The sequence below is a fragment of the Candidatus Solirubrobacter pratensis genome (assembly GCF_000425945.1).
Lineage (GTDB): Bacteria > Actinomycetota > Thermoleophilia > Solirubrobacterales > Solirubrobacteraceae > Solirubrobacter > Solirubrobacter pratensis.
Genome location: NZ_AUEK01000008.1, coordinates 167,969 through 223,110, shown reverse-complemented (window position 1 = coordinate 223,110; position 55,142 = coordinate 167,969). Strand labels below are relative to the sequence as shown.

59 protein-coding genes (2 of these 59 running past the window's edge) are annotated in these 55,142 nt (G+C 73.0%); 22 read left to right on the top strand and 37 right to left on the bottom strand.

Annotated features, from left to right (window positions below; genetic code table 11):
• The 8 genes in view from H958_RS0111480 to H958_RS36575 are tightly spaced (at most 41 nt apart) and all read right to left on the bottom strand, a layout consistent with a single transcriptional unit that may run on beyond the window.
• A protein-coding gene (locus tag H958_RS0111480; protein ID WP_028058778.1) for a hypothetical protein crosses the window boundary here: on the bottom strand, window positions 1-292 show its 5' portion. It extends 77 nt beyond the left edge of the window; 292 of the gene's 369 nt are visible here — the first part of the coding sequence; it begins with the start codon at window positions 290-292; the stop codon falls past the left edge of the window.
• A 16-nt stretch (window positions 293-308) separates the two neighbouring features.
• On the bottom strand, window positions 309-1,430 hold the full coding sequence (locus tag H958_RS36580; protein WP_051324123.1) for an FAD-binding oxidoreductase: 1,122 nt from the start codon (window positions 1,428-1,430) through the stop codon (window positions 309-311).
• The gene (locus H958_RS0111470) at window positions 1,427-2,203 is read right to left on the bottom strand and encodes an alpha/beta fold hydrolase (RefSeq protein ID WP_028058777.1); all 777 of its coding nucleotides are present in this window, start codon (window positions 2,201-2,203) and stop codon (window positions 1,427-1,429) included. Before H958_RS0111470 ends, H958_RS36580 begins: the two co-directional genes overlap by 4 nt.
• Before the next feature lie 40 nt (window positions 2,204-2,243).
• Window positions 2,244-2,552 (bottom strand): ArsR/SmtB family transcription factor, encoded by a 309-nt coding sequence (locus tag H958_RS0111465; RefSeq protein WP_028058776.1) that lies wholly within the window; start codon window positions 2,550-2,552, stop codon window positions 2,244-2,246.
• Complete coding sequence (locus H958_RS0111460) at window positions 2,549-2,980, bottom strand: SRPBCC domain-containing protein (protein WP_028058775.1); 432 nt, start codon at window positions 2,978-2,980, stop codon at window positions 2,549-2,551. Before H958_RS0111460 ends, H958_RS0111465 begins: the two co-directional genes overlap by 4 nt.
• Window positions 2,981-3,021: 41 nt before the next feature.
• A complete protein-coding gene (locus H958_RS0111455) occupies window positions 3,022-3,873 on the bottom strand; it encodes a metallophosphoesterase (protein ID WP_028058774.1) in 852 nt (283 codons plus the stop codon).
• A 1-nt stretch (window position 3,874) separates the two neighbouring features.
• Window positions 3,875-4,780: a ribokinase gene (locus tag H958_RS0111450; protein ID WP_196807314.1), complete on the bottom strand. Its 906-nt coding sequence runs from the start codon at window positions 4,778-4,780 to the stop codon at window positions 3,875-3,877.
• 31 nt (window positions 4,781-4,811) lie between these two features.
• Window positions 4,812-5,681, bottom strand: a complete 870-nt coding sequence (locus H958_RS36575) for an SDR family NAD(P)-dependent oxidoreductase (protein WP_037409900.1) — start codon at window positions 5,679-5,681, stop codon at window positions 4,812-4,814.
• Between the two features lie 56 nt (window positions 5,682-5,737).
• On the opposite strand from H958_RS36575, the gene H958_RS0111440 reads away from it, so the two are divergent.
• Window positions 5,738-6,265 (top strand): TetR/AcrR family transcriptional regulator, encoded by a 528-nt coding sequence (locus H958_RS0111440; protein WP_028058772.1) that lies wholly within the window; start codon window positions 5,738-5,740, stop codon window positions 6,263-6,265.
• Here the strand turns inward: H958_RS0111440 and H958_RS0111435 are convergent.
• The gene (locus H958_RS0111435) at window positions 6,262-6,621 is read right to left on the bottom strand and encodes a YidH family protein (RefSeq protein ID WP_028058771.1); all 360 of its coding nucleotides are present in this window, start codon (window positions 6,619-6,621) and stop codon (window positions 6,262-6,264) included. The two genes, H958_RS0111440 and H958_RS0111435, sit on opposite strands and share 4 nt — an antisense overlap.
• 366 nt (window positions 6,622-6,987) lie before the next feature.
• Between H958_RS0111435 and H958_RS0111430 the strand changes: the two genes are divergently transcribed.
• Genes H958_RS0111430 through H958_RS36570 form a run of 3 tightly spaced genes read left to right on the top strand, consistent with a single transcriptional unit; the run spans window position 6,988 to window position 9,546 of the window.
• Complete coding sequence (locus tag H958_RS0111430) at window positions 6,988-7,377, top strand: DNA glycosylase AlkZ-like family protein (RefSeq protein ID WP_028058770.1); 390 nt, start codon at window positions 6,988-6,990, stop codon at window positions 7,375-7,377.
• A gap of 50 nt (window positions 7,378-7,427) precedes the next feature.
• Window positions 7,428-8,834: a hypothetical protein gene (locus H958_RS0111425; RefSeq protein WP_028058769.1), complete on the top strand. Its 1,407-nt coding sequence runs from the start codon at window positions 7,428-7,430 to the stop codon at window positions 8,832-8,834.
• Window positions 8,835-8,844: 10 nt separating this feature from the next.
• Window positions 8,845-9,546, top strand: coding sequence for a DedA family protein (locus H958_RS36570; RefSeq protein WP_051324121.1), 702 nt, complete (start codon window positions 8,845-8,847; stop codon window positions 9,544-9,546).
• Here H958_RS36570 and fahA read toward each other — a convergent pair.
• The 8 genes from fahA to H958_RS43200 all read right to left on the bottom strand — a co-directional run bounded on the left by fahA (window position 9,509) and on the right by H958_RS43200 (window position 19,520).
• Window positions 9,509-10,591, bottom strand: coding sequence for a fumarylacetoacetase (fahA, locus tag H958_RS0111415; protein WP_196807313.1), 1,083 nt, complete (start codon window positions 10,589-10,591; stop codon window positions 9,509-9,511). The two genes, H958_RS36570 and fahA, sit on opposite strands and share 38 nt — an antisense overlap.
• A gap of 11 nt (window positions 10,592-10,602) precedes the next feature.
• Window positions 10,603-11,604: a glycosyl hydrolase family 8 gene (locus tag H958_RS47500; protein ID WP_196807312.1), complete on the bottom strand. Its 1,002-nt coding sequence runs from the start codon at window positions 11,602-11,604 to the stop codon at window positions 10,603-10,605.
• Window positions 11,601-13,127: a glycosyltransferase family 2 protein gene (locus tag H958_RS43205; protein ID WP_051324119.1), complete on the bottom strand. Its 1,527-nt coding sequence runs from the start codon at window positions 13,125-13,127 to the stop codon at window positions 11,601-11,603. The genes H958_RS47500 and H958_RS43205 overlap by 4 nt, the downstream gene beginning before the upstream one ends.
• Entirely contained in the window at window positions 13,124-15,769 is a 2,646-nt protein-coding gene (locus H958_RS0111400; RefSeq protein ID WP_028058767.1) for a glycosyltransferase family 39 protein, read from the bottom strand. Before H958_RS0111400 ends, H958_RS43205 begins: the two co-directional genes overlap by 4 nt.
• A complete protein-coding gene (locus tag H958_RS0111395) occupies window positions 15,766-16,869 on the bottom strand; it encodes a polysaccharide pyruvyl transferase family protein (protein WP_028058766.1) in 1,104 nt (367 codons plus the stop codon). Before H958_RS0111395 ends, H958_RS0111400 begins: the two co-directional genes overlap by 4 nt.
• The gene (locus tag H958_RS0111390) at window positions 16,866-17,996 is read right to left on the bottom strand and encodes a glycosyltransferase (RefSeq protein ID WP_156027922.1); all 1,131 of its coding nucleotides are present in this window, start codon (window positions 17,994-17,996) and stop codon (window positions 16,866-16,868) included. Before H958_RS0111390 ends, H958_RS0111395 begins: the two co-directional genes overlap by 4 nt.
• Window positions 17,993-18,685: a glycosyltransferase gene (locus H958_RS0111385; RefSeq protein WP_028058764.1), complete on the bottom strand. Its 693-nt coding sequence runs from the start codon at window positions 18,683-18,685 to the stop codon at window positions 17,993-17,995. The genes H958_RS0111390 and H958_RS0111385 overlap by 4 nt, the downstream gene beginning before the upstream one ends.
• 196 nt (window positions 18,686-18,881) lie before the next feature.
• On the bottom strand, window positions 18,882-19,520 hold the full coding sequence (locus tag H958_RS43200) for a GNAT family N-acetyltransferase (protein WP_051324118.1): 639 nt from the start codon (window positions 19,518-19,520) through the stop codon (window positions 18,882-18,884).
• 24 nt (window positions 19,521-19,544) lie between these two features.
• Between H958_RS43200 and H958_RS0111375 the strand changes: the two genes are divergently transcribed.
• From H958_RS0111375 to H958_RS0111355, 5 genes are read left to right on the top strand one after another with little or no spacing between them, the layout of a single operon-like run.
• Window positions 19,545-20,150 (top strand): MBL fold metallo-hydrolase, encoded by a 606-nt coding sequence (locus tag H958_RS0111375; RefSeq protein WP_028058763.1) that lies wholly within the window; start codon window positions 19,545-19,547, stop codon window positions 20,148-20,150.
• Window positions 20,151-20,185: 35 nt separating this feature from the next.
• On the top strand, window positions 20,186-20,797 hold the full coding sequence (locus H958_RS47495; RefSeq protein WP_028058762.1) for a hypothetical protein: 612 nt from the start codon (window positions 20,186-20,188) through the stop codon (window positions 20,795-20,797).
• Window positions 20,794-21,189: a DUF3307 domain-containing protein gene (locus H958_RS0111365; RefSeq protein ID WP_028058761.1), complete on the top strand. Its 396-nt coding sequence runs from the start codon at window positions 20,794-20,796 to the stop codon at window positions 21,187-21,189. The genes H958_RS47495 and H958_RS0111365 overlap by 4 nt, the downstream gene beginning before the upstream one ends.
• The gene (locus tag H958_RS0111360) at window positions 21,186-23,012 is read left to right on the top strand and encodes a CHASE2 domain-containing protein (RefSeq protein WP_028058760.1); all 1,827 of its coding nucleotides are present in this window, start codon (window positions 21,186-21,188) and stop codon (window positions 23,010-23,012) included. The genes H958_RS0111365 and H958_RS0111360 overlap by 4 nt, the downstream gene beginning before the upstream one ends.
• A gap of 22 nt (window positions 23,013-23,034) precedes the next feature.
• On the top strand, window positions 23,035-23,730 hold the full coding sequence (locus tag H958_RS0111355) for a 2OG-Fe(II) oxygenase (protein WP_028058759.1): 696 nt from the start codon (window positions 23,035-23,037) through the stop codon (window positions 23,728-23,730).
• Here the strand turns inward: H958_RS0111355 and H958_RS0111350 are convergent.
• The 5 genes from H958_RS0111350 to H958_RS47490 are packed head-to-tail and all read right to left on the bottom strand — an operon-like array spanning window position 23,727 to window position 28,758.
• The gene (locus tag H958_RS0111350; protein WP_051324117.1) at window positions 23,727-25,118 is read right to left on the bottom strand and encodes a Dyp-type peroxidase; all 1,392 of its coding nucleotides are present in this window, start codon (window positions 25,116-25,118) and stop codon (window positions 23,727-23,729) included. The genes H958_RS0111355 and H958_RS0111350 overlap by 4 nt on opposite strands.
• The gene (locus H958_RS0111345; RefSeq protein ID WP_028058757.1) at window positions 25,118-25,660 is read right to left on the bottom strand and encodes a hypothetical protein; all 543 of its coding nucleotides are present in this window, start codon (window positions 25,658-25,660) and stop codon (window positions 25,118-25,120) included. Before H958_RS0111345 ends, H958_RS0111350 begins: the two co-directional genes overlap by 1 nt.
• The gene (locus tag H958_RS0111340) at window positions 25,660-26,253 is read right to left on the bottom strand and encodes a hypothetical protein (protein WP_028058756.1); all 594 of its coding nucleotides are present in this window, start codon (window positions 26,251-26,253) and stop codon (window positions 25,660-25,662) included. Before H958_RS0111340 ends, H958_RS0111345 begins: the two co-directional genes overlap by 1 nt.
• A gap of 4 nt (window positions 26,254-26,257) precedes the next feature.
• Window positions 26,258-27,706 carry a hypothetical protein gene (locus tag H958_RS0111335; RefSeq protein WP_028058755.1) on the bottom strand — a complete coding sequence of 483 codons (1,449 nt, stop codon included), beginning with the start codon at window positions 27,704-27,706 and terminating at the stop codon, window positions 26,258-26,260.
• An 8-nt stretch (window positions 27,707-27,714) separates the two neighbouring features.
• Complete coding sequence (locus H958_RS47490; protein ID WP_051324116.1) at window positions 27,715-28,758, bottom strand: hypothetical protein; 1,044 nt, start codon at window positions 28,756-28,758, stop codon at window positions 27,715-27,717.
• A gap of 93 nt (window positions 28,759-28,851) precedes the next feature.
• Between H958_RS47490 and H958_RS36545 the strand changes: the two genes are divergently transcribed.
• Window positions 28,852-31,074 carry an MMPL family transporter gene (locus H958_RS36545; protein WP_231379227.1) on the top strand — a complete coding sequence of 741 codons (2,223 nt, stop codon included), beginning with the start codon at window positions 28,852-28,854 and terminating at the stop codon, window positions 31,072-31,074.
• Here the strand turns inward: H958_RS36545 and H958_RS43195 are convergent.
• Window positions 31,060-32,283: a cytochrome P450 gene (locus H958_RS43195; protein WP_028058754.1), complete on the bottom strand. Its 1,224-nt coding sequence runs from the start codon at window positions 32,281-32,283 to the stop codon at window positions 31,060-31,062. The two genes, H958_RS36545 and H958_RS43195, sit on opposite strands and share 15 nt — an antisense overlap.
• Window positions 32,284-32,288: 5 nt before the next feature.
• Window positions 32,289-33,659 carry a cytochrome P450 gene (locus H958_RS43190; RefSeq protein ID WP_081685788.1) on the bottom strand — a complete coding sequence of 457 codons (1,371 nt, stop codon included), beginning with the start codon at window positions 33,657-33,659 and terminating at the stop codon, window positions 32,289-32,291.
• An 88-nt stretch (window positions 33,660-33,747) separates the two neighbouring features.
• Between H958_RS43190 and H958_RS0111310 the strand changes: the two genes are divergently transcribed.
• The 6 genes from H958_RS0111310 to H958_RS0111285 are packed head-to-tail and all read left to right on the top strand — an operon-like array spanning window position 33,748 to window position 38,956.
• On the top strand, window positions 33,748-34,344 hold the full coding sequence (locus H958_RS0111310; RefSeq protein ID WP_081685787.1) for a hypothetical protein: 597 nt from the start codon (window positions 33,748-33,750) through the stop codon (window positions 34,342-34,344).
• Complete coding sequence (locus H958_RS0111305) at window positions 34,344-34,919, top strand: hypothetical protein (RefSeq protein ID WP_028058752.1); 576 nt, start codon at window positions 34,344-34,346, stop codon at window positions 34,917-34,919. The genes H958_RS0111310 and H958_RS0111305 overlap by 1 nt, the downstream gene beginning before the upstream one ends.
• Window positions 34,919-36,298, top strand: a complete 1,380-nt coding sequence (locus tag H958_RS46205; protein ID WP_051324113.1) for a Dyp-type peroxidase — start codon at window positions 34,919-34,921, stop codon at window positions 36,296-36,298. Before H958_RS0111305 ends, H958_RS46205 begins: the two co-directional genes overlap by 1 nt.
• A complete protein-coding gene (locus H958_RS47485; protein WP_255325422.1) occupies window positions 36,271-36,735 on the top strand; it encodes an ATP-binding protein in 465 nt (154 codons plus the stop codon). Before H958_RS46205 ends, H958_RS47485 begins: the two co-directional genes overlap by 28 nt.
• Entirely contained in the window at window positions 36,732-37,862 is a 1,131-nt protein-coding gene (locus tag H958_RS0111290) for an acetyl-CoA C-acyltransferase (RefSeq protein WP_028058750.1), read from the top strand. The genes H958_RS47485 and H958_RS0111290 overlap by 4 nt, the downstream gene beginning before the upstream one ends.
• Window positions 37,859-38,956 carry an NAD(P)-binding domain-containing protein gene (locus H958_RS0111285; protein ID WP_028058749.1) on the top strand — a complete coding sequence of 366 codons (1,098 nt, stop codon included), beginning with the start codon at window positions 37,859-37,861 and terminating at the stop codon, window positions 38,954-38,956. The genes H958_RS0111290 and H958_RS0111285 overlap by 4 nt, the downstream gene beginning before the upstream one ends.
• Here the strand turns inward: H958_RS0111285 and H958_RS0111280 are convergent.
• From H958_RS0111280 to H958_RS36510, 10 genes are all read right to left on the bottom strand, one after another.
• On the bottom strand, window positions 38,949-39,515 hold the full coding sequence (locus H958_RS0111280; protein WP_028058748.1) for an NYN domain-containing protein: 567 nt from the start codon (window positions 39,513-39,515) through the stop codon (window positions 38,949-38,951). The two genes, H958_RS0111285 and H958_RS0111280, sit on opposite strands and share 8 nt — an antisense overlap.
• 147 nt (window positions 39,516-39,662) lie before the next feature.
• Window positions 39,663-39,848, bottom strand: coding sequence for a hypothetical protein (locus H958_RS0111275; RefSeq protein WP_028058747.1), 186 nt, complete (start codon window positions 39,846-39,848; stop codon window positions 39,663-39,665).
• 154 nt (window positions 39,849-40,002) lie between these two features.
• On the bottom strand, window positions 40,003-40,239 hold the full coding sequence (locus H958_RS0111270) for a hypothetical protein (RefSeq protein WP_028058746.1): 237 nt from the start codon (window positions 40,237-40,239) through the stop codon (window positions 40,003-40,005).
• A gap of 370 nt (window positions 40,240-40,609) precedes the next feature.
• A complete protein-coding gene (gene dinB / locus H958_RS0111265; protein ID WP_028058745.1) occupies window positions 40,610-41,797 on the bottom strand; it encodes a DNA polymerase IV in 1,188 nt (395 codons plus the stop codon).
• Between the two features lie 28 nt (window positions 41,798-41,825).
• Window positions 41,826-42,209 carry a hypothetical protein gene (locus H958_RS0111260; RefSeq protein ID WP_231379226.1) on the bottom strand — a complete coding sequence of 128 codons (384 nt, stop codon included), beginning with the start codon at window positions 42,207-42,209 and terminating at the stop codon, window positions 41,826-41,828.
• Between the two features lie 52 nt (window positions 42,210-42,261).
• Window positions 42,262-43,002 (bottom strand): hypothetical protein, encoded by a 741-nt coding sequence (locus H958_RS43180; protein ID WP_051324110.1) that lies wholly within the window; start codon window positions 43,000-43,002, stop codon window positions 42,262-42,264.
• Window positions 42,980-43,615 (bottom strand): hypothetical protein, encoded by a 636-nt coding sequence (locus H958_RS0111250; RefSeq protein ID WP_028058743.1) that lies wholly within the window; start codon window positions 43,613-43,615, stop codon window positions 42,980-42,982. The genes H958_RS43180 and H958_RS0111250 overlap by 23 nt, the downstream gene beginning before the upstream one ends.
• The gene (locus tag H958_RS36520; RefSeq protein WP_037409898.1) at window positions 43,612-45,303 is read right to left on the bottom strand and encodes a GMC oxidoreductase; all 1,692 of its coding nucleotides are present in this window, start codon (window positions 45,301-45,303) and stop codon (window positions 43,612-43,614) included. Before H958_RS36520 ends, H958_RS0111250 begins: the two co-directional genes overlap by 4 nt.
• 81 nt (window positions 45,304-45,384) lie before the next feature.
• Complete coding sequence (locus H958_RS43175; RefSeq protein ID WP_051324109.1) at window positions 45,385-46,692, bottom strand: protein kinase domain-containing protein; 1,308 nt, start codon at window positions 46,690-46,692, stop codon at window positions 45,385-45,387.
• Between the two features lie 76 nt (window positions 46,693-46,768).
• Window positions 46,769-47,599 (bottom strand): serine/threonine-protein kinase, encoded by an 831-nt coding sequence (locus H958_RS36510; RefSeq protein ID WP_051324108.1) that lies wholly within the window; start codon window positions 47,597-47,599, stop codon window positions 46,769-46,771.
• 124 nt (window positions 47,600-47,723) lie between these two features.
• Between H958_RS36510 and H958_RS36505 the strand changes: the two genes are divergently transcribed.
• Entirely contained in the window at window positions 47,724-48,554 is an 831-nt protein-coding gene (locus H958_RS36505) for a serine/threonine-protein kinase (protein WP_037409963.1), read from the top strand.
• On the opposite strand, the gene H958_RS36500 is transcribed toward H958_RS36505, so the two are convergent.
• The gene (locus H958_RS36500) at window positions 48,551-49,741 is read right to left on the bottom strand and encodes an alpha/beta hydrolase family protein (RefSeq protein ID WP_051324107.1); all 1,191 of its coding nucleotides are present in this window, start codon (window positions 49,739-49,741) and stop codon (window positions 48,551-48,553) included. The two genes, H958_RS36505 and H958_RS36500, sit on opposite strands and share 4 nt — an antisense overlap.
• 285 nt (window positions 49,742-50,026) lie before the next feature.
• Between H958_RS36500 and H958_RS43170 the strand changes: the two genes are divergently transcribed.
• Entirely contained in the window at window positions 50,027-50,725 is a 699-nt protein-coding gene (locus tag H958_RS43170) for a helix-turn-helix domain-containing protein (protein ID WP_028058742.1), read from the top strand.
• A gap of 10 nt (window positions 50,726-50,735) precedes the next feature.
• Window positions 50,736-51,305, top strand: a complete 570-nt coding sequence (locus tag H958_RS43165) for a hypothetical protein (RefSeq protein WP_156027914.1) — start codon at window positions 50,736-50,738, stop codon at window positions 51,303-51,305.
• Window positions 51,306-51,317: 12 nt separating this feature from the next.
• On the opposite strand, the gene H958_RS43160 is transcribed toward H958_RS43165, so the two are convergent.
• The gene (locus H958_RS43160; RefSeq protein ID WP_051324105.1) at window positions 51,318-51,803 is read right to left on the bottom strand and encodes a hypothetical protein; all 486 of its coding nucleotides are present in this window, start codon (window positions 51,801-51,803) and stop codon (window positions 51,318-51,320) included.
• Window positions 51,800-52,321: a nitroreductase family protein gene (locus H958_RS0111210; protein ID WP_028058741.1), complete on the bottom strand. Its 522-nt coding sequence runs from the start codon at window positions 52,319-52,321 to the stop codon at window positions 51,800-51,802. The genes H958_RS43160 and H958_RS0111210 overlap by 4 nt, the downstream gene beginning before the upstream one ends.
• Window positions 52,322-52,386: 65 nt before the next feature.
• Here H958_RS0111210 and H958_RS0111205 point away from each other — a divergent pair, with 65 nt between their 5' ends.
• The 3 genes from H958_RS0111205 to H958_RS36480 form a co-directional block, all read left to right on the top strand.
• On the top strand, window positions 52,387-53,103 hold the full coding sequence (locus tag H958_RS0111205) for a FadR/GntR family transcriptional regulator (RefSeq protein WP_028058740.1): 717 nt from the start codon (window positions 52,387-52,389) through the stop codon (window positions 53,101-53,103).
• A gap of 91 nt (window positions 53,104-53,194) precedes the next feature.
• On the top strand, window positions 53,195-54,502 hold the full coding sequence (locus H958_RS36485; RefSeq protein ID WP_156027912.1) for an ABC transporter substrate-binding protein: 1,308 nt from the start codon (window positions 53,195-53,197) through the stop codon (window positions 54,500-54,502).
• A gap of 2 nt (window positions 54,503-54,504) precedes the next feature.
• A protein-coding gene (locus tag H958_RS36480; RefSeq protein WP_051324103.1) for a carbohydrate ABC transporter permease crosses the window boundary here: on the top strand, window positions 54,505-55,142 show its 5' portion. 316 nt of this gene lie beyond the right edge of the window; 638 of the gene's 954 nt are visible here — the first part of the coding sequence; the start codon lies at window positions 54,505-54,507; its stop codon lies off the right edge, out of view.

Genomic DNA, 55,142 nt, shown 5'->3' with positions numbered 1-55,142 from the left:
CCAGGCGGACGATCTCGTCCGGGTCGTCGTCGGTCTCGTCGCGCCGGAACGCCAGGTAGGTCGCCACCGCGGCGGTCACCTGCAGCGCACCCGACTCCCCTTCAGGATCGAGCGCGCCGGCCGCCTCGGCGATCCGCTGCTCGACGTCCTCGATGGCCGTGACCGGCTCGTCGTCGTCTTCGAAGCGGGCGACGAAGTCCATCACGTCGGCGTCCGCCCCGTCCGGATCGACGACCAGGCCGGCACGGTGGGTGAGCTGCGAGAACGTGATCGGCTGCGGTTCGGTCGGCATGCCGTTGGCCTACCCGTCACGCGGCGAGATCCACCATCGCGTCCGCCGGAGCGATGTTGTGGCCGGTCCCGAACACGTTGTCCGGGTCGTAGGCGCGCTTGAGCTCGGCCAGCCGCGCGTAGTCGGCGGCGGTGTAGCCGTCGCGCGTGCGCGCGGGGTCCTGGACGAAGTTCAGGAACGCGCCGCCGTGCACGTGGGGCTCCAGCGCGGCGACGTCGTCGCCGTCGACCGTGACCGAGAACGGGACGTCGCGGTGGCCCGCCGGGCCGTCGCCGCGCGTGATCGCGCCGCCCCAGAGCTTGACCTCGACGGCATCGGCGGTCTCGGCGGTCGCGAGCACCGCGTCGACGGGGATGTCGCGCAGCAGCTCGAACGCGCGCGGCCGGGTGCCGCCGATCGTCACCGTTCCGCTGTAGGGCATCGGCCGGAAGGTGTCGTGCGCCGGCTCGGCGACGAGCAGCGGCGCGAGCGCGCGCAGCGCCTCGTCGGCGCCGCCGGCGTGCACGCCGCGCAGCGCGACGGCGTCGGGCGTGATGACGACGGAGACGTTGAGCTCCTCCGGCAGCTCGCTCGCGTACTCGCGGAAGCGGGACAGCACGTCGCCCGCGAGCGCACGCGGGAAGCGCACGCTGCCGCCGTAGACCTCGGGCACGTGGTGGAGCTTGAACTCCAGCGCCGTCGCGACGCCGAAGCTCCCGCCCGCGCCCCGCAGTGCCCAGAACAGGCCGGAGCGCCGGTCGGCGCGCGCGCTCAGCGTGTCGCCGTCGGCGGTCACGACGTCGGCGCGCAGCAGGTTGTCGGCCGCAAGGCCGTAGCGGCGCGACAGCCACCCGTGGCCGCCGCCGAGCGTGAAGCCCGTCACGCCGACGGTGGGGGACGTGCCGGCCACCGGCGCGAGCCCGAACGGCGCGGCGGCCGCGATCACCGCGCCCCACGTCGCGCCGGGGCCGACCCGCGCGGTCCGCCGGTCAGGATCGACGAGCACCGACGTCATCGCCGACGTGTCGATCAGCAGGGCGCCGTCCGGCTCCGTGAACGTGCCGTGGCCGGTCGCGCGGACGGCGACCCGCAGGCCGCGCTCGCGCGCTTGGAGGACGGCGACGCGGATGTCGGCGGCGGTGAGGGCTTGGATGATCATCGCGAGAAGAAGTCGAGGAGGACGGGGGCCAGCGCCTCCGGCGCGACGGTGTGGGTCTGTCCGGGGAGCGTGCGGCACTGCGCGTTCGGGAGCGCGCGGGCGATGCCCTGCGCGCCCTCATGCCAGTTCGGGGTGCTGTCGCCGCCGGCCAGCACGAGCGCCGGCGCGGTGATCCGGGCCCACAGCGCCGGGCCGCCGTCGAGAGCGCGGCCGGTGAGCGCGAGGTCGTACGGCATCGTCGGCTCGACCGCCACGAACAGCGGCCAGACCGGCGACCGCTTCATGCCCGCGATCGCTTCGGCCGGGATGCCGACGGCCTCGGTCATAAAGCGCTCGACCGCCTCGCCGCGGCCTTCGGCGGCGAGCGCGATCAGCTCCTGGTCCCAGTCGGCGGGCAGGTTCGGGTTGCCGTCCAGCGGCGGCTCATAGAGCGCGAGCGCGTCGACGGGGACGCCGGCGCCCGCCGCCTCGAGCGCGAGGAACGCGCCGGAGGACATGCCGAAGAGCGACGCCGAGCCGACGGTCTCGACGATCGCCGCCAGGTCCTCGACCTCGCGCTCGATCGCGTACGGCGGCGTGTCCGTGCTGTCGCCGCGGCCGCGGCGGTCGTAGTGGAGGACCGTGAAGCGCTCCGACAGCGCGGCGGCGAGCCGGGCCGTCGCGCCGTCGATGGCGCGGTGCTGGAACATGCCGCCGACCAGCACGATGGCGGGGCCGTCGCCGGTCACGTCGAAGGCGATGGTGGTCCCGTCGCTGGAGTGAACCGCTGTCATGCCGGCTTAGACCGGAGCCGGCGCGAGAACTCATCGCACCTCAGGGCTCTTCCGCCAGGCGCTTGAGCACGGCGAGGCGGGAGTCCCAGTCCGCGGCGAGGCGGTTGAGCCAGCTCGCGGTCGCCTGCAGCTGCTCCGGGCGGACCACGAAGCGAACCTCGCGGCCCGCCTTGCGGGACTCCACGAGGCCCGCCCGGTCCAGGACCGCGAGGTGCTTGATCACCGCGACGCGGCTGATGGGGAGCTCCGCCGCGAGGCTGGTCGCCGTCCCCTCGCCGCGGGTGGCGAGCAGGTCGAGCACCTGGCGGCGCGTGGGATCGGCCAGCGCGACGAAGACGTCCGCGGTCACACGTTGACGCGGCTGTGCTCGTCGAGGTGGCCGAGCTCGATGCCCCAGCCCTTTTCGTGGTCTGCGTGCCACGCCTTTCGGGTCTCGGCCGTCGTGTCGAGGGCGTCCCAGCCGCTCTCGCTGACGTGCACGCGCGTGCCCTCGTCGGTGGCGGCGAGCGTGAACTCGACCAGCGTCGTGCCCGCATCGCGCTGCTGCCAGCGCCACGAGAAGTGCGTCATCGGATCGACCCGCTCGACGTGCCCGTGGACCGTGCCGTAGTCCTCCCAATGCAGCGTGAGCTCGCCGCCGGGGCGGAGGTCGATCTCGGCGCCGGCGTCGCCGAACCAGCGGCCGACGTGCTCGGGCCGCGTGATCAGCTCCCACACGCGCTCGAGGGGCGCGGCGATCGTGATGTCCCGTTCGATGCTGCTCAATGTGTCACTCATGGGTTACAGGCTAGACGTAACCTGTGGGTTACGCAAGTACATCATCGAGCGCGGCGTGCCGGCCCGGACCCGCCACGCAGCGTGAGCACGAGGACCTCGGGCGGCGCGAGCAGCCGGACCGGGAGCCCGCTCGTGCCGAGGCCTGAGGAGACGATCATGTGCCGCCCGTGCTCGACGACGTGCGTGCGCGTGTAGCGCTCGCCGTAGTAGGAGGGGACCATCGGGCGGCGCAGCAGCGGGATCGCGATCTGGCCTCCGTGGGTGTGGCCCGCCAGCGTGAGCGCGACGCGGTCCGGGACCTCCGGGAACATGTCGGGGTCGTGCGTGAGCAGGATCGCGGGCGCGCCCGGCGGGACGGCGCGAATCGCTTCGCCGACGTCGGGGCGCCGGTGGCGCATGTCGCCGAGGCCCGCGACCCACAGGCCGTTGGCCAGCTCGACGGCCCGGTCCTCGAGCACGGTCACGCCCTCTTGCGAGAGCGCGCGCCAGATCCGGTCCCCGGAGCTGCGCCAGTCGTGGTTGCCGATCACGGCGAGCGTGCCGAACTTGGACCGCAGCCGCGCGACCGCGGTCGCCACGACCTCGGGCGCGAGCCTGCGGCGCCACGGCTGGCTGGCATCGAGGTAGTCGCCGAGCAGGAGCTGGACGTCGGGCTCGCGCTCGTTGAGCGCATCGACCGCCCGCGCGACCTGCGCGAGGCCCATGTGCGGCACGCCCGCGTGGATGTCGGACATGACGCCCGCGCGCATGCCGTCGAGCCGGCGCGGCCAGCTCGGGAGCGAGAGCTCCAGCTCGCGCACGACCAGGCGGCGCGGCTCGATCCAGCCCGCCCACATCGCCAGTCCGCCGGCGGCGACGCCCGCGGCCGCCGCGACCGCCTGCTTGACCGCCACGTCAGGCGCCCCCGGCGGGCTCGCGCGCGATGTCCTCGCGCCGCGGCATCCCCTCGCGCGCCCCTCCGGCCTGCGTCGAGAGCGCGGCGGCGGCGAGCGCGAACCGGACGGCGTCCTCCAGCGGGCGCCCGGCGGCGAGCTCGGCGGCGAGCGCGCCGTTGACGGTGTCGCCGGCGCCGGTCGTGTCGACGACGCGGACCGCCGGCGCGGGGATCCGGACGGCTGCGTCGCCGTCGAGCAGCAGCGCGCCCGCCGCGCCGAGCGTGACGAGCACGGGCGCACCGGTACGCTCGCGCAGCGCCCGCGCGGCCCGCTCGGGGTCGTCCTCGCCCGTGAGCCGCGCCGCCTCGGACGCATTGGGCGTCAGGATCGGGCGCGCCGCGAGGACCCGGTCGTCGAGCGCTCGCGCCGGAGCGGGGTTGAGGATCACGCGCCAGCCGGCCGCGGCCGCCGCCTCCGCCCCCGCGGCCACCGCCTCGGCGGGGATCTCGTGCCCGAGCAGCACGACGCCGGTGCGCGTGGCGAGCAGGCGTTCGAGCGCGGCGCCCACGATCGCTCGCGTGACCTCCGCGTTCGCGCCTGAGGCGACCGCGATCTGGTTCTCACCCGCCGCGTCGACGACGATCAGCGCGACGCCCGTCGGCGCGTCCACTCGCGCGACCGCGGAGACGTCGATCCCCTCGGCCTCGAGCTGCCGCAGCGCGTCGTCGCCGAACTCGTCGCGCCCGACCGCGCCCACGAATGCGACCTCGGCGCCGAGCCGCGCCGCGGCGACGGCCTGGTTGGCGCCCTTCCCGCCGCCCCAGCGCGCGAAGCGGCCGCCCGCGACGGTCTCGCCCGCGGCCGGCAGGGCCTCGACGGCGACGACGAGGTCGGCGTTGACGGATCCCACGACGACCACGAGCACCGCACGGGAGCCTAGGCCACCGTCGCAGCGGCTACGCCTCTGATCGCTCGCGCTGCATCCCCGGCAGCGTCGCCATGTCGAACGGCACGGCGTCGTCGGCGTCGGTCGACTCGCTCAGCTCGCGCCGGCGGTCGATCGACGCGATGTCGGCCTCGGCCGCGGCGCGCAGGATCTTCACCGTGTCCGAGCCGAACGGGATCCGCAGAGGCGGGTCCTCCATGCTCGCGAGCTCGATCAGCGCCCGCGCGAACTTCGCCGGGTCGCCGGCGAAGCTCGCGCCGCCGTCGCCGTAGTGCTTGACCATCTCGCCGATCGACGGCGCGTAGTCCGGGTCGAAGTCGTAGATGCGCATCGAGGAGCCGGCCCAGTCGGTCCGCATGCCGCCGGGCTCGGCGATGGTCACCTTCACGCCGAACGGCGCGACCTCCTTGGCGACACTCTCCGAGAGCCCCTCGACCGCGAACTTGGACGCGTGGTAGGCCGACAGGCCCGGGTGCCCCGTGCGGCCGCCCGCCGTCGAGACCTGGATGATGCGCCCCGAGCGCTGCCTGCGCATGACCGGCAGCGCGGCGCGGGTGACGTTCACGACGCCGTAGAAGTTGGTCCGCATCTGCGCGTCGAAGACCTCCGGCGCCATCTCCTCGAACGAGCCGGCGTCGGCGTAGCCGGCGTTGTTGACGACGACGTCGAGGCGGCCGAAGCGCTCGACCGCGAACGCGACGGCGGCGCGGGCGGCCCCGGCGTCGGTGACGTCGAGCGGGAAGTGCTCGCCGCCGAGCCCGTCGAGGGCCGCGACGTCGCGCGCCGTGGCGACGACCTGATCGCCGCTCGCGAGCACCGCCTCCGCGAGAGCGCGGCCGAGGCCGCGGGAACTGCCGGTGATGAGCCACACCTTGGACATATGAGTGTCCTTTCAGGATTGAAGTGCAACATCAATGTAGCACTACACTGAACAAGGTGCGCGCAGATGCCGTCCGCAACGTCGACGCCGTGCTCCAGACCGGCGCCGCCGTCCTCGCCGCCGATCCCGGAGCGACGATGGCCGTGATCGCCGAGCGCGCCGGCGTCGACCGCAGCACCGTCTACCGGCGCTTCGCCAACCGCGAGGCGCTGCTCGCGGCCGTCTACCAGGCCAAGAACGTCGCGGCCGGCGAGGCCATGGACGAGGCGCGGTTGGAGGAGGCGCCGGTCGCCGTCGCGCTGCACCGCTACGTCGAGCTGGTCATCGGCGTCACGCGCCGCTGGCCGGTCGACACCGAGCGCTTCATGGCCGACCCAGTGGCGGGGGCCGAGGCGGCGAAGCGGCTCGCCCGCCTCCAGGCGTTCGTGGCCCGCGCGACGCGCGACGGCCTGTTCAAGGCCGGCGAGGCGTGGACGCTCGAGCTGCTGCGCACGCTCCCGGGGATCGCCGCGCACCGCACCGACCTCGAGCCCGGCCCCGCGGCCGACCTCGTCGTCAAGACCCTGCTCGAGGGAGTCGGCTAGAACGCCTCGACCACGACGAGCACCGCGATGATGCACGCGAGCGCGGTGAACGCGATCGCGAACTCGCGCGGCGGCCCGTAGCGCGGCAGCGGCTCGCCGCGGCGCATCGCGCGCTCGTTGGCCTCCCAGCGGCGGTAGCTGAGCGCGATGATCGCCGCGCCGAGCAGGACCGGCGGGAGCGACGCGAGCACGCGCACTCCGCGCGAGTCGAAGTCGAGCAGCTGCCCGGCGGCGAGCCCGCCGCCGACCAGCGCGAGCCCGGTGCGGTTCCAGGCCAGGTAGGTGCGCTCGTTGGCGAACGTGAAGCGCGGATCCGGCTCCTTGCCCTCGTCGCGCAACGGTGTCTTGGCCGCCATCTCCCCCTATCTTGCCGCGATGCTCCGCGTCGCGCCTGCCGCCGTCCGCCGCCTGGCGATCCGCAACCAGCGGCTCGCGGGCGCGCTGCCGCGTCGGCGCCCGAGCGCGGAGGACCTGCTGGAGACCGTGCGCGCGCTGCGCTGCCTGCAGCTCGACCCCACGGCGGTCGTCGCCCGCTCGCAGCCGGCCGGGAACACCGCCCACGAACGCCCAGTGGCACGGGCCCGATCGCGCACGAGCGACCACCACCGCGCACGAGCCCGGGGGCGTGCCCTACGAACCTTCGAACTATTCGAAGCTTCGTCGTGCACCCCCTCGCCCGGCGCCCCAAAAAGACCACCCGGCCGCGCAGACCCCGCAGCCAAATGGACCCACTCCCTTACCGGCGCAGTTCGCCCGAACCTGCGGAGAGACCCCGCGGAGACCCGCGCACTCGAGGCGGCGGCGCGGAGACCGCGTTCGGCTTCAGCCACCGGCTCGAGATCTACACGCCGGCGGCCAAGCGCCGCTGGGGCTACTTCGTGCTCCCGGTGCTCGACGGCGACCGGCTCGTCGCGCGCTGCGGCCTCGCGATCGACCGCAAGGCGAGCCGCTTGAAGGTGCTCGCGGTCTACGCGGAGCCGGGCCTGCGCGCCGGCGCCCGGCTGCCGAAGGCGATCCGGCGCGAGCTGGAGCGGCTGGCAACGTGGCGCGGGGCGAAAGAGATCGAAGTTGGTGCCGCGCCGGACGCCTGGCGTCAGCATCTCGCCATCTGACCCTCATCCGCGCAACATGCTCCGCCACGCCGACGTTTGTGCCGATCGCCATGAGGATCCTGCTCGCCACCGCGGCCGTGCTGCTCGTGCTCCCGGCCGCCGCCCACGCCGCTCCACCGTCCAACGACGCGCGCACCGCCCCGCAGGCGGTCACGCTCCCGGCCGGCGTGGCCGGCACCACCCGCGAGGCGACGCTCGAGGGTGATGAGCCGCCGGGCTGCGCGCAGCTCGGCGCATCGGTCTGGTACTCGCTGACCGCCGCCGACACGACGCGCATCGTCGTCCGGCTCGCCGCCGCCGGCGACCTCGACGCGACCGTCGACGTCTTCCGCCGCACCCGCTCGCAGCTGAGCGGCGTGGCGTGCGAGATCGGCGACGCGAACGGGCAGGCCGAGGCGACCTTCCGGCCGGAGAAGGGCGCGACCTACCTGATCCGCGTCGGCCGGCGCTCCAACTCGGTCGCGGGCGACTTCCGGCTCGACGTCGCGGCGCGCGTGCCGGCGCCGACCGCGCCCGGTGCGGCGCTGCCCGCCGGCGGCGCGGCGCACACGCTCGACCGCGTGCAGGACACCGCCGACGCGTACGCCGTGAGCATGCACGCCGGCCGCAGCTATCGCATCAACCTCTCCCAGCCGGAGGGCGGCTGCGTCTCGCTGGCGCTGTATCCCGCCGGGACGCGCGGCGACTTCGACAGCGCATCGCCCGTCAAGCGGCTGCGCTGCGGCGGCTACGTCCTCTACACGCCGCGCGCCGGTGAGGGCGGGCGCTTCTCGCTCTACGTCGCCGCGCAGCCGACCAAGCGCGGGCCGCAGCCGTACCGGCTCCAGTTCGGCGCCGCGGCAGCCGACGACACCGCGCCCGGCCTCTCGCTCGCCAACTACGAGCGGGCGCGCGGCGCCCTGGCGGGCGGCGGGCTCGACGTCGTCGACCTCTACCGCTTCTCGGTGCGCAAGCGCAGCGACCTCGAGCTCACGCTGCGTGGGCACGCGTTCGGGCTCCAGTTGCTCAGCGACAAGGGCCGGCGGCTCGGCGCCGGCGAGGACGGCCGGCTCGAGCAGCGCATCCAGCCGGGCCGCTACTTCGTCGCCGTGAGCGCCGGCGCCCGCGACTCGGGCAGGTACGTGCTGGAGCGCGCCGCGCGCACGATCACGCACACGTCGGTGAACATGCCCAATCGCGCGGCCCCAGGGCAGTCGCTGCGCGTCTCGGTGAAGGTCAGCCCCGACGCGTCCGGACCGGTCCAGATCACGCTCCAGCGCTTCGATCCGCTGGCCGGCTGGCAGTTCTTCCGGCAGGTCGAGGCGACGGCGTCGGGCGGCTCGGCGGGCATCTCCTTCACGCCGCCGGCCCAGGGCCGCTGGCGCGCGACCGCGGCGTTCCTCGGAACCCGGGCCGCGGCGCCCAGCCAGGCGGGATTCGCGGGCGTGCTCGTGGCTCCGCCGTTGGCGGCCCAGTAGCCTGGGTCCGGTGAACGACGACGGGACCGCGACGCCGCGGAACGCCGCGGTCCCGTGGGACGGCAAGCCGGAGCGTCTCGACGTCTTCCTGCTCGCGGCGATCTCGCTGAGCGGGATCTACGCGCTGGCGCTCCTGCCGGCCGTTCCTTCGCTGGTCGGGACGCATCCGGTGCTGCTCGAGCTGCTGCGCGGCTCGATGACGGCGATGGTGACGATGGGCGCGCTGTCGCGCGTCGGCGACCAGTCGCTGTTCATCGCGGTCGTCGCCGCGCTCCCCGGCCTGATGATGTTCGACTGGGTCTACTGGTGGGCGGGCCGGCGCTGGGGCCGGCGCGTGATGGACCTGTTCCTCGGCAGCCATCCGAAGGCGGCGCAGCGGACGGCGCGGCTGGAGCGGCTGATCGCGCGCTGGGGCTGGGTCGCGATCGTGATCGCGTACTTCCAGCCGGTGCCGAACGTGCTCATCTACGCCGCGGCCGGCTGGACGCGGATGCGCCTGGCGACCTTCCTGCTGCTGGACGTGATCGGCTCGCTGCTGTGGGTCGCGCTGTGCGTCGGGCTCGGGTACGCGATCGGGCAGCGTGCGGTCGACGTCGCCAAGGGCGTCTCGCACTACGCGCTGTATCTGACGATCCTGCTCGTCCTCGTGATCTTCGCCCGCCAGGCGTGGACCGCTACCCGCGGATCGTCCCGGTCACCTCGCCAAGGCTGATCTCGCCGGCGGCTCCGCGCAGCGTCACGGTGTCGCCGTCCCGCAGGAAGGGGCGGCCGAGCTCGATCAGCGAGCCCTCGCTGCCGGGTGCCGGTCCCGAGATCGTGCCGGACGCGTAGAGGTCGCCAGGGCGGACGTTGGTCCCGTTGACGGTCGCGTGCGCGAGTTGCTGCGGGAACGTCCAGTAGAGGCCGCGGGCGTTGGTGCGGCTGATCGTCGTCCCGTTGAGCTCGATCTCGAGGTCGATGTCGAGCGCCCAGTCGCCATCGGTCCGCAGGTACGGCAGCGGCTCGGGCTCCTGCGGGCGCGCGGGGACGAGGTGCGGCTCGAGCGCCTGCAGCGGCACGACCCAGGGCGAGATGCTGGTGGCGAACGACTTGCCGAGGAACGGGCCGAGCGGCTGGTACTCCCAGCGCTGGATGTCGCGCGCGCTCCAGTCGTTGACGAGCACGAAGCCGAAGACGTGGTCGCGCGCGTGGGCGGCCGGGATCGGCGTGCCGAGCGGGTTGCCGGGGCCGGTGATGAAGCCGAGCTCGAGCTCGATGTCGAGCGCCTCGGTGGGCCCGAACCCGGGCCGCTGGCCGCTGGGGCGGTGGATCGGCGTGCCGGACACGACGACGCTGCTCGCGCGCCCGTGGTAGGCGACCGGCAGGTGGCGCCAGTTCGGCAGCAGCGGCTCCTCCGCGTCGGGGCGGAAGAGGCGGCCGAGGTTGCTCGCGTGCTCGAGCGAGGAGTAGAAGTCGACGTAGTCGCCGATCTGGACCGGGAGCAGGATCTCGGCGGTCGCGAGCGGGAAGCGCGGCGCGTCGCCGAGCGCGTCCTGCAGGCGCGCGCGCGTCGTCTCCCAGGCCGTGCGCCCGAGCGCGAGGAACGGGTTCAGGGCGGCGCCGCCGAACGTGTGCTCGGGCAGGCCGGGGAGCCGGCCCTCGCGCTGGAGCGCATCGAGGTCGATCGCGTCGTCGCCGTATCGCACGACGCAGCGCGGCGCGCCGCCGGGCGGCGCCGCGACGCCGTAGGGCAGGTTGTCCGCTCCGAAGCCGTTCACGGGGCGCGAGCCTAGCCGCAGCGCGAGGTGTCGTCGCCGTGCAGCAGCTCGCGGCCGAGCGCGACCCAGGCCGAGCCGTAGTAGGTGCGGTGCTGGGCGTCCTGCTTCTCGGCGCGGTTCAGCAGCGCGCCGCTCGCCGCCTCGTCTCCCGCCGCGTGCGCGGCCGCGGCCGCCGCGACGGACGCGACCGGGTTGCCGGTGGCGCCGCGCAGGGCCGGCCAGTAGCGGGCGGCGACGCCGCGGTCCGCGGCGCTGCAGGACGCGGCGTAGCGGACCGGCGCGCGGTAGGCGTCGTAGCCGTAGCCGGGGGGCTGCTGCGTGCCGGGCGGCCCGGTGGGGTGCACTCCTGCGGCGTCCATCCGCGCCCAGTCCGGCGGCGGCGAGGGCAGCCTGATCAGCAGCCGGCGGCTCGCGGCGGCGAGGCGTGCCCAGCGGGGGTCGGGCGCCACGCGGGCGAGCGCGGCGTACGCGCCGGGGGAGAAGTAGCTCGGGTTCACGGTGCCCTGGCCGCGCGCCCACGGGCCGGCGAGCAGGATCGTCTTGCCGGCGATCGGCGCCGTCTCGTGCGCGAGCACCGCGCGGGCGATCCGCGCGGCGGCGCGCCGGTACGCGCCCGAGTGGAAGCGGCGGGCGGCGAGCGCGAGCGCCCAGGCGGCGTCGAGATCGGCGTCCGCCGCCGGCTGGCGGTCGGCCACTCGGCCGCCGATCCAGTGCCAGGCGAGCAGGCCGTCGGGGCGCTGGAGGTGGCGGCGCGCCCAGCTCCAGGCGGCGTCGAAGCGCCTGCGGTCGCCCGTGGCGGCGGCGAGCAGCATCGCGTACGCCTGGCCCTCGCTGACGCTGTCGCCGCCCTGGTCGCGGCGCACGACGCGCCCGCCGGGTTGCATGTAGCGGTCGAGGAAGCGGTCCGCGGCCGCGTCGGGTGCCGGCTTGGCGCCGGTCGCGGCGAGCGCGACCGCCGCCGCGACGGCGGCGGCCGCGAGCAGCGCGGCGATCGGCGCGAGGCGCCGCCTCACGCAGGCACCGGCTCCCGCTTCGCCTCCGCGCGCTCGCGCGAGACGGCGCCCGCCCGTAGCGCGGGTGCGACGCCGCAGGCGAGCACGCACACGTGCAGCGCCGCGAACGCCACGTTGTTGAGCGTCGCCGGATCGTTCCCGCGCGCGAGCCCGTAGACCGCCGCGCCGGCGAGCACGGCGAGCGCGGCCAGCGCCGGCGCGACGGCCCGCGGCTGGCGCTCGAGCGCGCCCTGCTTCGGCGTCACGACGAAGCGCCCGCGCCGGCGCCGCAGGGCCCGCACCGTCGCCTGGATGTGGATCCAGAAGCTCGCCGTCTGCAGCGCGAACGAGCGGAACGTGTACGCGCCGCCGCCGACCGAGGTGACCGCGAGCAGCGCGAGCCCGAAGTAGGGCGCGAAGTGCACGAGGAACTGGTCGGCCGTGGTCGCCGCCAGCGGCTGCGCGCCGGTGAGGATCCGGACGACCGGGAACGTCATGTAGACGAGCACCGTCCAGCCGCTGAGGAAGTACGAGGCCGACAACAGGTACTGGAGCTTGATCCGCCACGGCAGTCGCGCGCGCAGCACCGTGCCGAGCGCGCCCACGCAGCCGCGCGCCCAGCGCTGTTGCTGGCTCACGTAGCCCGCCATGTCCTCGGGCCCAAGCCCGTGGGCGAGCACCTCGGCGACGTAGCGCGAGCTCCAGCCGCGCTCGTGCAGCCGGATTGAGAGGTCGAAGTCCTCGGTCAGCGAGCGCGTCGGGAAGCCGCCGGCGGACTCGAGCGCCGCGCGCCGGAAGACGACGTTGGTGCCGCAGCAGAACATCGCCTCGTGGCCGTCCTTGCCACGTGCGATCGCGCCGAAGAACAGCGCCTGCTGGCCCCACGCGGCCGACGCGACGTCGCCGTGCTCGTTGTTGGCGTAGTACTGCGGCGCCTGCACGAACGCGACGCGCTCGTCGGCGAAGTGGCCGAGCATCGCCTCGAGGAAGTGGGGCAGCGGGACGTGGTCGCAGTCGAGCACGGCGACGTACGGCGCGTCCGTGTGCGCGAGCGCGTGGTTGATGTTGCCGGCCTTCGCGCCGGCGCCGTCCTCGCGGCGGATGTAGTCCGCGCCGTGGCGGGCGGCGAGCGCGCGCATCTCGTCGCTCCCGCCGTCGTCGAGCAGGTGCACGCGGGCGCGGGCGCCCGTCAGCCGGCTCGCGGCCTCGACGGTGGGCTCGACGACGTCGGCCGGCTCGTCGTAGACCGGGATCAGCACGTCGACGCGCGTATCCGGAGCGAGCGGCGGGGCGGGCGCCGCGCTGCTGCCGCGCGAGCACGTCCACCAGAAGCCGGCGGCCTGGACGAGGTTGAAGACCTCGGCGGCGACCAGCAGCACGTACATGACGGGCTCGCCGACCCGGCCGGGCCGCAGGAGCCAGGTGAAGTAGATCAGCGCGAGCGGGACGATCGCGCACAGCAGCAGGCGGATCGCGATCCGGCGGCGGGGGTCGGGTCCCGCCGCCGTCCAGGTCGCGCGTCGCAGGCGGGTGTCTCGGGTCATCGCGTCGTGAACTCCCAGATCCGGATCTGCGGGCGCCTGCTCGTGCTCACGAGCCGGTAGCGGCGCTTGAGCCGCTTCACGGCCTTCGCGGTCGCGTCTCGGTACGCGGGCTTGTCGAGGAAGCTGCCCAGGAGATAGAGGTGCCGGCCGCGGCGCAGGTGCGGCAGGTCGCCGGTCAGCGGGCGCGACCGGATGCCGGCGCCGTAGTAGCCGACGACGTGGTTGAGGTACTGCGGCGAGTAGAGCAGCGTGTCGCCGGGGCGGGCGTCCGCCTTGATGGCCTGCAGCGAGCCGCGGAAGTCGTACACGCGCGGGTTGCTGCCGTTGAACTGCTGGTCGACCACGCCCGCGCCGAGCACCGCGAGCGTGACGCCGACGGCGAGTGCGCGGGTCGAGCGCCGCGGGCTCCAGCTCGTCGCCGCGCGCCCGAGCAGGATCAGCACGAGCGGGACGGCGCCGATGAAGTAGCGCACCTCGAACACGAACGGCTTCAGCTGGCCGAGCGCGAACAGCGCCGCCGCGGGCAACGCAGCGGACGCCGCGATCAGCGCCGTCGCGCGGCTGCGGCCGCGGCCGAGCAGCGCAAGCGTGAGCAGCATCAGCAGCGGCCACAGCGCCGCGAGCCGCTCCATCGTCGCGTCGGAGTGGTAGCCGAGGACGGCCCAGACGGCGTTGGTCAGCGCGGCGTACGCGCCCGGCTTATCGCCCGCCGCCGAGACGGCGCCGCCCGTCTGCGAGGGCACCTGCTCGAAGCCCTTGCCCGCCGCCTCGTTGGCGGCGAACTGGTGCTCGCCGAAGATCAGCGCCGGCGCGATCGCGAGCGCGAGCAGCGCGGCGTACGGCAGCCACGCGCGCTTCTTGACGGCCAGGAACGCGATGAGCTGGACCCCGACGAGGAAGATGCCGAAGTACTGCGTGTAGATCAGCGCCGCGGCGGCCGCGGTGTACGCCAGCTTGGCCCGCGTGCCGTCGTCACCTCTGAGGATGCGCACCTGCAGCCACGCGGCGAGCAGCGCGAAGAGCATGAAGAACGCGTACATCCGCGCCTCCTGCGCGTACCAGACCGCGAACGGCGCGACGACGGTGAACGCGCCCGCGGCGAGTCCGGCGCGGCGGTCGTAGATGTCGCGCGCGGCGGCGTAGATCAGCGGCACCATCGCGGTCGCCGCGAGCAGCGAGGGCAGCCGGACCGCCTGCTCGCCGGTCCCGAGGACGCGGATCGTCACCCACAGCACGAGGTCGTGCAGCGGCGGGTGGACGTCGGTCGTCTCGAGTGTGTGGAGCATGCGCCCGAGCGGCAGCTCCGCCTGCCACACCGAGGTCGCCTCGTCGAGCCAGATGCCGCGCGTGACGATCAGCCGCAGGACGAGGCCGGCGAGCGTGAGGCCGGCGACGAGCCACAGCTCGCGGGTGCGAGCCGCTGCGGCGACGCGCTCGCGCAGCGCCGCGACCCGCGGGTTCGCCGCGTCTCGCGGCGCGCCTACGTGCGGGAGCGCGGCGGCGGCGGCGCCCGCCGCGAGCGCGGTCGTCGCGATGAGCGTGGCGGTCGCCACGCCCGCGGCGTCGTGGCCGAGCGCGACGATCAGGACGAGGTGCAGCACGGTGGCCGCGCCCAGCACGCTGACGATCGTGCGCGGCGGGCGCGTCGTCACGGCATGCGCGACGAGCACGCGGGCGACGCCGAGCAGCGCCATTGCCAGGACGTACGGGACGGCGAGCCGCGCGACGCCGGCATAGCGGTCGCCGAAGACCGCGCGCACGAGCGCCTCGGGCGAGACGGCGATGAAGGCGACCGCGCCCAGCCCGAGCGCCGCCGCGACGGCGAGCGCGGCCGGCAGCGCTCCGCGGCCGCCGCGGCGGCCGAGCAGCAGCAGCGGCACCGTCGTCGTCGCGAACGCGGCGACGCCGCCGAGCGTCGAGAGCACGGCGAAGCGCCCCGCCTCGCCGCCGCCGAGCAGCGCGTTGGCGGCGAGGACGTCCTGGTTCTGGATCACGGCGAGCAGCAGGAACGCGGCGACGGTCGCGCCGCCCGCGCGCGGCGGCGCGGCGCGGCGCGGCCGCGTCCCGGGCAGGTGCGCGACGGCGAGCGCCGCCCAGCCGGCTGCGACGACGCCGAGCGCGGCGCCGGCGGGCCCCGCGACGGCGGCGAGCGCGACGCCGAGCCCGAGCCGCACGGCGGGCTCGGCCAGCAGGCTCCCCACCGCGCGCGAATGACGGCCGAGGCCGTACAGCCGTCCGCGGTCGAGCGCGATCAGGCCCGCGGTGGGCGCGCTCGCGGCGGCCGCGAGCAGCAGCGTGACCGGCACGTCCAGCAGGCGCGCGAGCGGCAGCGCGGCGGCGGCCAGCACGAGTCCGGCCGTGCAGCCGAGCCTGAACACGCGGCGCCGGGTGGCGGCCGCGACGCGCGGGTCGAGCGCCGAGCCGGCGCTGAGGCTGGCGGCCGGCACGTGGATCACGAGGTAGAGCCCCAGGAAGGCGGCGAGCTGGGCGAACGCGCCGGGCGCGAGCACCCGCGCGGCGACCAGCGAGAAGACGAGGTTGCCGACGCCGGCGGCGAGCTGGCCGCCGGCCACGACGGCCTGCTCGGCCACGAGCCGGGCCGGGCGCGCGGGGGCGCGGGCGATGGGATGGACGGCGCTCATGCAAGCCACTCCTCGGGTCGCAGGGCGAGGCCGTCGACGGCGACGGCCTCCTCGGTGCGCCCGCCGGCGACGAGCACGCGCAGCAGCCGGAAGCCCGCGAGGGCCAGCTCGCGCTCGCGGGCGACGGCGGCGCGCGAGGGCGGGGCGCTCTCGGCGAGTGCGGCCAGCGCGGTGCCGGCCAGCGGACCGCCGGGGGGGACGGCCGGCTGGCCGAGGCGGCGCGCGAGCCCGGCGAGCTTGGGCTCGTGCGCGTACGCCACGAAGGGGACGCCCGCGGCGGCGGCCGCGACGAGCGAGTGGAAGCGCAGCCCGATCACCAGGCGCGCTCCGGCGAACGCGTCGCGGGCGGCGTCGAGCCCGGCCGGCGCGGCGACGAGCCGAGCGCCGTCGACCAGCGCCGCGACGGCGCGTCCGAGCTCGACGTCGTCCGGCTGCCACGGTTGCAGCAGCACTGGCGCGCCGGCCGAGACGAGCGGCGCGAGGCCGGCCGCAAGCGCGGCGGGAAGCTCCGGCCCGCCGGCGAGGTGGCTGAGCACCACGACGACCGGCGCGGCGCCGTTGGACGCGGCCGCCTGCGGCGCGTCGTCGAGCACGGTCCAGGCGGCGTCGGCGCCGACGCGGAACGGGGCGGTCGCTCCCGCCGCGGCGAGCCTGGACGCGGACTCCTCGTCGCGCAGGATCAGCAGGTCGCATGCCTGCACGATCGCGCGTGAGTGGCGGCGGGCGGACGCGCTCTCGAGCGCCCCCGCGCCCACGCCGACGAGCGCGAGCGGCTTGCGCATCGCCTTCGCGGCGACCGCCAGCACGGTCAGCCGCCGCAGCAGCGCGCCCGGCCGGCGGGCGCACGAGGGATGCAGCGTCTTGAAGACCGTCCCGCCGGCGACCACGACCGCGTCCGCATGCCGGACCGCGCGCAGCACCGCCGGCGGGTCGTCGCGATCGACCGCCGGGATCGCGTGCTCGGCGGCGGTGGCCGCCGGCGCGCTGGAGGCGGCGACCGGCACGTGATCCGGCAGCGCGGCCGCGAACGCGCGCAGCAGCGCCTCGTCGCCCGGATTGCCCTGCCCGAACGCGCCCGCAAGGACGACGCGCCGGCTCACGCGTACACCTCCAGATGCCGGCGCGCGACCTCGGGCCACGACCGGCCCGCGGCCAGCGCGGCCACGCGCTCGCGCAGGCGCGCGCGCTCCTCCGGACGCTCGGCGAGCGTCCGCAGCCGGCGCGCGACGGCGAGCGGCTCGAGCTCGACCGACAGCTCGGCCGGCGCGCCGGTCACGGCGGCGAGCCGCGGCGAGAGCAGGACGGGCGTCCCGTGCGCGAGCGCGAGCGCGAGCGGACCGCTGGTGGCGAACGGGCGCGGATAGAGCGCGAGCAGGACGTCGGCGGCCTTGAACCAGCGCGCGACGTCCTCGTCCGGCACGAAGCCGGTGAAGCGGGTGCCGGGTGGCGCGGCGTCACGCAGCCGCGCGGCGTACTCGCCGCCGACGCGAGGATGGTCGCCGCCGGCGAGCACGAGCTGCACGTCGTCCCCGGCCTTGCTCACGCCCTCGAGCGCGACCTCCAGCCCCTTGTAGGGAGCGAGGAACCCGAAGCAGAGCGCCACGAGCCGGTCGTCGCGGAGGCCGAGGGCCGCGCGCGCGGCGGCGCGCGAAGGATCCGCCGGAGCGTCGATCCCGTGCGGGATGACCTCCGCGCCCGGCAGCAGCGAGGCGAGCTCCGGCTCATGCACCACGACCGCGTCCGCGAGCGCGCGGATGCCGCGCTGGAGCCCCGCCACGCCGGCGCGCGCGACCGGCACCGGCGCGTGGACGCGGTGCGTCGCCGTGAACTCGGCGTCGATCGCGCCCGCGTCGAGGACGTGGTGCATCGTCACGACCGTGCGGCGCCGTGCGGCGCGCAGCGCGGCCAGCGCCGGGAGCACGCCCGGCGCCGCGGCCGCTCCGCCGTAGAGCATCAGCTCGTGCTGCATATGGACCGCCGGCGCGCCGGTGCGCACCGCTCCGGCCGCCGCCCGCGGCAGCGCGCCGGGACCGCGGCGCCACACGCGCCGGACCTCCAGCCCGCCCGAGCGGGCGACCGGCGGCGCGCCGTCGAGCACGTCCGCGAGCACCGTGACGCGCGCTCCGGCGCGGCGCAGCGCGGCGGCGAGCCGGGAGGAGTAGGAGGCGACGCCGGTCCAGCCGGAAGGCGGAAAGGGGGAGATGAGGGCGACATCCGGCGCCGTCACGCGGTCACCGCCTTCAGCCGCCGCCGCAGCCACAGCCGCATCAGCGAGGCTCCCATCCGCCGCGAGTCGCTCATCGCGCTCACGCGCGAGCCCTCCTGGTCGATCCAGACGGTCGGGACCTCGACGACGCGCCAGCCGCGCTCGCGCGCGGCGGCGAGCAGGTCGACGTCGAACAGCAGGTCGCGCGCCGCCAGGTGCGGGAGCACGTCGTCCACGACCTCGCGCCGCAGCACCTTGGCGCCGCACTGCGTGTCGCGGTACGGAAGCCGCATCAGCAGTCGGACGACGTTCGCGAAGCCCGCCGAGGTCAGCAGCCGGGCGAACGGCCGCCGCGCGGGCAGCAGCGCGGCGGGGTGGCGTCGCGAGCCGATCGCGCCGTCGACGCGGGCGGTCGCGGATGCGAGCCGAAGCAGCTCGCGCGGCGGCGTCGCGCAGTCGGCGTCGACGAACCCGACCAGCTCGGCGTCCGAGCGTCTGAAGGTCTCCGTGATCACGCCGCCCTTGCCGAGCTTCGGATACTCGAAGACGTGCACCCGCCTGTCCTCGCGGGCGTGGCGCCCGACGATCTCCGGCGTCGCGTCCGAGCACGAGTCGAGCGCCATCAAGAAGCGCACGCCGGCTCTCGGCAGTGCTGCCCGGTACGCGTGAAGCGTGCGGTCGATTCGCTGCTCCTCGTTGTGTGCGGGCATGACGATATCCAGGCGCAAAGAGACCTCCCTGGAGGGGTTCGAAGACTGGCCGGCGGGCGCGTCCTGCGCCCCGGGCGCTCTGCAGTGGGCCGGCGCGGACACACGCCGGTCGACGCGAGCGCGACCTCAGACCATGTAACCCGAACGGGTAGTTCGCGATTCGCAGTGTGACCGCGCGCACACGGCGAGCGCGCCTTTAGCGCTGCTTCACGTGCCGCTCAGCCGCCTCGCGCAGGACGTGCTCGAGCGTTCCGAGCTCGACCGGAAGCTCCACGTCGACCTCGATGGCGGGTCCCTCGCGCCGCCGCACCTCGACCGCGCCCAGCCGGCTCAGCAGCGCGAGCATCGCGTCGCTGGAGGCGAGCAGCGTCGCGGTGAAGACGCGGATGCCGTTCTCCGTGGCCCGCGCGCACAGGCGGCGCAGCAGCTTTGCGCCGAGACCGCGGCCCTGCCACGCGTCGATCACGACCACGGCCGCCTCGGCCATGTGCGGCCGGTCGGTGTCGCGCACGTAGCGGGCGACGCCGACGCCGGCGCGGTCCGCGAGCGCCCCGATCGCCTCGTGGTCGACGTGGTCGATCTCGGCGAACAGCCCGCTCCAGCCCGCTACGAACAAGGGCTTGTCGTCGGCGCGCGCCTGGCGCACCAGCACCTCGGAGCCGTCGCGCAGCACGACGAGCTCCGTCGCCCGCTCGACGTGCGCGAGCCCGCGGTGATACGCCGCCGCGGCGGCCTCCGCCTCCTCCTCGGTGTCGTGGTGCGACAACGGCGCGCCCTCGCCGCGCAGGCGCACGAAATAGCCGCCGGCGGGGCTCGGTTCGACGTAGACCTGCATCGTCTGTGAGGGTACGGAGACGTCATGGACGAGATCGCGCCCGGACTGCTCCACTGGACCGCCTTCCACGAGGGCATCGGCACGGACGTGCATTCGCACTTCCATGTGCCGTCGGCCACGCTGTTCGACCCGCTCGAGCCCCCCGAGGGGCTTCACGGCCTGCCGCGCGACCCCGAGCGGATCGTGATGTCCAACCGCCACCACTGGCGCCACATCCCGCGCTTCCGCGACGAGTTCGGGATCCCCGTCCTCTGCCACGAGGCGGGCCTGGACGACCTGCCGGAGGGCGTCGAGGGCTACGCCTGGGGCGACGAGCTTGCGCCCGGCGTGACCGCGCACGAGGTCGGCGTCCTGTGCCCGGAGGAGACCGCGCTGGAGATCGGCGACGCGCTGCTGTTCGCCGACTCGATCGTCCGCGGGCGCGGCGGGCAGCTCGCGTTCGTGCCCGACGGTCTGCTGGGCGACGATCCGCAGGCGATCCGCGACGGCCTGCGCGCTCGGTTCCGCGCGCTCGCCGACGAGGTCGACTTCGACGTGCTGCTGATGGCCCACGGCGCACCGCTGGCAAGCGGCGGACGCGACGCGCTGCGCGCGTTCGCGAGAGCCCGCAACGGTTCAGGCACCACTTGACAGGGCGGTATCCGCTGCAAGACGATCGGCGTGACTTGCGCGCCGCGCTCGCCCTTGCCCTCGCAGCCAGCGCCGGCGTCCCGGCCGCCCGTGCCCAGGCGCCCACGGCGCCTCCGCCGCCGATCGCGGGCAAGACCGTGAACCTCAAGCTGCTGCAGGGGACGGTGCTCTACAAGGTCCCGGGCGCGCACGACTTCGTGCGGCTCGCTCAAGAGGTGCAGGTACCGGTCGATACCACGCTCGACACCGTGAACGGGCGCGTGAACATCACCGCGGCGAGCGACCTGGCCGGCGGGACCAACAAGTCGTGGTTCTACGACGGCCTCTTCAAGGTCTCGCAGGCCGCGACCGCCAGGCCGGTGACCGAGCTCGCGCTGGCGGGCCCGAAGCCCAGCTGCGGGGCGGCCGCCGCGGCCAAGAAGGTCAAGCGGCGCAAGCTATGGGGCGACGGCAGCGGGCAGTTCCGCACGCGCGGCCAGTTCAGCGCCGCGACCGTCCGCGGCACCAAGTGGGTCGTGATCGACACCTGCCAGGGAACGATCACGCGCGTCGTCCGGGGCGTCGTCGCCGTGCGCGACTTCCGGACCGGCAGGACGGTCCTCCTCAGGGCGGGCGAGCAGTACCTCGCCCGCGCGAAGGCCAAGTGAGCTGGGTCTCCGCGTTCGCCGGGTTCCTCGTCGCCCACATGGTGGGCGACTACCTGTTCCAGACCGACTGGCAGGCGCGTCACAAGCGCGGAGGACTCACCGGCGACCCGGTCGCGCTCCGTGCGCTCGTCTCGCACGTCACGACGTACACGGTCGCGTTCGTCCCGGCCCTGATCTGGATCGGGAGCGAGACCGGCGCGGTCGTTGCGGTCGTCGCGGGCCTGCTCATCTACGTCCCGCACCTGATCGTCGACGACGGCCGGATCGTGCGCCTCTACCTGGCGCGCGTCAAACGCGCGGACGGCTTCGACGTCGGCCTCGCCGCCTCTGTGGACCAGTCCTTCCACGTGCTCTCGCTCTCGCTCGTGGCGATCCTCGTGGGCGTGTCTTGAAGCGGCGCACCCGCCGCATCCGCACCTTCCTGCTCCTCGCGTCCGCGCTGCTGATCGCCGCCGTCGGCATCGTGACGCAGCAGACCGACGCGCTTCGCCGGCTGGAGTACTCGAGCATCAACAAGCGCTTCGACATCCGCGGCTCGCAGGGCGCGCCGAAGGACGTCGCGGTCGTGGCGATCGAGGACAAGACGTTCGAGCAGCTCAACCAGCAGTGGCCGTTCGACCGCACCACGCATGCGCGCGTGATCGAACAGCTGACGAAGGCGGGCGCGAAGGTCATCGCCTACGACGTCCAGTTCACCGAGGCGCAGAGCTCCGGGGACCCGGACAAGGACCAGGCGGCCGACAACCGGTTGATCGAGGCCGTGCGCGCGCAGCACAAGGGCGCCAATCGCATGGTGATGGCGACGACCGAGGTCACGCCTGACGGCAAGACGCGCATCTTCGGCGGCGACGAAGGGCTCGCCTACAGCCGCGCCACGCCGTCGAACTCGAACTACGTCAACGACAACGACGGCCGCATCCGCCACATGGCGTTCAAGATCGACGGCCTCGAGACGTTCCCGGTCGCGGCGGCGCGCGCCGAGCGCGGCGGCAAGCTCGACCTCCCGCCCGGCAACCAAGCGTGGATCGACTACCCCGGCAAGCCGCGCACGATCCGCTATCTGAGCTTCGTCGACGTGATGCGCGGCAAGTTCGACCCCGCCGCGGTGCGTGGGAAGCTCGTCGTGGTCGGCGCGATCGCGCCATCGCTGCAGGACCTCCATCCGACGTCCACGACGGGCAGCGGCCTGATGCCCGGGCCCGAGATCCAGGCGGCGGCCGCGTGGACGGCGCTCGAGGGCTTCCCGCTGCGCGACGGCAGGACCTGGCTGGACATCCTGCTCGTCGTCGCGCTCGCGCTGATCACGCCGCTGCTCGCCCTGCGCTTCAACATCCTCGTCCCCGTCCTCGGCGGCCTCGTGGCGATCGCCGCCGTGCTCGTCGGCGTCCAGATCGCGTTCGACCACGGCACGGTGATCACCGAGATCTACGCCGTGCTCGCGGGAATCGTGGCGATCATCGCGACCGGGGCGATCCACGGCGTGACCGTGGCGTTCGAGCGCGAGCAGGCGCGCGACGCGTTCGCGCGCTTCGTCCCCGAGGCCGTGGTCGACCAGGTGCTGCGCGACGCGGGGGGCGTCCGGCTCGGCGGCGTCCGGCGCGAAGGCACGGTGATGTTCTCCGACCTGCGCGGCTTCACGAGCTTCAGCGAAACGCTCGAGCCCGAGCAGGTGATCGAGGCGCTGAACATGTACCTGACCGAGATGAGCGAGGCGATCCTCGACCACGGCGGGACGCTGGTGGCCTACATGGGCGACGGCATCATGGCCGTGTTCGGCGCGCCGCTGCAGCAGGACGACCACGCCGACCGCGCGCTGGAGGCGGCGCGGGACATGCTGAGCCGGATGGAGAGGTTCAACGACTACCTGCGCGGGCAGCGGCTGCACGAGGGCGGGTTCAAGATGGGCATCGGGCTCAACAGCGGGCCGGTGATGTCAGGCAACGTCGGCTCCGAGCGCCGGCTCGAGTACACCGCGCTCGGCGACACCACGAACACCGCGGCGCGCCTGGAGGGCATGACCAAGGGCACGCCGCACCAGCTGTTCGTCGCCGACACGACCCGCGGCATGCTCACCCGCCCCGCCGAGGACCTGATCCAGGTCGGCGAGGCCGAGGTGCGCGGGCGCGTGGCGAAGGTGATGCTGTGGTCGCTCGCCGACCAGCCGCCCCCGCCGCGCGATCCGGGCGTCCCGGTCGAGGCCGCCTCACAGCCGTGACGCCGCGCCCGTTGCACGGGCGATGCTGAACATCGACTCCCTCCCCTGGGACGCGCTGCACGACGAGCTCGACCGCATTGGGTTCGCCATGACGCAGCCCGTCCTCGAGCGCGACGAGTGCGAGCAGCTCTCGGCGCTCTACGACACCGGCACCTTCCGCAGCCGGATCGAGATGGCCCGCCACCGCTTCGGCGAGGGCGAGTACAAGTACTTCGACCACCCGCTGCCGGACCACGTGAGCGCGCTGCGCCACGGGCTCTACCCGCACCTCGCGCATGCCGCCAACCGCTGGGCGGAGCGGTTGGGCGAGCCGGCGTGCTACCCCGAGACGCTCGAGGACTTCCTCGCCACCTGCCACGACGCCGGCCAGACGAAGCCGACGCCGCTGATCCTCCGCTACCGCCCCGGCGGCTACAACGCGCTGCACCAGGACCTCTACGGCGACGTCGCGTTCCCGTTCCAGGCGCTCACGGTGCTCAGCCGCAAGGGCGAGGACTTCGACGGCGGCGAGTCGGTGCTCGTCGAGCAGCGCCCGCGCGCGCAGTCGCGGGCGCACGTGATCTCACTCGGCCAGGGGGAGCTGCTGCTGTTCCCCACGCGTCACCGTCCCGCGGCGGGGAGCCGCGGGCACTACCGCGCGACGATGCGCCACGGCGTCGCGACGCTCACGCGCGGCGAGCGGCTCGGCCTCGGCGTGATCTTCCACGACGCGCGCTAGACGCCGCCCTCGGCCAGCCGGCGCAGCGCGCTGATCGACGGCCGGAACAGGTACTCGCCGCCGCGCATGGTGACGAAGCGCGGCTGCGGGCGCACGATGAACGGCGGGTCGCCCGGGATCGTCATCTTGCCCGCGCCGTTCCCCGACGGCTCGCCGATCAGGAAGTCCTTGTCGGCGCCGAGCCCGAACGGGTCGCCGTCGTCGATCCAGAGCGCCTGGATCGTCTCGAACTGCCGCCAGATGTCGGCCTGGAAGCAGACGAACACGAGCCCGCGCTCGACGCTGTCGTCCTCCATCGCGCCCTCCGGCAGCCGCGGCCCGTACGGCCGGCCGCGCCGGACGATCCGGTGGCGGTCGGACAGCTTGCCGCCGAAGAAGCCCTCGGAGTCGCGCGGGTTCGCGCGCCGGATGTGCGCGCCGAGCGGGCACTTGAGCCCTGCGGGGTCGTCGCCGTAGGTGAAGTCGTTGATCCGCAGCGGATCCTCCACCACGTCCGGATCCGGCGCGTCCGGGGACAGCGAGACCGGCGTCCCGTCCGGCCAGCGGCCGACGATCTTCGCCGCCAGCGCCTCGGGCCCGCCGGGATAGCGCTCGCCGTGCTCGGCGATGCAGCGCCGGAACGCCGCCACGTCCATCGCGAGCTTGCGATACACCATGAACGTCCCGTTGCGGTCGAACGGCGCCGCCGGCGCCTCCGGCAGGCCGCCGTCCTCGTCGACGTGCCCGAGCAGGAACTCGCCCGGCGCGACGTCGCGCCAGCGCCCGCGCCCGGCGGGCTGCCCGTCGCCGGGGCGCCCGGCGACCCCGCCGCCGTCGATCGCCGGCTGCGCGATCCCGTCGAAGAAGCCGAAGTGGTCCTGGCCGCCGTCGAGCGCCTCGGCGCGCTGCTCGTGCACGACGGTCACGGCGCCCTCGGCGCCGACGCCCTTGAGCGCCATCCGCGCCAGCTCGAGCTTCTCGCCGTCGAGGGCGTAGACGGTCACGAGCACGTGCGCCTCGCCGGTGCCCAGCCCCGGCTCCCAGTTCGCGGGCGCGCTCGGCCCGCGGTCGCCGAGCCGGTCGGCGCGCGCCGCCATCCCCTCGCGGAACGCCTCGGGGAACGACGCGAGCAGCTCCGGGGAGAGCCCCAGCGCCACCAGCCCCGCGTACGTCAGCGCGACGTGCATCGCCGTCGCCGGGGGCCCGTCCGTCCACTCCTGCGCGCTGGCCACCTGCGGCAGCATCCGGCCCATCAGCGTGCGCGCCTTGGCCGGATCGTCGATGCGCAGGAACAGGTACGCCGCGTGCGGGTACGTGTAGCCGCGCAGGACGTTGCCCTGGATGTCGCCCAGCTCGAACGACGGCTTCTCCCGGCCCCGGCGGGCGAGCCGCGGCATCGTGCGCGCCATCAGGCCAGCTCCGCCAGGAAGCGTTGCTGCAGCGCGGCCGCGTCGAGCCCCTGCGTCTCGGCCGCGAACGCCACGATCCGCTCGCGCAGCGCGAGCGCCGACCGCACGTCCTGCACCGTCGCGTCCGGGTACGCCGAGGCGAACAGCTGCGCGTCGAGCCGGTGCGCGCGGATCCACGCGCGGAACGCCGCCTTGTCCGAGCGGCCGGGATAGCCGGTGCAGTGACCCCACCAGGTGTCGGCCTCCGGCACGCGGTCGCAGATCGCGTCCAGGTATCTGTCGAGATCGCCGTCGAAGCTCGACGTGAACACGAGCTGCGGCGCCTCGAGCACGTCGACCTCGTGGCCGCCGCCCTGGTCGACGAGCTCGCGGAAGATCTGGATCCGCGAGAGGTGCAGCTGCTCGAGCCGCGCCAGCGGGCTCTCGGGCCCGAGCGGCAGCCCGTCGATGTAGGCCTGCACCTCGTCGACGAACCGCGGGTCGATCGACGCGAAGGTCGTCAGCCCGTACGCCTGGCCGACGCGGTTGCGGTACTCCGCCATCAGATGTGCGCCTGGACGTCGCCGAGGAAGCGGCGATACGCGGCCTCGAACTGCTCCGGCGTCATCGAGGCCGCGCCTGCGCGCAGCGCCTCGAAGCGCTCGGAGACCTCCAGCGCGCCCTTCACCATCCGCGTGGACGCCTCCGGATAGGCGCAGTAGTAGGTCCCGCCCTCCATCGAGTTGTGCGCGATCCACGCCTTCAGCGGCTCGGCGGGCGGCGGCGCCGGGAAGTTGATCCCGCGCCCCCACACGAGCCGGATGTCCTTCGGGATGCAGTACGCGAACGCGTCGATGTAGTGCTGCCACGGCCCGTCGAAGTTGCTCTCGAAGAAGAGGTGGGTGTAGTTGAGCTTCTGCCCGTCGGGCAGCTTGTCGACGTGCGTCCAGCGCACGAAGTGGATGAACTCGAACTGCAGGATGTGCTTCTGCGCGAGCGGAATCCACTTCCCCAGCCAGAAGGCGGATTTCGCGACCGGCAGCCAACGGCGGCGGACCGGCGTGAACAGCGTCAGGCCGGTGAGGCGGCCGATCGTGTTCCCGGGCTTGGAGGGCGGCACCTGGACCGGCGCCGCCGCGACATGGGACGTGGCCATACGCCTAGCGCCTCCAGATCTCCCTGCCCTCGGCCTGGCGGCGCGTGTGCGCCGGGTTGCCGAAGCGCTCGTAGTACTCGATCTCCAGGTGCGAGAACTGCACCCAGATGCCGGGCAGGTGGAACGCGTCCGAGTGCGCCGGGAACCGCCCGTAGGTCTCCACCAGGTAGCGGCAGATCTCCTTCGCGTAGTCGACGGCCTCCTTGGGCGGGTGGCCGGCGTTGCGCATGTACGTCTCGGCCGTCGCCTCGTCCTTGTAGGCCTGGGCGAACACCTCCGCGTCCTTGTAGGTGCCGTGCGGGCCGAACTTCTCCTCCAGCACCTGATCGACCGCCGCGTCCATGTCGGTCACGTACGGCGGGCACAGCCCCTCCAGCACGCCGTCGATGCCGACGTAGTTCGGCTGCGACGCCGGGACCGGCGGCCAGCGCTTCCAGCGCGAGTCGAAGGTCTTGGCGCTGTACTCGCGGAAGCCGAGGCCCAGCTCGCCCTTGGCGGGGTCGCGGCGCCACACATACGGGATCATCGGCGCGCCGTGGACCCAGCCGCCGAGCCGCAGCGCCTCGCCGGTGAGCATCAGGTTCTGCAGCAAGAAGTGCGCCTCGTAGTCGGTGCGCATGTTCGTCAGCGAGCCCAGCGGCGCCGGCGTGTCGGGCGTCGCGAAGCCGCCGCGCACGCGCTTGATGCCGCCGATCGGGTGATACGGGATCGTGTCCACGAGCCCGAGCTTGGACGCGGCCCAGGCCGCCCAGTCCATCGCCGTCCTGGGCTTGAACGCGCTCCAGTCGTCCAGGAACAGCGGCACCTTGCCGTGCGGCTCCGACAGCAGGATCAGCAGCACGTTGATGGTCTGGCGCGTGTTGTCGACCACCGGCAGAAAGCACGTCGTGCCCGGCCGGTTGGAGTGCTGCGCGTTCCACCCCAGGTAGTACGGCCACTCGCGCGGGAACGAGAAGCGCTCGTCGTGGACCTTGCGCTTGACGGCGTTGGCGAACGAGAGCCAGTCGTCCTCCGTGCGGTCCTCCCAGCGCGGCGGGATCTCTTTGAACAGCTCCAGCGCCTCGCGGCCGCGGGGGCGCTGGATCAGCCACACGCCCTCGTCGTTGATCATGAAGAACGACGTCGCCTGCGCGTTGTCGGCGCTCGAGGCGGCGCGGCCGGCGACCTCGAGGAACATCGTGCCGAGCTCCTTGGAGCCGTTCGGCTTGTCGATCGGCCCGTCGTGCATCACCGCCCCGGTGACGCTCGTGGAGGCGATCAGGATCGCCTCCTCCAGCGGCGTGAGCGGCGAGGGCTCGTTGGAGCTCTCATAGCTCATCGGGCCGCCCTTCAGCGAGACGCCCTGCGCCACGCGGCGGGTGCGGCGGTCCTGGATGGCGTCGGCGAAGGAGTAGCTCAGGAAGTCCTGCAGCCCGGCGTGCTCCGCCGCCTGGGCGGCCTGTTCGTCGGTCATGCTCATGGCTAGTTGTGGCGCTCCAGCTCGGCGAGGGCGGTGGGGAAGGTGTCCCGTTCGGCGTTCGTCCCCAGCCACATGTCGAGGTGCGCGTAGTCCTTGAACACGTGGTGGCTGTACAGGCCGGGGTCGTTGGCCTTGCGCAGCGTCTCGTAGCTGCGCTGCAGACCCCTCGGCACGAACATGCGGTTATTCTCGCCCGTCAGGAAGTTGATCGGCATCCGATAGGCGTCCAGGTTGGAGAGATAGACGTCCTTGCCGTGCGCGTCGCGCGCGGCGCTCGCCCGGATCATCAGCGAGATGTGCTCGAAGAACGTGATGTTGCCGTTGCCGAAGAAGCCCGGGACGGCCTCCTCCATCGTCGCGCGGTTGATGTTCTCGTACTGGAAGACGTCGCCGTAGACGAAGTAGATCCGGCGCGCGACTGGCGAGTCGTAGACGTGGCGGAACGGCAGCGCGCGCATCAGCAGCTCGACCGCCTTGTCCTGCAGCGCGCGCCGGTCGTAGTCGGTGTTGAGGCCGTGGATCCCGAGCGCCTTGAACAGCGAGGCGAGCCGCACGCCGGCGCGGACCTTGTTGCCGAACGTCGGGATCGGGTGGCCGGCGAGCGCGGAGAACGTGGCCGAGCGCAGGCCCTCCAGGCCGCCGCCGATCGCCATGAACAGCGAGAGCCCGCCGACGCAATGACCGAGCGCCTGCACGGTGTCTGAGCCGGTCTGCGCACGGACATGGCCGATCGCCGCCGGCCAGTCGCGCAGCGCGATGTCGTCGACCGTGAACTGGTTCCAGCTCGACGGCAGGTCGGGGCTGGCGCGGTAGTCGAGCAGCCAGACGTCGTAGCCGTGCTCGCCGAGGTACTCGACGAAGTTCTTCGGCACCGTGTCGACCGCGAACGCGCGCGCGGCGTTGCCGTAGCCGGGGGCCATCACGAGCGGGCCCTTGGAGCCCATCCGGTACCTGGTGAGGCGGACCTCGGTGCCGTCGGAGGTCGTGACATCGTGCACCTCGGCGCGCGGCAGGTCCGGGGTGCGGACGGCGGTTGCGGACTCCATCGCGCTGTTCTATCCCCGGTTCGGTCAGGATTGCAAGGCCGAAAGGGCAGGAGAAAATCCCACGGGCCTCCGCTTCTCGGTTACAAAGCGGGGATGCAAGCAGCCATGGACCGGCTCGGGAGCTTCATCTCGCGCCGCCGCCGATTCGTCCTGGGCGCATGGATCGTCCTGTTGGTGGTCTCGCTCCCGTTCTTCGCGATGCAGACGAAGCACCTGACCGCGGGCGGGTTCGAGGTGCCGGGGTCCCAGTCGACGTTCGTGGCCGACTCGATCAAGCAGTTCCCCGGCGTCGAGTCCGAGAAGCTGGTCTTCGTCTTCAACAACAAGGCGCAGGACAAGGCGGCGCTGGACGCGGCGATCACCAAGGCGGTCGACGGCACCAAGGGCGTCGACGGCGTGGCCGTGGTGGACCAGAACGTGCAGGCCGCGCGCGCGGCCTCCGACCAGCCGATCGTCCTGATGGCGCTGAAGGTGACCGGCTCGGCCGACACGACCGCCGACGCCGCGGCGGAGATCCGCAAGAACGCCGGCATCCTGGACGGCGGAGACGCCGCGGTGCCGATCCACCTCGTGGGCCAGCAGGCGCTGTGGGCGGGCATGCAAGACCTCTCCAAGAAGGACCTCGAGAGCGCCGAGTTCATCGGCTTCCCGATCGTCTTCATCGTGCTGCTGCTGATCTTCGGCAGCGTCGCCGCGGCGCTGCTGCCGCTCAGCCTCGGCTTCGTCGCCGTGGCGGTCACCGGCGCGGTCGTCTTCTTCCTCTCGCAGGCGCTCCAGATGTCGATCTTCGTCACCAACATCGCCTCGATGCTCGGCATCGGCGTGGCGGTCGACTACTCGCTGTTCGTGCTGTCGAGATACCGTGAGGAGATCCGCCGGGGGGCGTCCGAGGACGAGGCGCGCCAGACCGCGATGCGCACCTCCGGACTCGCCGTGGCCTTCTCCGGCGTGACCGTGATCATCGCGCTCGCCGGCCTGTTCCTGATCAACTCCAAGACGATGCACTCGATGGCGATCGGCGCGATCGTCGTCGTCGCGATCGCCATCCTCGCCGCCGTCACGCTGCTGCCGGCGCTGATCAAGACGCTCGGCCACCGCGCGTACGAGCCTGGCAAGGTGATCGGCAAGGTCGTCGCGAAGCTCAGCCGGCCGCCGCGCGAAGGCGTCGACCCGTTCTGGACGCGCTGGACCAATCGGCTGATGGACCGGCCGGTGCTCTATGCCACCGCCGCCACGGTGCTCATGCTCGTCATCGCGATCCCGGCGCTGTCGCTGAAGTGGGGCACCGGCGCGACGGCGCAGCTGCCGTCGAACTTCGAGACGGCGCAGGGCATCCAGCTCGCCGCCCAGGCCGCGGGCCCGGGCGCGGGCGGGCCGGTGCAGGTCGTCGCCGACTTCGGCGACAAGCGGGTCGACTCCGCACAGGTGGATCAGTTCGCCGCCGCGATCCAGAAGCTGCCGGGCGTCGCGCAGGACGGCGTCGCGAAGCCGGTTGTCTCGCGCGACGGGCATCTCGTGCTGCTCGAGGTGACGTCGGCCAACCCGCCGGAGAGCGATCAGACGTTCGCGCTCGTGCAGACGATCCGCGGTGCGGGCGGCCCGTCGTCGGCGCTCACGGGCGCGACGGTCAATGTCGGCGGCGCCGCGGCGCAGGACCACGACTTCACGGACCTGATCTCCGGCTCGCTGTGGAAGGTCGCCCTGTTCGTGATGATCTTCAGCTACCTGGTGCTGCTCGTGTTGATGCGGTCGGTCATCCTGCCGCTGAAGGCGGTCGTGATGAATCTGCTGTCGGTCGGCGCGGCCTATGGCGTGCTGGTCGTGGTCTTCCAGTACGGCTGGATCGACTCGCTGATCAACTTCGACCACCTCGGCTACGTCAACTCGCTCACGCCGCCGCTGATCCTCGCGATCGTCTTCGGCCTCTCGATGGACTACGAGGTGTTCCTGCTCAGCCGCATCAAGGAGCGCTACAACGAGACCGGCGACAACCGGGCGGCGGTCGCCGGCGGCCTGTCGGACTCGGCGAAGACGATCTCCAGCGCCGCCATCATCATGGTCCTGGTGTTCCTGATCTTCGCGGCGGCGGGCCTGCCGCAGGTGAAGGAGATCGGCGTCGGCCTGGCCGTGGCGATCTTCCTCGACGCGACGGTCGTGCGCCTGATCCTCGTGCCCTCGACGATGGAGCTGATGGGCAAGTGGAACTGGTGGCTGCCGAAGAGCCTGGACCGCATCCTGCCCGACGTGGACTTCGAGTCCTCGGGCCCGAAGGCGCCGCCCGCCGAGCCGACCGAGCCCGCGCTAGCCGCGCGGTAGGACCCGCATCCGCAGCCCGCCCTTGGGGACGATCGCCCCGGTCGCCAGCGGCCGGGGCGGGTCCTCGCGCATCGGCTTGAAGCGGAGCCGGCGCCCGAGCGTGGTGAGGATCAGGACGGCCTCGCGCATCGCCAGGTCGTGCGCGTGGCACTCGTAGGGGCCGGCCGAGAACGGGAAGTAGGCGCCGGGCGCGGGGCGGACGTCCCAGCGATCGGGATCGAACCGCAGCGGCTCCTCCCAGACGGTCTCGTCGCGATGGGTGAAGTACGGGCTGAGGACCAGCAGGTCGCCCTCCGGGATCACGTGGTCGCCGAGCCGGTAGTCCGCGGTGACCTCGCGGAAGAAGCTCCAGACCGGCGGGAACAGCCGCAGCGTCTCCTTGATCACGCGGACCGTGTAGCCGGTGTCGCCCGCGTCGAGCGATGCGTGCCAGCGCGCTTCGATCTCCGGGTGGCGCGCCAGCAGGTGCAGGCCCCAGGTGAAGATGCCCATCAGCTGGTCGGCGCCGAGCCACTGCTTGACGGTGGCCTGCACGGTCTGATCGTCCGGCTCGAGTGCGACGAGCCGGCTGAGGAGATCGCCGGCCGGCTGCGCCCGCCGCGCCGCGATCGCCACGTCGATCGCCGCGTCCAGCCGGCGCCGCGCCGCGCGCGTGCGGGCGCCGGCCGGCGTGCTCCAGCGGCGCGGGCCGAACGGGCCGAGCAGCCAGACGAGCGCGGCGACTCCCGCCTCCTGCGCGCGCAGCAGCTCGGGCGTGAGCTCCTCGCCGGTGAGCGCCGCCCAGTCGATCCCCCACACGTGCGCGCGCGACGCGGAGAAGAGCTCGACGATGGTGCCCTCGATCTCGCCCGCCCAGCGCTCCGTGCGCTCACGCGCGACCTCGAGCGTGCGCGGATCCTCGAGCAGCGGCTTCCACAGCGTGTCGCGCTGGCGGTGGTGCTCGGCGCCCTCGGTCAGGATCAGGCCGCCCGAGTACCACTTGTCGAGCGCCATCAGGCGCCCGCGCGAGAACGGCGGCCAGTCCTCGTCGACCAGCGCGGCGTGGATCAGCTCCGGGCGCCGCACCAGATGCACGGTCTTGCTGCCCAGCCGCGTCGAGAGGACGTCCCCCTCGAGCGCCCGGGCGCCGTCCAGGTAGGCGAGCGGGTCGGCTCCGAAGCGTGCGAGCTGGACCGCGCCGCGACGCCGCGCCCCGGCCGGCGCCGCCACCGCGCTCAAACGCGTGGGACCGGCTTCATCAGGGCGCCCTTCTTCGGCTCGGTCGCCCACGTCGCGGACGGCTTGGGCTCCGGGCCGGCGGGGCGGTAGGCCCAGCGCTGGCCGAGCGTGGCGAGGATCAGGACCGCCTCCTTCATCGCCAGCCCGCGGCCGTGGCACTCGTACGGGCCGGCGCTGAACGGGAAGTAGGAGAGCTCCGGCGGACGCTCGGCGCCCTCCGACCAGCGCTCCGGGTCGAAGCGCTCGGGGTCGGGCCAGTAGCGCGGGTCGCGGTGCGTCGCCCACGGGCTCATGCCCATCAGGTGGCCCTTCGGGATCACCGTGTCGCCGAGGCGATAGTCCTCGGTCATCATCCGGAAGAAGCCCCACACCGGCGGGTAGACGCGCATCGACTCGTGCAGGATCTTGATCGTGTACGGCAGCGAGCGCATGTCGTCCACGGTCACCGGGCGGTCGCCCAGCACGGAGTCCAGCTCGGCGTGCCAGCGCGTCTCGACCTCGGGGTTCTGCGACAGCAGCCACAGCGTCCAGGTGAACAGCGCGTGCAGCTGGTCGGCGCCGAACCACATCTTGAACGTCGCGCGGACCTGCTCGTCGGAGGTGATCGAGCCGTCGGCGTCGGCGAGCCGCACGAGCTGGGTGAGGAAGTCCTCCCCGGGAACCGGACCGGAGCCGTCGGCGCCGATGCGCGAGCGGCGCTCGGCGATCATCAGCGCGATCACCGAGTCCAGCTTGCGCTTGGCCTCGCGCGTCTTCTTGCTCTGCGGGAGCGGCCAGTTCCAGCGCGCCGGGCCGAACGGAAGCACGAGCCAGGCCAGCGCCTCGACGCCGAGCCCGAGCGCCTCCAGGATGTCCGGCGCCGCGTCGAGATCGGTGCCGGTCAGGGCCTGCCAGTCGATCGCCCAGCAGTGCGACCGCAGCTCCTTGTACAGCTCGATCGGCCGGCCCTCGACCCACGAGTCGGCCTTCTTGCGCGTGCGCTCGACCGCGATGTCGGTGATCAGCGGGTCGTTGAAGAGCGGCTTCCAGAGGTCGTCGCGCTGACGATGGTGCTCCGGACCGTAGGAGAGGAAGAGCCCCTCCGTGTACCACTTCGACAGGCCCATGAGGCGCCCGCGCGAGATCGGCGGCCAGTCCTCATTGAACATCGCGAGCTTGAGGTACTCGGGCTTGGTGACGAGGTGCGCCGGAAGGTTGCCGAGCTTGAACGGGACGACGTCGCGCCCGTCCTCGCGGAGGGCGTCGAGGTACGTCAACGGGTTCGAGAGGAACCGGACGAGCTCGATCACGCCGTTGTCGCGCGAGCGGCCGGACGGAGGAGCGGACTTGGAGGCCGCGGCATCCGCGGGCATGGTGCTCGTGCTCATCGCGGCGAACGTACAGGACTCGACCGGCCAGGGAAAGGGGGTCACCGCGCTTGACGGGCCGCGTCACGCCGCACTAGCTTGGCACGCGATGGCAGTCGAAACCGCGCCCGCACCCACCGAGGCCCCCGCCGCGAAGCCGCACGGCGGCAACGTCGCGGGCCGCGCCCGCGCCCTCACCCTGTTGACGCCGATCCGTCCGTTCTGGGTCCCGTTCCTGTGGCTCGTGATGCGCAGTGCGCGCTACCACACGTACTTCCGCGATCACAGCCTGCAGTTCAAGTTCATCTACTACGTGCGCTGGGCGATCTTCCGCGAGTTCGCCCCGAACGAGAAGAAGAAGTACTCCTACCTCCTGTTCGAGAGCAACTTCGACATCCCGTGGCGGCAGTACATCGACGCATTCGCGTATGTGATCCCGAAGGACATCCGCGTCATCTGGGGCCGCGGCTTCGCGTTCCCGGGGCCGCCGCCGGCCGAGCCGCTGAAGCGCTGGATCGCGATGAACAGCCTCGAGGGCGGCCACTACCACTCCGCGTATCCGCAAGCGAGCGTGAAGATGACGATGGCGGCGCTCGAAGCCCATGAGCGCCTGCGCGAGCTCGAGCAGGCGGCCGGCAGCATGAGCCCGGCCGAGTTCCGGACGGCGTTCGACGCCGCCGTCGCCGACCTCCAGCTGCATCTCTGATGGGCCTGCGCGACACGCTCAAGCTGGTCACCCAGCTCGATCCGAACAAGTACGGCAGCGCGTACGGGCTGACGTCGCTGATCCCGATCTTGCCCGGGCACGAGGACGCGCTGGAGGCGCACCTCGCCTCGCTCGATCCGCTGGACTCGCCGCTGAAGCGGCTGCCGCAGCTGCACTTCTCCCGCCTGCACGTGATCCGTGACCTCGTCTACCAAGGACCGCCGCAGGTGCCCGAATCGCTCGACCAGTCCTACCTGATCTTCACGACGAGCCACGACGGCGAGCTGGAGCCGCTGCTGCGCGACCTCGCGGTCCAGGTCCGCGAGGAGGCCGACGCGATCTTCGGCCACTGCGTGGGCTTCCCGGGGACGGCGGACCCGGCGGCGTTCGCCGCCTGGGTCACGACGCACCGCAAGGACAACGGGTACCTGCTGACGCCGTGGCCGTTCAAGAAGGTCCAGGAGGTGCAGGAGGCGCTGCGCGTGCAGACAGGCTTCGGCGAACTCGTGGAGAACGAGCGCAACATGAGCGATGCCGAGCTGCAGGCCGCCTTCCGGGCGTTGATGCGTCCGTGATGCGCGCTCGACCGGATCTGCTCCCGCGGCGGCAGCGCTCGCGGACGGGCATCGACGTGGAGGATCTGCAGGGCAACCTGCTGCGCGGCTACACGCACGAGTCCGGCGCGTACGTCTTCGTGCGCGTCGCGGACGCCGTGCTGGGCCGGGCATGGCTGCACGGGCTCATGCCCGGGGTGACGTCCGCCGAGCCGTGGGACGAGATGCCGCCGGACACGCTCAACCTCGCGTTCACGTTCGCCGGCCTGGCGGCGCTCGGCGTGCCGGCGCCGATGCTGGCCACGTTCCCGGAGGACTTCCGCGACGGCATGGCGGCACGCGCCGACCTGCTGGGGGACCGCGGCGACAGCGCGCCCTCGCGCTGGGAGCCGGGTCTCGGAACCGGCGACGCGCACGTGCTCGTCTCGCTCTACGGCATCGACGACGCGGCGCTGGAGCGGGCGCGCGCGCGGCTGCAGGAGTCGCTGGACGCGGCCGGCGGCGCCGTCGAGGTCGTGCACGAGCAGCGGTCGAAGGTCCTGCCCGAGGGGCACGACCACTTCGGCTTCAAGGACGGGATCGCCCAGCCGGCGATCGAGGGCTCGGGCGCCGAGCCGCGGCCCGGCGACGGGCTGCCGAACGAGGGCGGCGGCTGGCGCTCGCTGGCCGCGGGTGAGTTCGTGCTCGGCTGCCGCGACCAGGACGGCGGCTTCCCGATCGCCCCGGCGCCGCCGTTCGACCGGCACTCGACGTTCGTCGTCTACCGCAAGATGCGGATGCATCCGGAGCGGTTGCGGACGTATCTCGGCTCGTTCCCGGGCGAGGATCCGGCGCGGCTCGCGGCCAAGATGGTCGGGCGCTGGCAGGACGGGACGCCGCTGGTCGCGTCCCCGCACGGCCCGGACCCGGCGATCGCCGGCGACCCGCAGCGCGTGAACGACTTCCGCTACTGCGACGATCCGGCCGGCATGGCGTGCCCGGTCGGCGCCCACGTGCGGCGGGCGAACCCACGCGACCACGACGGGTTCTTCGGCGGCAAGCTCTCGGACCGCCACCGGATCATCCGCCGCGGTCGCGCCTATGGGCCGCCGCTGCCGGACGGCGCCGTCGAGGACGACGGCGTGGACCGCGGGCTGATCTTCAAGTGCTACCAGGCGGACATCGAGCGGCAGTTCGAGGTGATCCAGTCGCGCTGGGTGGACGACGGCGATCCGTTCGGGGTCGGCGACGATCGCGACCCGATCATCGGCTACCACCAGAACGGCGGCGGTCGCATGGTCGTCCAAGGCTCCCGTCCCGTGGTGCTCGGGCGGCTGCCGAACTTCGTGACGGTGCGCGGGGGCGAGTACCTCGTCCGCCCCGGTCTGCGGGCATTGCGCTGGCTGGCGGCGCCCATGTAGGTATCTTTGGGCAGACGTCGACCCGCGCGGAACTCGAACGCCTCGAGCTGCGGCTCGCGGCGATCCCCACCTCCATCGGGCAGGTGCGCCACGAGGTGGTTGCGTTCGCGGAGCGGCACATGCTCGCCGCGGCGGGGGACGTGGCGCTCGCGATCACCGAGGCGGCGACCAACGCGGTCGTGCACGCGTACCGCGACGGCGCGCCCGGGCAGATGCGCGTCGTGGCCTGTGCGCGGGCGGACGGGCTGGTCGTGGTCGTGCGCGACTACGGGTGCGGCATGCAGCCGAACCCCGACTCCCCGGGGCTCGGGCTCGGCCTTTCCGTGATCGGCGCGGTGGCGCACGAGATGAACATCGAGCGGCCCGACGACGGGGGCACCCGGATCCGGATCCACTTCCGCGTGGCGTTGCGCGCGGCGGCCGCGAGCGCGTCATGACCGCGGTGCTCGTGGCGGGCGCCCGGACGCCGATCGGCCGCTTCCAGGGCGCCCTGGCCGGGGTCGACCCGGTGTCGCTGGGCGCGCACGCGGTGTCCGCCGCGCTCTCGCGGGCCGGCGGCCTCGAGCCCGACTACGTCGCCATGGGCAACGTGCTGCAGGCGGCCAACGGCCAGAACCCGGGGCGGCGGGCGGCGCTGCAGGGCGGCGTGGGGCGGACGGTTCCCGGCATCACGCTGAACGACGTCTGCCTCGCGAGCATGAGCGCGGTGGCGCTGGCGGCGGCGATGCTGCGCGAGCAGGAGGCGGCGTGTGTGCTCGTGGGCGGCTTCGACTCGATGACGCGCGCGCCCCACGCCGTGCGGATGCGGCCGGCGACGAGGATGGGGGACCGGCCGCTCGTCGACGTGATGCTCCACGACGGCCTCTACTGCTCGATCGCCGACGCCGGCATGGGCGGCATGTCGGATCTGGAGAACGCGCGGCTGGGGATCTCGCGCGAGGCGCAGGACGAGTTCTCGGCGCGCTCGCACGCGCGGGCGCTGGCGGGCCGAGAGCGCCTGGCGCAGGAGATCGCCCCGGTGGGGGACTTCGCGCTCGACGAAGGCGCTCGCGAGAGCTCCTACGAGGCGCTCGCCGCGCTCGCGCCCGCGTTCTCGCGCGACGGCACGATCACGGCGGGGAACGCGTCGCAGGTCTCCGACGGCGGCGTCGCCGGGGTGGTCACGTCGGCTGCCGCGGCGTCTGACGCGGGGGTCGAGCCGCTGGCGGAGATCGTCGGCCGCGCGGTCGTCGCCGGGCCGGACTCGACGCTGCACCTGCGCCCGGCGGAGGCGTCGGCGAAGCTGCTCGAACGCCACGGGCTCGACGCCCGCGACATCGCGCTGTGGGAGATCAACGAGGCGTTCGCGGGCGTCGTGCTGGCGTCGGCGGCGGCGCTTGGGATCGACGAGGAACGCGTGAACGTCAACGGCGGCGCGGTCGCGCTCGGGCACCCGCTCGCCGCATCCGGGCTCCGGCTCGTGCTCACGCTGGCGTACGAGCTGCGCCGCCGCGGCGGAGGCCTGGGCGTCGCCACCCTGTGCGGCGGCGGAGGTCAGGGAGAGGCGATCCTCCTGCGCGTGTGACGGACGTCCTCGTCATCGGCGCCGGTCCCTACGGCCTCGCGGCGGCACACGCGGCCCGGCGCCTGGGGCTCTCGGTCGAGGTCCTCGGGCGGCCGATGAGCTTCTGGCGCGAGCACATGCCCGCCGGGATGTTCCTCCGCTCGGGTCCGGACTGGCACCTCGACGTCGCGGCAGAGCTCACGTTCGAGGCGTTCGACCCCGTCAGTCCCGACCCGATCCCGATCGCGCGCTATCTCGAGTACGCCGACTGGTTCGCGGCGAAGGCGGGGATCGCGGTCCGCGACGAGGTGGTCGTCACGGTCGCGCCGGCCGGCGACGCGGCTTCGCGCGGGTTCGTCGCCACGCTCGCGAGCGGGGCCGTGATCTCGGCCCGCGCCGTGATCGCCGCGCCCGGCATCGCGCACTTCGGCGTCATCCCCGAGTGGGGCGCCGGAGTCGGCGCGCACACGGTCGATCTCGTCGGCTTCGACGAGCTGGCGGGCGCCCGCGTGGTGATCGTCGGCGGGCGCCAGAGCGCGTACGAGTGGGCGGCGCTGATCGGCGAGGCGGGCGCCGAGCGTGTGGACGTCGTCCACCGCCATCCCGAGCCGCGCTTCGATCGCGTGAGCTGGGCGTTCGTGGAGCCGCACATCGAGCGGACGCTCGCGGTGCCGGGCTGGTGGCGGCGGCTGCCCGCGGCCGGGCGCGAGGCGATCGGGCAGCAGTTCTGGGACGTCGGCCGGCTCACGCTCGAGTACTGGCTCGCGCCGAGGCTCGCGCGGCTGCCGGTCCACCGGCACGCGGGCGTCGAGGTGGTGGCGCCGCCCGCGGGCGGCGAGCTCGAGCTGTCCGACGGCACCCGCCTGCACGCCGACAGGATCGTGTTCGCCTGCGGCTACCGCGCCGACATCGCCCGCGTCCCGTATCTGCCGCCGGTCGCGAGCACCGGCGGCTTCCCCGACCTCGACGCGTCCTTCGGCACCAGCCTCCCCGGCCTCTACATCCCCGGCTTCGCGGCGACGCGCGACTTCGGCCCGTTCTTCGGCTTCGTCCGCGGCGCGGTGCCGGCCGCGGCGCTCATCGCGCGCGACCTCGAGGTCCGGCTGGCTACGTGAGCAGCGTCCACGGGTCGAAGCGCTCGATCGGGATCACGCGCACGCGCGGCAGCGCCACGGTGAACGCGCCGACGTCGTCCTCGAGGTCATAGAGCTCGACGCCGCCGATCTCGGTCAGCGCGCTGCTCATCAGCTCGCGGAACCCGAGCAGCCCGATGCGCCGCTCCGGCTGCTCCGCGAGCAGCGCGATGTGCGGCGCGAAGTCGCCGTCGTGGCTGGCGAGCAGGACGTCGCCGTGGCCGCGCTCGGCCAGCGCGTCGAGCGTGCGCTGGATGGCGACGTCGACGACCTTGACGTCGGCCGGTCCGCTGAGCAGCACCGGCCGGTAGCTGAGGGCGGTGAGCGCCTGGACGAACGCCATCGGCAGGCTGCCGGACGCGTTGAGGAAGAACAGCCCGCGCACGGGCTGGTCCCAGACCGCGCGGGCGTAGTCGCGCACCCGATCCCAGCGCGGCCGCTCCTCCGAGGCGGGACGCCTCCCGAGCACGCTCGCCCCCAGCGTCGCGTCGATGTTCTCGCCATCGACGACCAGGAACGTCTCGGCGGGGGTCGATGGCACGCGGCGAGCATACGGGTCGACGGGTCGACGGGCGGCACCGCGGCGCCATAGGCGTGGCCCCACGGCACGACGGCGCGGCATCGCGCGGCGCCGGTGTGGGGCGCGACGGCGCGGCTTCCGAATCGTTTTGCGAGTTTCGGAACGCGGTCAGCCCGACCCGCTGAGCGCGACGGCGCCGATCGCGCCGACGTCGATGCGCTTCTGCAGGATCGTGGCGATCGGTCGCGGTAGCCGCGGACGTGTCGCATGATCGGCGAACTGCGCGGGGAAGGGATGCGCGGGTCTAACCGGCCCGCCGGCTTGCCGATCACGATCGATCACGCGCGCGCGCACTTCGCCCAGGTACGACCATCATCGCGCCCGCCCGCCGGGGGATGCCTTACGAACCTTCGAACTATTCGAAGCTTCGTCGCGCACCCCCTCGCCGCGCGGCGCCGAAACGATCATCGTGGCCTCGCGAGCCGCGCAGGCAACCTGACCCACGCCCTTACCAGCGCAGGTCGCCCGCGCCCCCGCGCGGGCGCGCGGGGGCGCCGGCGAGCCGCCGGATTGCGGGAAGATCGCCGGCGAGCTCGACGGACATCCCCGGGATGCCGACGGGGTGCGTTCCGCCGAGGCCCTGCTGCGGTTGGCGGCGGGTCAGCTCGTCGGCTCCGGCTTCGATCAGGCTTCGCTTCTGGTGGGACGCGCCTCCGCGCGGCGCGGACCGATCGCGTTCGATCAAGACCGGGGCGCTATCCGAGCGCGATCGACCACGACGGACCCCCTCGCGTACGTGATCGTTTGGCGCGTGAGCGCTCACCCGCCCCGCGGAGGTCACGGCGCGGTGGCCCGGGACGAGCGCGAGCTCCGCTTGCTGGACGGCCTCGCGTCGGTCGCGCGTCGGTCGCCCGGCAGGCGTCAAACGTCGGCCGCGGCAGCGAGGATCCGGTGGGGGCGCAGCCGCTTCATGACCGCTGTAGGACCCGTTCTCAGCGTATGCGACGCAACGCTGGGCGAGCGGAGGCACGACGGCGCCGCATCGCGCGGCACGGCCGGGCACGCGCGATGGGCGGCGTCGCGCGCCACGAGCGGCGTCGGCGGCCGCCCATCGCTCAGTCCGGCAGGTGCGGCATCGCGATCCCCGGGTCGCGGTGCAGGAGCACCGCGCGGACGATGGCGTCGGAGCCGTAGCGGTCGCGGACCGAGTCCAGCGCCGCGTCGAGCGCGGTCGGGCGGTGACGCTCGAGCGGCAGCGCGAGCTGCACCTCGTCGGCGTTGAGAAGGTTCGTCAGCGCGACGCCGAGCAGCGTGAGGCCGCGCTCGGCGATCAGCGGTCGCGCCGCCGCGAGCAGCTCTCGCGCGACGCCCAGCAGCGTCCGCGTCTGCGCCGTCGCCTCGGTGATCGTGTGCGACCGCGTCGCGCGCGTGTAGTCCGAGAACCGCAGCCGCAGCACGACGGTGCGGCAGGCGCGCGAGGCTGCGCGCATCCGGCGCGCCACCCTGTCGATCAGGGCGACGAGCGTGGCGTCGAGCTCCTGCGCGGTCCTCGGCCGCCGCCCCAGCGCCCTCTGCGCGCCGATCGACCCCCGGCGCACGCCCGTCCGCACCCGCCGCGGGTCGCGATTGTGCGCCAGCGCGTGCAGCTGCTTGCCCGCCGCGCGGCCCAGCAGACGCACGAGCACGCCCTCGTCGAGCGCCGCCACCTGCCCGACGGTCAGCAGGCCGCGCGCGTGCAGCCGGTCGGCCGTCTTGACCCCGACGCCCCACAATCGCTCGACCGGCAGCGGACGCAGGAACGCGAGCTCCTCGGAGGGCGCCACCATGAGCAGCCCGTCGGGCTTCGCCACCCCGGAGGCGACCTTGGCGAGGAACTTCGTCCGCGCCACGCCGACCGTGACCGGCAGCCCCACCTCCTCGCGCACGCGTGTGCGCAGGCGCGCGGCGATCTCCTCCGGCGACCCCGCGATCCGCCGCATCCCGCGCACGTCGATGAACGCCTCGTCGATCGACAACCCCTCGACCACCGGCGACGTGTCCTCGAACACGTCGAACATCGCCCGGCTGGCCTCGGTGTAGGCCTTGAACCGCGGCGGCACCTCGATCAGCCCAGGGCACAGCCGCCGTGCCGTCGCCCCGCCCATCGCCGTCCGCACGCCGAACGCCTTCGCCTCATATGACGCGGCGAGGACGACCCCGCCGCCCACGGCCACCGGCCGGCCGCGCAGCGACGGGTCGTCCCGCTGCTCTACGGAGGCGAAGAACGAGTCGGCATCCGCGTGCAGGATGGTCGCCTCAGACACGAACGCATGTTCGCATCGCCCCCGGACGTCAGACCAGGTCGCCCATCTGCACGATCACGTACCAGCCCGCGAAGAACCCGTAGAAGAGCACCGCGAAGCACAGCGCGCCCAGGCGGAACCCGTGCACGCGGATCGCCGGCGGCAGCCCGCCCCGGTTCAGGCGGATCAGCAGGATCGAGTAGACGAACATCACGATCCCGTTGAGGCACGCGCTCAGCAGCAGCAGCACGAGCGGCTGGCCGAAGCCCGTGACGCCGACGACCGCCAGATAGAGGAAGCCGATCCCGGCGTTGGAGCTGATGTAGGGCCAGAGGATGTACTCGCCCGACCCGGCCCCGACGCCCGCGAGGATCACGCTCGGGCCGAGCACCTTGCGCAGCGGGAGCGGCTCCGGGATGTCCCGGTACTCCATCGGCGGGAGGAAGTCGCTGCGCACCTCGGGCGCGCGGGATCAAACTAGCCCGTCAGAGCCCGATGCCCGGGATGCCGCCGGAGCTCATCTGCAGGTCGTCCCACGCCTTGGCCGCCATCTCCCAGTCGGTCTCGGAGTCCTGTGCCTCGGAGTGGCGAAGCATGCGGATCAGGTACGCGAGCGCGGACAGCATCGCGATCGCCGCGAACGCGATCTGGACGCTGAGCACGCCCTCCTCGGTCCAGTAGACGTCGTCGAGCTCCAGCAGCAGCGCCGACTCGTCGAGCACGAGCGCCACACCGACGCCGAACGGGAACGCCAGGTACTTGTCGAGCTTGTCGCCCTTGGTGCCGATCGCGAAGCCGCCCGCCGTCAGCGCGAGGACACCGCCGGGGAGGAAGTGGTGGATGTGGCGGTCACCGACGACCACGTCCTTGATCGGCCCGAAGCCGCCCTTCTCGCGGATCGTCCACGTGATCCCGCGCGTGACCCCGAACGCGACCGTGAACGAGGCGAGCATGTTGAAGAGCGAGTTCTCGCGCGTCCGCGACACCGCGTAGCCCTCGCGGATCACCGCGATCGCCTCCAGCGGCTTGGCCTTGCGATCCTCGGGCGAGGAGATCTGACGCGAGCGCGGGAGCATCCCGAGCCGCCAGATCCGTGCGATCTCGGCGCCGAACACGGTGATCACGGCGCCGCCGGCGAGCACGCCGAGGATCTGCGTGCGCCCGGTCTTGCTGCGGCCCGCCTGGCTGGCGGCCTCGAGCCGCTTACCCTTGCGCGACGTCGCCATTGCGCCGACCCTTGCGCAGGTAGACCTGAGCGAGCTGGTTCACGAAGATGACGCCGAACCTGACCAGCCCGCCGAGCTTGTCGCCGAGGCCGCCCGCCCCGCCGGCCCGGAACGTCGTGAGCTGCTTGGCGAAGTCCTGGACGCGGATCTTCAGGATGCCCGAGGCGACGACCTCGGCGGTCGCCTCAGCGCCCTCCTCCACGTGACCCTTGAGCACGCGCGTGAAGAGCGTCGTCGTGTCCTTCCAGAGATCGAAGCCGGCGTCGTTCTCGACCAGCTTGAAGCCCGTCAGCGTCAGCGGGTGGCCGACGCCGTCGCGGAACCAGAGCCGGTAGAGCATCCGCTTGACGCCGGGGGCGGAGTCGACGAACAGGTTGAAGTCGCCGCGCTCGACCGGCAGGCGCCCGCCCAGCGCGTCGCACTGCAGGTAGCCGACCGCGCCCGCATGGCGCAGGGGATCCTGCGAGAAGCGATCCATGTCGGCGACCTCGATGGTGAGGTGGAACTTCAGGAACTCCGCGCCGTCGCGGTCGCCGGCGGCGCCGCGCGCGAAGTCGGTCTCGCCGAACGTGACGTGGCCGAGCATCTCCTCGGTGAAGCGAACGCTGGTCATGAGGCGGCCGCCTCCGCGGCGCGTCGGTCGGGTTCGATGATCTGGTCCGCGAAGCGGTCGGCGAGCGCCGCGATCGTGAAGCTCGGGTTCGGCCCCGTCGGCCCCGGCATGACCGAGCCGTCGGCGACGTGCAGCCCGGGATAGCCATAGACGTTGCCCCACGGGTCCACGACGCCCTCGTGGGGGTTGCGGCCCATCGGCGCGCCGCCGAGCGGATGCACCGTGATCACGCGCCGCAGGAACCACAGCGGGTTGTCCGCGAAGCGGCCGCCGAGCGCCTCGGCGAAGCCGCGCGAGGTCGTCCGCAGCCGCTCGAAGTAGGCGTCGGACTCCTTGCGCCTCCAGTTCGTGTCCAGACGTCCGTTGCGCAGGAACAGGCGGCCGTCCGGGATGTCGCGGCCCATGCCGAGCAGCGGCAGGCCGCCGGAGGAGAGCGCGCCGGGGAGCATGAGGTCGGCGATCTCGGCCGTCACGTCGGTGTCGGGCGTGCCCTTGAGCCAGTTCTTGACCAGGTACATGCCCGCCTTGCGCCAGCGCCAGATCTGCTGCGGGGCCGAGATCACGTGCAGGACCCACGCGAGGTGCTGCGGGTAGCCGGCGTCCTGCAGGTAGAACCCGCGTCCGGTGCCGCCGTCCTCGGCGCCCGGCATGCGCGCGGTCGTGGTGATCACCGGGCCGTAGCCGGAGTCGATGATGCGCGGCGTCCGGACGCCGTCGGTCACCCGGCTCGTGTTGAGCGCGAGCGTCAGCAGGTCGCCGTTGCCGCTGAAGCGCGTGCCGAGCTTGTGCGAGAGCCGCGGGAAGGCGCCGCGGTTGCGCAGCAGCAGCTCGGTCGTGCCGAGCGTCCCGGCGCTCAGGATCAGGTGGTCGCAGGTCAACCGGACCTGGACCGGGCGCGTGGGGTCGATCCCGAGGTCGCCGTACTCGACCGCGTAGCCGCCGCCTTCCAGCGGCTCGAAGCGGCGCACGTCGCACAGCGTGCGGATCTCCGCCCCCGCGTGCTTGGCCTGCGTCAGGTACGTGTAGTCGAGCGAGTTCTTCGCGCCGGCGTTGCAGCCGACGTCGCACTCGCCGGTCATCGTGCACGTCGTGCGCGTACGCCCGTGGAGGTTCGGGATCTTCTCCTCGATCGCCTCGCCGGGCACCGGGGGGCGCCCTTCGTTGGCGAAGGTGACGGCGAGCTTGGGGTGGTACCACTCGAGCCCGTTGGCCTCCGCGGCCTCGCGGAACGCGATCGTCTTCGGCGTCGACGCGTACGGCTCGTGCTCGACCGGGAAGCGCTGCAGCGGGATGACCTTCTCGACGTTGTCGTAGTGCGGATCGAGCTCCGCGCGCGTGACCGGCCAGTACTCGTAGCCGCCGTCGTCGAGGTCCTCCTTGACGAACCACTTCTCGTCCTTGCGGATGAAGACGTTCGCGTAGATCAGCGACCCGCCGCCGAGGCCGGCGGACACGAGCGAGTCGATCCCCCGGAACGACCAGTAGTGGTACATGCCGGTCAGGCCGCGCTCTGGGTCCCAGAAGCTCTCGCGCGCCCGGTACGGGCTGCGCGTGAACGAGCCGGGCGGATACGGCCGCCCGCGCTCGAGCACCAGCACGCGCTTCCCCGCGTCGGCGAGACGGTACGCCGTCACCGACCCGCCGAAGCCCGAGCCGACGACGATCGCGTCGTAATGGTCCGAGGTCATTGGGGCCAACCGTAACCGCGCGGCGCCGCTACGAGCAAGTGGCTAAGGCCGGATGACCGGGGTGGGGAGGGGATGCACGCCTTATCCCAGCAGCGTGCGGCCGCCCGCCGAGCTCAGCGGGAACGTGTCGAGGTCCAGCGCGACGACCGCGAGGTCGGCGAACAGCCCGACCTTGGTGAGGTCTTCGCGCAGGTAGGGGCCGCCGTCGCGGCGGTCGAGCACGGACAGGACGCCGATCGTCTTGCCTTCGCGCACGAGCGGCGCGACGACCATCGTGTACGGGACGTAGCCCGTGCCGGCCGCGACCTGGCGGGCGAAGCGCGGGTCGGTGCGGCACTCGGGCACGAACACGCCTTCGCCGGTCGAGACGACGGAGCCCGCCAAGCCGACGCCCGGCGACAGCCGCATGCCGACGACCTCCGCCGCGCCCGCGCCCCAGGCGGCCTCGTAGATCAGCTCGCCCGAGCCCGGGTCGGTCAGCGCGATCGAGCACGCGGCAGCCTCGAACATGCCGGCGGCGGTCCGCACGATCGCCTCCATGACGCGCCGGCGCGTGGTGCCGCGACCGAGGCTCTGGGCCAGCGACTGGCCGCGGTCGGCGGTGATCGGCACGCCGATCGCCTCCGCGAACGCCGACGCGGACGAGATCCGCTGCTCGGGCAGCATCTCCAGGCCGCCGACGAGCGCCGCCTTGAGCTCGGGGCTCAGCCCGGGGGCGATCTTCTCGAGCTTGAGCGTGTCGCCGTAGCGCGGCGGGCTGCCGATGATCAGCGTCCACAGCGTCGCCGCGAGGCTGAAGATGTCGCTCGCCGCCGACACCGTGCCGCCGGCGAAGACCTCGGGCGCCATGTAGCGCGGGGTGCCGACGGCGATCGTGCCCTGGTCCTCCTCGGACCCGAGCGCGCGCGCGACGCCGAAGTCCACCAGCACGACGCCCTCGCCGCCGAGGATCATGTTCTGCGGCTTGACGTCGCGATGCACGATCTGCTGTCCGTGCACGTACTGCAGCGCCTCGCAGGTGTGGCGCACGTACTCGATCGCGTCGCCGACGATCAGCCCGGGATCGCCCTCGCGCTTCATCAGCATCCCGAGCTCGGTGCCGTGCACGAGCTCCATCACGATGTAGAGCCCCTGGTCGTCGCTCGCGTGGTCGAGCACCTTCACGACGCGCGGGTGGCTGAGGCTGGCGAGCAGCCGCGCCTCGATCTCGAAGCGCGCGGCGTGGCGGACGTCGAGCAGCCGCTTGACGGCGACGTCGGAGCCGCTTTCGCGGTCGCGCGCGCGATAGACGGCGCCCATCGCGCCGCTGGAGATCGGCGCGATGATCTCGTAGCGGCCCTGGAGCGCCTCGCCCCCGACCGCTGTGGCCTCCTGATCCGGCCGCGTCACCGGCGACCACCGCCACCCAGTCCAAGGGCCGGCACGGCGGTCGCTATGAGCATCGCTTCGCGGATGCTCACTCGCCTCAACCCGCCGCGATCAGGCACGCCGGCGCGGGCATGTCCAGCGCACGCAGCATGTCCATGACCAGTCCGCCTGCGCTTGCGGGGCGGTCCTCGGCGTCCTTGGCCATCCCGGCCGCGATCACGTCATCGAGGGCGGCGGGAAGCTCGGGCCGGCGGTCGCAGACGCTCGGCGGCGGATCGACGATATGGGCGTACATGACGGCCGCATCAGTGTCGCGCGCGAAGGGGACGGAGCCCGTGAGCGTCTCGATCGCGAGGCACGCGAGGCCGTAGATGTCGGTCGCGGGGCCGATGCCTTCGCCGTCCAGGAGCTCGGGAGCCATGTAGTCGATTGTGCCCAAGACCTGGCCCGGCGCCGTCAACGCCTCGCCTTCGGGGTCGCGCGCGAGGCCGAAGTCGCCGAGGAAGACCGCGTGCGGCGCCGGGTCCATCAGCACGTTGGCCGGCTTGATGTCGCGGTGCACGATCCCGTGCGAGTGCGCGGCGTCGAGGGCGCTGGCGACGCAGGCGAGGATCGTCATCGCCCGCTCGACGGCGATCGGACCCCCGAGGATCGCCGTGCGCAGCGTCCCGGAGACCAGGCGGGTCGCGATGAAGAGGTCGCCGTCGATCTCGCCGGTGCCGTGGATGGGGAGGACGTGCGCATGGTTGAGCTGGGCGAGCAGCTCGCCCTCGCGCCGGAAGCGCTCGCGGTAGACGGGGTCGATCGCCACGTCCTCGCGCAGCACCTTCAACGCGACTGCGCGTCCCGTGATGCGGTCGATCGCGAGGTATACGACGCCCATGCGTCCCACACCGACGATCCCCTCGATCCTGTAGTCACCGAGCATTGGCCTGTCCATAGCGAGATCGGCCCCAAGTCTGGCTGCTTGAACATCCCGGCGCAAGCTCCACCCCGCCGGAAGATGGGGGTCCGCCCTGGACCGCCGGGCACTGTATGCTTGCGCCGCTCCGATGCCTGAGATCGCGATCGAGCCCAGGCCGGGCGACTCCGTAGGGCCGTACCGGATCACCCGGGTGATCGGCCGCGGGCGGATGGGCGTCGTCTTCGAGGGCGTCGTGGACGGCGGGGAGCCGGTGGCGATCAAGGTCGTCACGACCGAGCTGTCGCAGGACGAGGTGTTCGTCCGCCGCTTCAAGCGCGAGGTCGACGCCGCGCAGAAGATCTCGCACCCGAATGTGGTTCCGGTACTCGCGTCGGGCGAGGAGCACGGACTGCCGTATCTGGTCCAGAAGCTGATCCCCGGCGGCTCGCTCGCCGAACGCGTGGCCAACGGCCGGCTGGACATCGGGACCACCGTGCGGCTGCTCACCGGCCCGGCGGCCGGGATCGACGCGCTGCACGGCTCCGGCCTGGTGCACCGCGACATCAAGCCGGCCAACATCCTGCTCGACGGCGACACGGCCTATGTGTCGGACTTCGGACTTGCGAAGGACAGCCAGGCGTCGAACCTGACCCGTCCGGGACAGGCGCTCGGCTCGCTGGACTACATGGCGCCGGAGCAGATCCGCGGCGAGGACGTGAGTCCCGCCACTGACATCTACGCCCTCGGCTGCGTCTTCATAGAGTGCCTCACCAGCACGCCGCCGTTCGGCGGGCGCCCGAGCATGCGCGTGCTGTTCGCGCACCTGCAGGAGCCGCCGCCCGACATCTCGGAGCTGCGCAAGGACATCAGCGCGGCGACCGCCAAGGCGGTCAACCGCGCGCTCGAGAAGGAGGCGGAGGACCGTCCCGCCTCCGCCGCCGGCTACGTGCAGTCGATCGCCCGCGCCGCCGGGCTCTAGCCCAGCCGCTTCTTCACGAACGCCGTCGCGTCGGCCTGCGACTTGGCCGAGGTGACGACCGTGCCGTGGGTCAGCCCCTCGTAGGTCTTGTAGGTCGCCTTCAGCGCCGCCGCCGTCTGCTGCGTGAAGATCGGGAAGACGGTGGTGTCCGCGGTGCCCTGCTCGATCAGCAGCGGCGTCTTGATCTTCAGGCCCTCGGGATCGTCCCGGGCGGCGAGCGCGGCGACGACGAGGCCGATGCCGGCGTCGGGCCGGACGAGCTGCGAGGTGGGCAGGGCGCCGAACGAGTCCGGCTGGCCGAGGTCCGACAGGCACTTGGCGTCGATCTGCGGATACAGCGCGGCCGCCTGCGGCGTCAGCAGCGCCTTGACGTTCAAGGCGGGATCGGCGACGTCGATGCCGCGCAGGATCATGGCCGCGAGCGGCGTCAGGCTGGTCGTGGTGACGTTGCGCAGGGCCGCGCCCTGCTCGCTCAGGTGCGACACCGGCGCGAACGCGACCGTGCCGCGGATCTTCAGCGACGGCGCCCAGGACTTCGCGAGCGCGGTGGCGAACAGCGCCGCCTGGCCGCCCTGCGAATGGCCCGCGATCACGACGTCCTTGCCGATCTCCGGGACGGCCTCACGCGCCGCGAGCACGGCGTCGAGCACACTGCGGGCCTCCGACGTGCCGATCAGGTACGGATGCGGGCCGGGCGTCCCGAGCCCCTCGTAGTCGGTCCGCACGACGGCGTAGCCGGCCTTCACCCAGCGCTGCAGCAGCGAGTGGTCGTAGCCGTTCTGGACGTTCGCGCGCGACGGCGCGCAGGTGTCGGCGATGCCGGTCGTGCCGTGCGCCCACGTGACGATCGGCCAGCCGCCCTTCGGCGCCTTGCCCTTCGGGAGCGTGAGCACGCCGGACACGGCGATGGGCCGCCCGTCGAGTCCCGTCGAGCGGTAGAGCAGCAGCCGGTTGCCCGAGCCGCCACTCAGCGCGGCCTGACCGCTGAGCTTGCGCCACCAGATCGGCTTGCCGTGCTTGCCCGCCGCCGGCGAGCTCGGCGGCGTGTAGAACGCGACCCCGGCGGGCCCGGACCGGACATTCGCCGAGGCAGCCGGAGTGCATACGGCGGCGAGCAGGATCCCGAGAAGTACCGGCTTCAGCCCCGGCACCGACCCGAGGGACTCCCTGACGGCATAGCGGCGCATCCGCGAGATGGTACGGGGCGTCACAAGGGTGGGGGTCCTCACGAGACCGCAAGGTTTCGCCAAGGTTCCGCTAAGAGTCGCTTGTCAGAGTGGCCCCTGTCGCTGACCACGACGCAAACGCTCCGGCCCCGGTTCGTCAATTCTCCCCACCGACGCCCGCCGGCCGCAGGCTTCAGGGCCGCCGCGCCTGACCAGCGCGGCGGCCCATACTGGCCCCTCGTTGGTGGGACAATCCTCACCGCAATGGCGCGGATGTGCCACTTTGGTGCTATTCCTGATGGCCGCATGAACGACCTCGTCAGCGTGCTCGATGTCGACGCGGGCCTGGCCGCGCTCGTTCCGCAGGAGCGCCGGGCCGAGGCCCGGCGGGCGACCGCGGCGGCGACCTTGAGCATCGCCGCCGGCTCCTGGAGGCAGGCGCGGAATCCGGATCGCGCCCGCGGCGGCTACGGGTTGCTGCTGGTCGACGGGATGATCATCCGGCGCGTCGGGATCGATGGCCGCTATGGCGCCGAGCTGCTCGGCCCGGGCGATCTGCTGCGGCCCTGGCAGACCGACGGGAACGTGCTCGGCATCGAGTTGTCGTGGCGCGTCGTCTCGCAGGCGCGGCTCGCCGTGCTGGACCCGCGCTGGGCCGCCCGCGCCGCTCCCTGGCCGCAGCTGGGCGCCGAGCTCGCCGGCCGCGCGCTGGCCCGCTCGGTCCGGACCGTCACCGCGATGGCGATCTCGCAGCAGCCAAAGCTCGAGCAGCGGCTGTGGATGCTCTTCTGGGACCTCGCCGACCGCTACGGCCGCGTGCACGCCGACGGCGTGCACATCGACCTGCCGCTGACGCACGAGGTGCTCAGCCACCTGGCGGGAGCGCGCCGTCCGTCGGTCTCGGGCGCGCTGACGCGGCTGGCGAGCACCGGGCGGCTGCACCGGGCCGGGCGCGCGTGGGTGCTGAGCGGGGATCCGCCGGTCGAGATGGGCTCGGCCGCGTGACGTAGTGCAGGTGGACGCCGTCGAGCGACCAGAGCGCCGACGCGTCGCCGCCGTGGACGTCGAGCAGGGCGGCGAAGTAGTCCTCCAGGGCGCGCTCGTAGGCCAGCTCGCCGGAGAGCAGCTCGCGGGCCGCCTCGACGATGCGCGGGAGGTCGTCCCGGATGCGCTCCTCGCTCATGCTCGGCGCGCGCTCGCCCTCGATCGCCGGCGGGGCGAACTGGCTGAAGCTCGGATAGCGCCCGGGGTCGGGCAGGATCGAGCGGAACGGCACGCGGTTGAAGAAGTACTCGAACCAGCGTCCGCCGGAGAGCGCGAGCCACGGCGTGCCGACGGCGAGGGCGGCCATGCCGAAGCCGGTGTGGGGGGAGAGGAAGAGCCCGGCGCGCCGCGTGACCTGGAGCTGCTCGATCAGCGGGCGGTCGAAGGCGTTCAGGGGCGCGCTCGGATGGGCGAGCAGCTCGTCCAGCTCCGCGCGGCTGAAGCTCGACGAGGTGCGGCGGTCGCGGGCGAGGCGGCCGATCAGCGCGATGCGCGCGTCGGGGAACGCCTCGTGCAGGGCGTCGAGGATCAGCGTCCATGACGCGGTGTCGGGTTACAGCGCGCGCTCGCTCGAGCCGGCGGGCATCACGGCGATCAGCGGTCGGTCGTCGTCGTCGTTCGCCGGCGGGAGCTCGAGGCGCAGTGGCGCGTGGCGGACGTAGGGCGGCCGGGGCGCGCCGGTGACGATGCGCTCCCGCGCGGCGAAGTGCGCGTCGCTCGCCTCGTAGTAGCCGCGCATGCCGGGGAAGAGGTCGAGCTGGAAGTCCTGGACGCGGCGGACGTCGTCGACCACCCAGTCCCACTCGCGCGGGACGTGGACCAGCGCGGCGGGATCAGACGCCGGCTCGAGGAACGGGTGATCGATCGCGTACGCGTGCTCGAGCCACGGGCACAGGCCGGCGAGCTCGACCGGTGTGGCGGCGTTCAGGGCGACGGACACGCCGGCGCCGCCCAGCCGGTAGCCGTTCGCGTAGTGCAGCGCCTCGACGGCGTGACCGACGGGCTGCGCGTAGAAGAAGTTCAGGAGCAGGCGCGTCAAGCGAGGAACGCGGCGATCTCGTCGACGGGGGCGCGCTCCGGCACCCGCTGCTCCTGGCGCGGCTCGCCGAGGTGCAGCAGACCGATCGGCGTCTCGTCGTCCGGCAGCTGCGCGGCGCCGCGGCCCTCGGGGGAGTCGAGCACGGGAACGCTGCGCCAGTAGCCCGCGAGCCCCCGGGCGTGCCCTCCGAGCAGCACGATGTACGCCGCGACCGCGGTCGCCAGCACGTCCTCGCGATCCTGCTCGGCGTCCCCGGTCTGCTTGGCGCTGACGACGATCAGCGTGGGGGCGCGATCCAGCTTCGCGCCCGAGCCGGGCTTGGCGGCGTCGGCGGCCGCCTTCAGCCGCTGCCGGCTCTCGGGGCCGAGGACGCGGAAGCGCCACGGGTTGGTGACGTGGTGGTTCGGCGCCCAGCGCGCGAGCTCGAACAGCTCGCGCAGGATGGCGGGGTCCACGGGCTCGGAGCCGTAGGCCTTGTGCGTGCGGCGGGAGCGGATCAGGTCGTCGAGCGTGGGCACCCACGAGACGCTAGCGGCGACGGTGCGAGTAGATGACTTGACGACTAGGTCATCTAAGTGATTAGATGAATTCCGTGAGCGAGGCTTTCGTCGTCCGTCCGAGCGGCTCGGACATGCTGACCGAGCAGATCCTGGACATGATCGAGCGCGACGGGCTGGCGCCCGGCGACCGGCTGCCGACCGTGCAGGCGCTCGCCGGCCGCTTCGCCGTCGCGACCCCGACGATGCGCGAGGCGCTGCGGCGCCTACAGGCCGTCGGGGTGGTCGAGATGCGGCACGGATCGGGGGTCTACGTGCGCCACGCGGGCCGCCGCGTCGTGCTTCCGAACCCGTATCCCGGGCGGCTGAAGATCGAGACGATCTTCGACCTGCTCGACGCGCGGCTGCTGATCGAGCCGCACCTCGCCGGGCTCGCCGCGCACGCGGACGAGGCGGCGATCGCCGAGCTCGCAAAGCTGATCGACGACGCCGGGCAACTGCTCGAGGGCCGCGAGGACGCGCGGCTCAGCGCCGTCAACCTGGGCTTCCACCGCGGCGTCGCCCGCTGCGGGGGCAACTCGGTGCTTGCCCAGGTGATCGACACGCTGCTCGACCTCTACGGGCCCGAGCAGATGGAGATCCTGCGCCTGTACGCCGACCGCGTGCACGATCACGAGGAGCACGCGGCGATCCTGGAGGCGATCCAGGCGCACGATCCGGCGCTCGCGTCCGAGCGGATGCAGCGCCACCTGGAGGGAGTCCGGACGGTGATCGCCGCCCGGGCCGCTCCGCCAGAGCGGTAAGGACGGCAGAGCTGCAGGTCTGCGAGGCCCGCGCCGTGCGCGGGTCGGGTCGCACACGCCTTCGAAGGGTCGACAAGTGGAGGAGAGCCACATGCAACCAACCGGGGAGATCTCCCGCAGGGCGTTCATCCAGCGCGGCGGGGCCGCGGCGCTGAGCACCTCGATGCTCGGGTCGCTGCTGGCCGCCTGCGGGTCGGACTCAGGCGCCAAGGCCGGCGGCGGCGCGATGCTGAAGATGACCAACGACAAGATCGCCTGGAAGGACTGGTTCGCGGCGGCCGGCAAGGCGGCGAAGACCGCCGGCGCGGTCGGCTGGAACCCGGTCGAGTACTCCGACACGACGACCTACCAGGCCGCGATCAAGACCACCGGCAACACGCCCAAGGTCACCGACATGTTCTCGTGGTGGTCCGGCTGGTTGATGAAGGAGCTCGTCGACGCCGGCATGCTCGCCGACGTCAGCTCGATCTGGCAGAAGAACGGCTCGGCTTACAGCGCGGGCCTGCGCGACGCGTTCACCTTCGGCGGCAAGCAGTACGGCGTGCCGCTGAACGTCGCGTACTGGGTCACCTATTACAACATGCACACGTTCGAGAAGCACAAGCTCGACGTGCCGAAGACGTGGGAAGAGTTCACCGGCGTGTGCGACAAGCTCAAGGCGGCGGGTGTGACGCCGCTGGCCGCCACGATCGACGGCCGCTGGCCGGGCTTCGTGTACTTCCAGGAGCTGCTCGTGCGCAAGGACCCCGCGCTGTACACCGCGCTGGTCAACGGCAAGGCGAAGTACACCGATCCGGGTGTCGCCGACGTGATGAACCTGTGGGGCGACATGATCAAGAAGGGGTACTTCAGCGACCCCTCGGCGGTCACCATCGGCAGCGGAGCCAACAACTTCCCGCAGTACTTCAAGCAGGGCAAGATCGCGATGGTCACCTGGGGCGGCTGGTTCGAGCCGACGCTCGAGGCCGCCGGCATCAAGGGCGGTGAGGACTACGGCACGTTCATCACGCCCAACGTCGACGCCTCGGCCGGCAACAACCTGATCTTCGAAGCCGGCCCGTGGTGCGTGGCCGCCAGGGGCAAGCGGCGCGAGGACGCGCTGAAGGCGACCGAGTGGTTCGCGTCCAAGGCGGGCCAGCAGAAGTGGATCGACGTCACCGGGTTCACGTCCGCGCGCTCGGACGTGCCGTCGTCCAACCCCGTCGACAAGGGCATCGACGACGCGATCAAGGCCGGCGGCCACAAGCTGCTCAACCGCTACTGGGAGGCGACGCCGCACGACATCGTCGAGGTGGCGGTCGACCAGTTCTGCAAGTTCATGCTCAAGCCCGGCGACCCGGCCGCCTTCCTACAGACGATCCAGAAGCAGGCGGATCAGAGCTGGGCGAGCGTCTCCTGACGGTGCCCGCTCCCGTCGTCGAGGCGCCGCCGCGGCTCGCCGCTCCCCGCGAGCACGTGGCGACCAAGGTCGCCCGCCGCCGGCGCAGGCGCCGGCGCGCGACCGGCTACCTCTACCTGCTGCCGATGGTGGCGCTGGTCGGCGTCTTCCTGCTCTACCCGGCGGTGAAGACGGTGTGGGTGGCATTCACCGATGCGACGGGCACGAGCGCCGGCTCGTTCGTCGGCGTGGACAACTTCAGCCGGCTGGTGAAGGACCCGGCGTTCCGGACCTCGGTGCGCAACACGGTCTACTGGGTGATCGGCGCGCTGGTGCTGCAGGTCGGGCTCGGCCTGCTGCTCGCGATCGTGCTGTCGAACATGCGGGCGGGCGACTGGCTCAAGCGCGTGTTCTACCTCCCGGCGACGCTCTCCGGCGCCGCCGTCGGCGTGATCTGGTTCTACGTGTTCAACCCTGACAACGGGCTGCTCACGAGCTTGCTGAACACGATCGGGCTCGACTCGCTCACCACGCGCTGGCTGGCCGAGCCGCCGGTGAACACCTTCGCGATGATCTTCGCCGCGATGTGGCAGGGACTGGGGCCGGCGATGATCCTGTTCCTCGTCGGGCTGCAGAACCTCCCGCGCGAGCCGATCGAGGC

Bases quoted from the DNA above. Each gene is read 5' to 3' on its own strand.
- H958_RS36580 (WP_051324123.1), bottom strand. From the start codon at position 1,430: ATGATCATCCAAGCCCTCACCGCCGCCGACATCCGCGTCGCCGTCCTC.
- H958_RS0111470 (WP_028058777.1), bottom strand. From the start codon at position 2,203: ATGACAGCGGTTCACTCCAGCGACGGGACCACCATCGCCTTCGACGTG.
- H958_RS0111460 (WP_028058775.1), bottom strand. From the start codon at position 2,980: ATGAGTGACACATTGAGCAGCATCGAACGGGACATCACGATCGCCGCG.
- H958_RS36575 (WP_037409900.1), bottom strand. From the start codon at position 5,681: ATGTCCAAGGTGTGGCTCATCACCGGCAGTTCCCGCGGCCTCGGCCGC.
- H958_RS0111435 (WP_028058771.1), bottom strand. From the start codon at position 6,621: ATGGCGGCCAAGACACCGTTGCGCGACGAGGGCAAGGAGCCGGATCCG.
- H958_RS0111430 (WP_028058770.1), top strand. From the start codon at position 6,988: ATGGACCCACTCCCTTACCGGCGCAGTTCGCCCGAACCTGCGGAGAGA.
- H958_RS0111425 (WP_028058769.1), top strand. From the start codon at position 7,428: ATGAGGATCCTGCTCGCCACCGCGGCCGTGCTGCTCGTGCTCCCGGCC.
- H958_RS43205 (WP_051324119.1), bottom strand. From the start codon at position 13,127: ATGACCCGAGACACCCGCCTGCGACGCGCGACCTGGACGGCGGCGGGA.
- H958_RS0111400 (WP_028058767.1), bottom strand. From the start codon at position 15,769: ATGAGCGCCGTCCATCCCATCGCCCGCGCCCCCGCGCGCCCGGCCCGG.
- H958_RS0111385 (WP_028058764.1), bottom strand. From the start codon at position 18,685: ATGCCCGCACACAACGAGGAGCAGCGAATCGACCGCACGCTTCACGCG.
- H958_RS43200 (WP_051324118.1), bottom strand. From the start codon at position 19,520: ATGCAGGTCTACGTCGAACCGAGCCCCGCCGGCGGCTATTTCGTGCGC.
- H958_RS0111375 (WP_028058763.1), top strand. From the start codon at position 19,545: ATGGACGAGATCGCGCCCGGACTGCTCCACTGGACCGCCTTCCACGAG.
- H958_RS0111355 (WP_028058759.1), top strand. From the start codon at position 23,035: ATGCTGAACATCGACTCCCTCCCCTGGGACGCGCTGCACGACGAGCTC.
- H958_RS0111350 (WP_051324117.1), bottom strand. From the start codon at position 25,118: ATGGCGCGCACGATGCCGCGGCTCGCCCGCCGGGGCCGGGAGAAGCCG.
- H958_RS0111345 (WP_028058757.1), bottom strand. From the start codon at position 25,660: ATGGCGGAGTACCGCAACCGCGTCGGCCAGGCGTACGGGCTGACGACC.
- H958_RS0111340 (WP_028058756.1), bottom strand. From the start codon at position 26,253: ATGGCCACGTCCCATGTCGCGGCGGCGCCGGTCCAGGTGCCGCCCTCC.
- H958_RS0111335 (WP_028058755.1), bottom strand. From the start codon at position 27,706: ATGACCGACGAACAGGCCGCCCAGGCGGCGGAGCACGCCGGGCTGCAG.
- H958_RS47490 (WP_051324116.1), bottom strand. From the start codon at position 28,758: ATGGAGTCCGCAACCGCCGTCCGCACCCCGGACCTGCCGCGCGCCGAG.
- H958_RS36545 (WP_231379227.1), top strand. From the start codon at position 28,852: ATGCAAGCAGCCATGGACCGGCTCGGGAGCTTCATCTCGCGCCGCCGC.
- H958_RS43190 (WP_081685788.1), bottom strand. From the start codon at position 33,659: ATGAGCACGAGCACCATGCCCGCGGATGCCGCGGCCTCCAAGTCCGCT.
- H958_RS0111310 (WP_081685787.1), top strand. From the start codon at position 33,748: ATGGCAGTCGAAACCGCGCCCGCACCCACCGAGGCCCCCGCCGCGAAG.
- H958_RS0111305 (WP_028058752.1), top strand. From the start codon at position 34,344: ATGGGCCTGCGCGACACGCTCAAGCTGGTCACCCAGCTCGATCCGAAC.
- H958_RS46205 (WP_051324113.1), top strand. From the start codon at position 34,919: ATGCGCGCTCGACCGGATCTGCTCCCGCGGCGGCAGCGCTCGCGGACG.
- H958_RS0111290 (WP_028058750.1), top strand. From the start codon at position 36,732: ATGACCGCGGTGCTCGTGGCGGGCGCCCGGACGCCGATCGGCCGCTTC.
- H958_RS0111260 (WP_231379226.1), bottom strand. From the start codon at position 42,209: ATGGAGTACCGGGACATCCCGGAGCCGCTCCCGCTGCGCAAGGTGCTC.
- H958_RS43180 (WP_051324110.1), bottom strand. From the start codon at position 43,002: ATGGCGACGTCGCGCAAGGGTAAGCGGCTCGAGGCCGCCAGCCAGGCG.
- H958_RS0111250 (WP_028058743.1), bottom strand. From the start codon at position 43,615: ATGACCAGCGTTCGCTTCACCGAGGAGATGCTCGGCCACGTCACGTTC.
- H958_RS36520 (WP_037409898.1), bottom strand. From the start codon at position 45,303: ATGACCTCGGACCATTACGACGCGATCGTCGTCGGCTCGGGCTTCGGC.
- H958_RS36510 (WP_051324108.1), bottom strand. From the start codon at position 47,599: ATGCTCGGTGACTACAGGATCGAGGGGATCGTCGGTGTGGGACGCATG.
- H958_RS36505 (WP_037409963.1), top strand. From the start codon at position 47,724: ATGCCTGAGATCGCGATCGAGCCCAGGCCGGGCGACTCCGTAGGGCCG.
- H958_RS36500 (WP_051324107.1), bottom strand. From the start codon at position 49,741: ATGCGCCGCTATGCCGTCAGGGAGTCCCTCGGGTCGGTGCCGGGGCTG.
- H958_RS43170 (WP_028058742.1), top strand. From the start codon at position 50,027: ATGAACGACCTCGTCAGCGTGCTCGATGTCGACGCGGGCCTGGCCGCG.
- H958_RS0111205 (WP_028058740.1), top strand. From the start codon at position 52,387: ATGAATTCCGTGAGCGAGGCTTTCGTCGTCCGTCCGAGCGGCTCGGAC.
- H958_RS36485 (WP_156027912.1), top strand. From the start codon at position 53,195: ATGCAACCAACCGGGGAGATCTCCCGCAGGGCGTTCATCCAGCGCGGC.